Origin of the sequence: Streptomyces sp. D2-8 (assembly GCF_023184515.1) — a bacterium.
GTDB lineage: Bacteria > Actinomycetota > Actinomycetes > Streptomycetales > Streptomycetaceae > Streptomyces.
Genome location: NZ_JAAHBP010000008.1, coordinates 55,753 through 111,938 on the forward strand (window position 1 = coordinate 55,753; position 56,186 = coordinate 111,938).

General features: G+C 71.6%; 52 protein-coding genes and 5 pseudogenes (2 of these 57 only partly in view). 30 read left to right on the plus strand and 27 right to left on the minus strand.

Annotation, left to right across the window (positions count from 1 at the left end):
- The 3 genes and pseudogenes from G3I77_RS16135 to G3I77_RS16145 all read left to right on the plus strand — a co-directional run.
- A pseudogene (locus tag G3I77_RS16135) lies at positions 1 to 2,266 on the plus strand (RHS repeat-associated core domain-containing protein); it begins 817 nt to the left of the window's first position.
- Between the two features lie 75 nt (positions 2,267 to 2,341).
- A complete protein-coding gene (locus G3I77_RS16140) occupies positions 2,342 to 2,533 on the plus strand; it encodes a hypothetical protein (RefSeq protein ID WP_248504377.1) in 192 nt (63 codons plus the stop codon).
- Between the two features lie 415 nt (positions 2,534 to 2,948).
- Positions 2,949 to 3,095 carry a hypothetical protein gene (locus tag G3I77_RS16145; protein WP_248504378.1) on the plus strand — a complete coding sequence of 49 codons (147 nt, stop codon included), beginning with the start codon at positions 2,949 to 2,951 and terminating at the stop codon, positions 3,093 to 3,095.
- An 80-nt stretch (positions 3,096 to 3,175) separates the two neighbouring features.
- On the opposite strand, the pseudogene G3I77_RS16150 reads toward G3I77_RS16145, so the two are convergent.
- Positions 3,176 to 3,615: pseudogene (locus G3I77_RS16150) on the minus strand (XRE family transcriptional regulator); the annotation flags it as partial.
- A 380-nt stretch (positions 3,616 to 3,995) separates the two neighbouring features.
- Between G3I77_RS16150 and G3I77_RS16155 the strand changes: the two are divergent.
- The 3 genes from G3I77_RS16155 to G3I77_RS40665 all read left to right on the plus strand — a co-directional run bounded on the left by G3I77_RS16155 (position 3,996) and on the right by G3I77_RS40665 (position 5,330).
- On the plus strand, positions 3,996 to 4,517 hold the full coding sequence (locus G3I77_RS16155; protein ID WP_248504380.1) for a hypothetical protein: 522 nt from the start codon (positions 3,996 to 3,998) through the stop codon (positions 4,515 to 4,517).
- 121 nt (positions 4,518 to 4,638) lie between these two features.
- Positions 4,639 to 5,175: a hypothetical protein gene (locus G3I77_RS16160; RefSeq protein ID WP_248504382.1), complete on the plus strand. Its 537-nt coding sequence runs from the start codon at positions 4,639 to 4,641 to the stop codon at positions 5,173 to 5,175.
- Positions 5,176 to 5,198: 23 nt separating this feature from the next.
- Complete coding sequence (locus tag G3I77_RS40665; protein WP_282573011.1) at positions 5,199 to 5,330, plus strand: hypothetical protein; 132 nt, start codon at positions 5,199 to 5,201, stop codon at positions 5,328 to 5,330.
- A gap of 362 nt (positions 5,331 to 5,692) precedes the next feature.
- On the opposite strand, the gene G3I77_RS16165 is transcribed toward G3I77_RS40665, so the two are convergent.
- From G3I77_RS16165 to G3I77_RS16180, 4 genes are all read right to left on the minus strand, one after another.
- Complete coding sequence (locus G3I77_RS16165; protein ID WP_248504384.1) at positions 5,693 to 6,100, minus strand: type II toxin-antitoxin system VapC family toxin; 408 nt, start codon at positions 6,098 to 6,100, stop codon at positions 5,693 to 5,695.
- Positions 6,097 to 6,372 carry a hypothetical protein gene (locus G3I77_RS16170; RefSeq protein ID WP_248504386.1) on the minus strand — a complete coding sequence of 92 codons (276 nt, stop codon included), beginning with the start codon at positions 6,370 to 6,372 and terminating at the stop codon, positions 6,097 to 6,099. The genes G3I77_RS16165 and G3I77_RS16170 overlap by 4 nt, the downstream gene beginning before the upstream one ends.
- 309 nt (positions 6,373 to 6,681) lie before the next feature.
- Positions 6,682 to 7,074 (minus strand): DNA-binding protein, encoded by a 393-nt coding sequence (locus tag G3I77_RS16175; protein ID WP_248504388.1) that lies wholly within the window; start codon positions 7,072 to 7,074, stop codon positions 6,682 to 6,684.
- The gene (locus G3I77_RS16180; RefSeq protein ID WP_248504390.1) at positions 7,074 to 7,325 is read right to left on the minus strand and encodes a hypothetical protein; all 252 of its coding nucleotides are present in this window, start codon (positions 7,323 to 7,325) and stop codon (positions 7,074 to 7,076) included. Before G3I77_RS16180 ends, G3I77_RS16175 begins: the two co-directional genes overlap by 1 nt.
- Before the next feature lie 245 nt (positions 7,326 to 7,570).
- Between G3I77_RS16180 and G3I77_RS16185 the strand changes: the two are divergent.
- A pseudogene (locus G3I77_RS16185) lies at positions 7,571 to 9,752 on the plus strand (DEAD/DEAH box helicase).
- Positions 9,753 to 9,878: 126 nt separating this feature from the next.
- Here G3I77_RS16185 and G3I77_RS41200 read toward each other — a convergent pair.
- The 4 genes and pseudogenes from G3I77_RS41200 to G3I77_RS16200 form a co-directional block, all read right to left on the minus strand.
- Positions 9,879 to 10,328 (minus strand): annotated as a pseudogene (locus tag G3I77_RS41200) (ABC transporter permease subunit); the annotation flags it as partial.
- Positions 10,328 to 11,242 (minus strand): ABC transporter ATP-binding protein, encoded by a 915-nt coding sequence (locus tag G3I77_RS16190; RefSeq protein WP_248504392.1) that lies wholly within the window; start codon positions 11,240 to 11,242, stop codon positions 10,328 to 10,330. The gene G3I77_RS16190 and the pseudogene G3I77_RS41200, both read right to left, overlap by 1 nt.
- Before the next feature lie 138 nt (positions 11,243 to 11,380).
- On the minus strand, positions 11,381 to 11,998 hold the full coding sequence (locus tag G3I77_RS16195; RefSeq protein WP_248504394.1) for a DUF4097 family beta strand repeat-containing protein: 618 nt from the start codon (positions 11,996 to 11,998) through the stop codon (positions 11,381 to 11,383).
- Between the two features lie 216 nt (positions 11,999 to 12,214).
- A complete protein-coding gene (locus tag G3I77_RS16200) occupies positions 12,215 to 12,595 on the minus strand; it encodes a hypothetical protein (RefSeq protein ID WP_248504396.1) in 381 nt (126 codons plus the stop codon).
- 8 nt (positions 12,596 to 12,603) lie between these two features.
- Here G3I77_RS16200 and G3I77_RS16205 point away from each other — a divergent pair.
- Positions 12,604 to 12,840, plus strand: a pseudogene (locus G3I77_RS16205) (chorismate mutase); the annotation flags it as partial.
- Positions 12,841 to 12,878: 38 nt separating this feature from the next.
- Here G3I77_RS16205 and G3I77_RS16210 read toward each other — a convergent pair.
- The gene (locus tag G3I77_RS16210) at positions 12,879 to 14,087 is read right to left on the minus strand and encodes a histidine kinase (protein WP_248504400.1); all 1,209 of its coding nucleotides are present in this window, start codon (positions 14,085 to 14,087) and stop codon (positions 12,879 to 12,881) included.
- A 148-nt stretch (positions 14,088 to 14,235) separates the two neighbouring features.
- On the opposite strand from G3I77_RS16210, the gene G3I77_RS16215 reads away from it, so the two are divergent.
- On the plus strand, positions 14,236 to 14,880 hold the full coding sequence (locus G3I77_RS16215; protein WP_248504402.1) for a response regulator transcription factor: 645 nt from the start codon (positions 14,236 to 14,238) through the stop codon (positions 14,878 to 14,880).
- Positions 14,881 to 15,227: 347 nt separating this feature from the next.
- On the opposite strand, the gene G3I77_RS16225 is transcribed toward G3I77_RS16215, so the two are convergent.
- From G3I77_RS16225 to G3I77_RS16245, 5 genes are all read right to left on the minus strand, one after another.
- On the minus strand, positions 15,228 to 15,590 hold the full coding sequence (locus tag G3I77_RS16225) for a TauD/TfdA family dioxygenase (RefSeq protein ID WP_248504404.1): 363 nt from the start codon (positions 15,588 to 15,590) through the stop codon (positions 15,228 to 15,230).
- 205 nt (positions 15,591 to 15,795) lie between these two features.
- The gene (locus G3I77_RS16230; RefSeq protein WP_248504406.1) at positions 15,796 to 16,083 is read right to left on the minus strand and encodes a hypothetical protein; all 288 of its coding nucleotides are present in this window, start codon (positions 16,081 to 16,083) and stop codon (positions 15,796 to 15,798) included.
- Entirely contained in the window at positions 16,071 to 16,712 is a 642-nt protein-coding gene (locus G3I77_RS16235; protein ID WP_248504408.1) for a class F sortase, read from the minus strand. Before G3I77_RS16235 ends, G3I77_RS16230 begins: the two co-directional genes overlap by 13 nt.
- 28 nt (positions 16,713 to 16,740) lie before the next feature.
- A complete protein-coding gene (locus G3I77_RS16240; protein ID WP_248504410.1) occupies positions 16,741 to 17,568 on the minus strand; it encodes a DUF4397 domain-containing protein in 828 nt (275 codons plus the stop codon).
- 96 nt (positions 17,569 to 17,664) lie between these two features.
- Positions 17,665 to 18,270, minus strand: a complete 606-nt coding sequence (locus G3I77_RS16245; protein WP_248504412.1) for a sigma-70 family RNA polymerase sigma factor — start codon at positions 18,268 to 18,270, stop codon at positions 17,665 to 17,667.
- A gap of 162 nt (positions 18,271 to 18,432) precedes the next feature.
- Here G3I77_RS16245 and G3I77_RS16250 point away from each other — a divergent pair, with 162 nt between their 5' ends.
- The 4 genes from G3I77_RS16250 to G3I77_RS16265 all read left to right on the plus strand — a co-directional run bounded on the left by G3I77_RS16250 (position 18,433) and on the right by G3I77_RS16265 (position 23,153).
- Complete coding sequence (locus G3I77_RS16250) at positions 18,433 to 19,485, plus strand: MerR family transcriptional regulator (RefSeq protein ID WP_248504414.1); 1,053 nt, start codon at positions 18,433 to 18,435, stop codon at positions 19,483 to 19,485.
- 115 nt (positions 19,486 to 19,600) lie between these two features.
- Entirely contained in the window at positions 19,601 to 20,821 is a 1,221-nt protein-coding gene (locus tag G3I77_RS16255; protein WP_248504417.1) for a lycopene cyclase family protein, read from the plus strand.
- Positions 20,818 to 21,549, plus strand: a complete 732-nt coding sequence (locus G3I77_RS16260) for a class I SAM-dependent methyltransferase (RefSeq protein ID WP_248504420.1) — start codon at positions 20,818 to 20,820, stop codon at positions 21,547 to 21,549. The genes G3I77_RS16255 and G3I77_RS16260 overlap by 4 nt, the downstream gene beginning before the upstream one ends.
- A complete protein-coding gene (locus tag G3I77_RS16265; RefSeq protein WP_374385401.1) occupies positions 21,546 to 23,153 on the plus strand; it encodes an FAD-dependent oxidoreductase in 1,608 nt (535 codons plus the stop codon). Before G3I77_RS16260 ends, G3I77_RS16265 begins: the two co-directional genes overlap by 4 nt.
- A gap of 256 nt (positions 23,154 to 23,409) precedes the next feature.
- Here G3I77_RS16265 and G3I77_RS16270 read toward each other — a convergent pair whose 3' ends face one another.
- From G3I77_RS16270 to G3I77_RS16300, 7 genes are all read right to left on the minus strand, one after another.
- Positions 23,410 to 24,423: a DUF5914 domain-containing protein gene (locus G3I77_RS16270; protein ID WP_248504422.1), complete on the minus strand. Its 1,014-nt coding sequence runs from the start codon at positions 24,421 to 24,423 to the stop codon at positions 23,410 to 23,412.
- On the minus strand, positions 24,416 to 25,399 hold the full coding sequence (locus tag G3I77_RS16275; RefSeq protein WP_248504424.1) for a phytoene/squalene synthase family protein: 984 nt from the start codon (positions 25,397 to 25,399) through the stop codon (positions 24,416 to 24,418). The genes G3I77_RS16270 and G3I77_RS16275 overlap by 8 nt, the downstream gene beginning before the upstream one ends.
- The gene (locus G3I77_RS16280; protein ID WP_248504426.1) at positions 25,386 to 26,948 is read right to left on the minus strand and encodes a phytoene desaturase; all 1,563 of its coding nucleotides are present in this window, start codon (positions 26,946 to 26,948) and stop codon (positions 25,386 to 25,388) included. The genes G3I77_RS16275 and G3I77_RS16280 overlap by 14 nt, the downstream gene beginning before the upstream one ends.
- Positions 26,945 to 28,084: a polyprenyl synthetase family protein gene (locus G3I77_RS16285; RefSeq protein WP_248504428.1), complete on the minus strand. Its 1,140-nt coding sequence runs from the start codon at positions 28,082 to 28,084 to the stop codon at positions 26,945 to 26,947. Before G3I77_RS16285 ends, G3I77_RS16280 begins: the two co-directional genes overlap by 4 nt.
- An 84-nt stretch (positions 28,085 to 28,168) precedes the next feature.
- Positions 28,169 to 29,542, minus strand: a complete 1,374-nt coding sequence (locus tag G3I77_RS16290; protein ID WP_248504431.1) for a deoxyribodipyrimidine photo-lyase — start codon at positions 29,540 to 29,542, stop codon at positions 28,169 to 28,171.
- A gap of 4 nt (positions 29,543 to 29,546) precedes the next feature.
- Positions 29,547 to 31,130, minus strand: a complete 1,584-nt coding sequence (locus G3I77_RS16295) for an SDR family oxidoreductase (protein ID WP_248504433.1) — start codon at positions 31,128 to 31,130, stop codon at positions 29,547 to 29,549.
- Positions 31,131 to 31,247: 117 nt separating this feature from the next.
- A complete protein-coding gene (locus tag G3I77_RS16300) occupies positions 31,248 to 33,359 on the minus strand; it encodes an MMPL family transporter (protein WP_248504435.1) in 2,112 nt (703 codons plus the stop codon).
- 74 nt (positions 33,360 to 33,433) lie between these two features.
- Between G3I77_RS16300 and G3I77_RS16305 the strand changes: the two genes are divergently transcribed.
- From G3I77_RS16305 to tgmB, 7 genes are all read left to right on the plus strand, one after another.
- Positions 33,434 to 33,943, plus strand: coding sequence for a MarR family winged helix-turn-helix transcriptional regulator (locus tag G3I77_RS16305; RefSeq protein ID WP_248504437.1), 510 nt, complete (start codon positions 33,434 to 33,436; stop codon positions 33,941 to 33,943).
- Positions 33,944 to 34,521: 578 nt separating this feature from the next.
- Complete coding sequence (locus G3I77_RS16310) at positions 34,522 to 36,621, plus strand: bifunctional polysaccharide deacetylase/glycosyltransferase family 2 protein (protein WP_248504439.1); 2,100 nt, start codon at positions 34,522 to 34,524, stop codon at positions 36,619 to 36,621.
- Positions 36,622 to 36,640: 19 nt separating this feature from the next.
- Positions 36,641 to 38,011 (plus strand): LCP family protein, encoded by a 1,371-nt coding sequence (locus tag G3I77_RS16315; RefSeq protein WP_248504441.1) that lies wholly within the window; start codon positions 36,641 to 36,643, stop codon positions 38,009 to 38,011.
- A gap of 299 nt (positions 38,012 to 38,310) precedes the next feature.
- Positions 38,311 to 39,123: an RNA polymerase sigma factor gene (locus tag G3I77_RS16320; protein WP_374385402.1), complete on the plus strand. Its 813-nt coding sequence runs from the start codon at positions 38,311 to 38,313 to the stop codon at positions 39,121 to 39,123.
- A complete protein-coding gene (locus tag G3I77_RS16325; protein WP_248504445.1) occupies positions 39,108 to 39,878 on the plus strand; it encodes a hypothetical protein in 771 nt (256 codons plus the stop codon). Before G3I77_RS16320 ends, G3I77_RS16325 begins: the two co-directional genes overlap by 16 nt.
- 83 nt (positions 39,879 to 39,961) lie before the next feature.
- Positions 39,962 to 40,153 (plus strand): putative ATP-grasp-modified RiPP, encoded by a 192-nt coding sequence (gene tgmA / locus G3I77_RS16330; protein ID WP_248504447.1) that lies wholly within the window; start codon positions 39,962 to 39,964, stop codon positions 40,151 to 40,153.
- A gap of 14 nt (positions 40,154 to 40,167) precedes the next feature.
- On the plus strand, positions 40,168 to 41,100 hold the full coding sequence (tgmB, locus tag G3I77_RS16335; protein WP_248504450.1) for an ATP-grasp ribosomal peptide maturase: 933 nt from the start codon (positions 40,168 to 40,170) through the stop codon (positions 41,098 to 41,100).
- A 16-nt stretch (positions 41,101 to 41,116) separates the two neighbouring features.
- Here the strand turns inward: tgmB and G3I77_RS16340 are convergent, their stop codons facing one another.
- Complete coding sequence (locus G3I77_RS16340; protein WP_248504452.1) at positions 41,117 to 41,338, minus strand: DUF2283 domain-containing protein; 222 nt, start codon at positions 41,336 to 41,338, stop codon at positions 41,117 to 41,119.
- A 175-nt stretch (positions 41,339 to 41,513) separates the two neighbouring features.
- Here G3I77_RS16340 and G3I77_RS16345 point away from each other — a divergent pair, with 175 nt between their 5' ends.
- The 8 genes from G3I77_RS16345 (at position 41,514) to G3I77_RS16380 (ending at position 49,357) form a co-directional block, all read left to right on the plus strand.
- Positions 41,514 to 42,632: a DUF4190 domain-containing protein gene (locus tag G3I77_RS16345; RefSeq protein ID WP_248504454.1), complete on the plus strand. Its 1,119-nt coding sequence runs from the start codon at positions 41,514 to 41,516 to the stop codon at positions 42,630 to 42,632.
- Positions 42,633 to 42,779: 147 nt separating this feature from the next.
- Positions 42,780 to 43,532 (plus strand): GntR family transcriptional regulator, encoded by a 753-nt coding sequence (locus G3I77_RS16350; protein WP_248504455.1) that lies wholly within the window; start codon positions 42,780 to 42,782, stop codon positions 43,530 to 43,532.
- A gap of 341 nt (positions 43,533 to 43,873) precedes the next feature.
- The gene (locus G3I77_RS16355; RefSeq protein ID WP_248504457.1) at positions 43,874 to 44,068 is read left to right on the plus strand and encodes an SPOR domain-containing protein; all 195 of its coding nucleotides are present in this window, start codon (positions 43,874 to 43,876) and stop codon (positions 44,066 to 44,068) included.
- A 60-nt stretch (positions 44,069 to 44,128) separates the two neighbouring features.
- Positions 44,129 to 44,584: a (deoxy)nucleoside triphosphate pyrophosphohydrolase gene (locus G3I77_RS16360; protein ID WP_248504459.1), complete on the plus strand. Its 456-nt coding sequence runs from the start codon at positions 44,129 to 44,131 to the stop codon at positions 44,582 to 44,584.
- Positions 44,585 to 44,720: 136 nt separating this feature from the next.
- Positions 44,721 to 45,152, plus strand: coding sequence for an ATP-binding protein (locus G3I77_RS16365; RefSeq protein WP_248504461.1), 432 nt, complete (start codon positions 44,721 to 44,723; stop codon positions 45,150 to 45,152).
- A 252-nt stretch (positions 45,153 to 45,404) separates the two neighbouring features.
- Positions 45,405 to 48,041: a SpoIIE family protein phosphatase gene (locus G3I77_RS16370; RefSeq protein WP_248504463.1), complete on the plus strand. Its 2,637-nt coding sequence runs from the start codon at positions 45,405 to 45,407 to the stop codon at positions 48,039 to 48,041.
- 66 nt (positions 48,042 to 48,107) lie between these two features.
- A complete protein-coding gene (locus tag G3I77_RS16375; protein WP_248504464.1) occupies positions 48,108 to 49,202 on the plus strand; it encodes a glycosyl hydrolase family 18 protein in 1,095 nt (364 codons plus the stop codon).
- Entirely contained in the window at positions 49,199 to 49,357 is a 159-nt protein-coding gene (locus G3I77_RS16380) for a hypothetical protein (protein WP_248504466.1), read from the plus strand. Before G3I77_RS16375 ends, G3I77_RS16380 begins: the two co-directional genes overlap by 4 nt.
- On the opposite strand, the gene G3I77_RS16385 is transcribed toward G3I77_RS16380, so the two are convergent.
- From G3I77_RS16385 to G3I77_RS16400, 4 genes are read right to left on the minus strand one after another with little or no spacing between them, the layout of a single operon-like run.
- Complete coding sequence (locus G3I77_RS16385; RefSeq protein WP_248504469.1) at positions 49,332 to 50,108, minus strand: succinate dehydrogenase/fumarate reductase iron-sulfur subunit; 777 nt, start codon at positions 50,106 to 50,108, stop codon at positions 49,332 to 49,334. The two genes, G3I77_RS16380 and G3I77_RS16385, sit on opposite strands and share 26 nt — an antisense overlap.
- The gene (locus tag G3I77_RS16390) at positions 50,105 to 52,045 is read right to left on the minus strand and encodes a fumarate reductase/succinate dehydrogenase flavoprotein subunit (RefSeq protein WP_248504471.1); all 1,941 of its coding nucleotides are present in this window, start codon (positions 52,043 to 52,045) and stop codon (positions 50,105 to 50,107) included. The genes G3I77_RS16385 and G3I77_RS16390 overlap by 4 nt, the downstream gene beginning before the upstream one ends.
- Positions 52,046 to 52,063: 18 nt before the next feature.
- On the minus strand, positions 52,064 to 52,900 hold the full coding sequence (locus tag G3I77_RS16395; RefSeq protein ID WP_248504473.1) for a hypothetical protein: 837 nt from the start codon (positions 52,898 to 52,900) through the stop codon (positions 52,064 to 52,066).
- A 57-nt stretch (positions 52,901 to 52,957) separates the two neighbouring features.
- Positions 52,958 to 53,248: a hypothetical protein gene (locus tag G3I77_RS16400; protein WP_248504475.1), complete on the minus strand. Its 291-nt coding sequence runs from the start codon at positions 53,246 to 53,248 to the stop codon at positions 52,958 to 52,960.
- Positions 53,249 to 53,536: 288 nt separating this feature from the next.
- On the opposite strand from G3I77_RS16400, the gene G3I77_RS16405 reads away from it, so the two are divergent.
- Positions 53,537 to 55,681: an ABC transporter family substrate-binding protein gene (locus tag G3I77_RS16405; protein WP_248504477.1), complete on the plus strand. Its 2,145-nt coding sequence runs from the start codon at positions 53,537 to 53,539 to the stop codon at positions 55,679 to 55,681.
- Between the two features lie 113 nt (positions 55,682 to 55,794).
- Positions 55,795 to 56,186, plus strand: partial view of a hypothetical protein gene (locus tag G3I77_RS16410; RefSeq protein ID WP_248504479.1) — the 5' portion only. It continues 247 nt past the right edge of the window; the window shows 392 of its 639 coding nt (coding positions 1-392); its start codon is at positions 55,795 to 55,797; the stop codon falls past the right edge of the window.

Here is a 56,186-nt window from a genome sequence, read left to right on the forward strand (position 1 = left end):
CAGATCAAGGCCGACTTCACCGGACCGAACTCCGCGACCGGCAGCACCCAGCCCCTTTCCGTCGTCGTCGACCGCAACGCCTCCGGTGCGGCCACGGACGAGATCGGTCCCGGTTCGGTGAACCTGCTCACCGGTGACTACACGCTGTCCGCCGGCGACGCCTCGGCCTTCGGGTTGTCCGTGTCCCGCACGGCTTCCTCCCGCACTCCGGACAAGGGTGCCAAGCAGGAGGGCCAGGCAGCGATCTTCGGTAGGGAGTGGGTCTCCGGCACTGTTGCCGAGGCGACTCAGTCGGACTACTCCCACATCCGGCGGATCTCCAACACGGCCGTCGTGGTCGTCGAGTCGGAAGGTGACGAGACCCACTTCACCGCCAATGCGGCGAAGACAGGGTGGATCCCCGAGACCGGCTCCGAAAACCTCACTCTGACCGGCAGCGTGACCGGATCGTTCACGCTCACGGACACCGAGGGCACGGTCACCCAGTTCACCAAGCCTGACGACACCGCAACCACCTGGCAGGTCTCCTCGACACTGCTGGACGGCCTGTCCAACACCACTACCACGATGGTGTCCGAGACGGTGACCGTGGACGGCAAGAAGCTGGCCCGGCCCAAGCGGATCATCGCCCCGACCTCGGCCGCATCGGCTGCCACGTGCACGTCGACGCCGTCCACCAAGGGCTGCCGGGCGCTGGAGTTCGTCTACGCCGCCTCCACCACCGCCACCGACGGTGTCCTCGGAGACTTCGCCGGCCAGGTGAAGGAGATCCGGCTGTGGTCTACCGAGCCCGGTGCCGCCGCGGCCACCTCCAAGTCCGTGCAGACCTACGCCTACGACTCCTCCGGCCGCCTGCGTCAGGCATGGAACCCGCAGATCAGCCCCGCGCTGAAGACCGAGTACTCCTACGACGCGGCAGGCCGGGTCACCGGTCTGACGCCTGCCGGGGAACTGCCCTGGACCTTCACCTACGGAAAGGCCGGCAACGCGCGACAGCACCCTCGTCTACGCGGACACCGTGACCGAATCCATCCACGGCCAGGTCACCTGCCACGCCGGCTGGTCCGACCAGACCTACCGCTACGACGCCACCGGCCGCCTCACCACGGTCGAGGACACCGTCGACACGGTCTGCACGCGCCGCGCCTACACGTTCGACGCGCGCACCAACCGCAAGTCCCTCACCACGACCGCGGCGGCCCCCGGCCTGGACTGCACCACCACGGGAGGAGCCACCACCAGCCACACCTACGACAGCGCCGACCGCCTCGTCGACGCCGGCAACCTCTACGACGCGTTCGGACGCACCACCTCGGTCCCCGGCAACGGCACAGTCGGCTACTACGCCAACGACCTCGCCCACCAGCAGACCGCGAACGGCCAGCGCCAGACCTGGCAGCTCGACGCCGCCCACCGTTTCCGCTCCTGGAAAACCGAAACCGGCAGCGGCGGCACCTGGACGCAGACCGGCTCCAAGCTGAACCACTACGACGATGACGGCGACAACCCCCGCTGGATCGTCGAGGACACCGCCACCGGTGCGCTCACCCGCAATGTCGAGTCCGCCACGGGCGACCTCGCCGCCATCACGAGCAAGACCGGCGACACCGTCCTGCAGCTCACCACCATTCACGGTGACGTGGCCCTCCAGCTCCCGCTGGACACCAGCAAGGCCCCAGTCGCCCTCGACAACGACGAGTACGGCAACGCCCGGGCCGGCCAGGCAGCCACCCGCTACAACTGGCTCGGCGCCAAACAGCGCTCCACCGAGACCCTCACCGGCCTCACCCTCATGGGCGTCCGCCTCTACAACCCGAGCACCGGTCGCTTCCTCTCCCTCGACCCCGTCTACGGCGGCGGCGCCAACGCCTACGCCTACCCGGGAGACCCCGTCAACGAGTACGACCTCGACGGCAAGTGGTGGAGCCGCGTCGGCATCGCGGCGACAGCAGCCGGTAGTGGCTGTGGTCTGTTCACCGCAGGTCTCGCCGCGGCGGGATGTGCGGTTGTCGCCGGCGCTGCTGCAGGTGCCGGAGCCAAGTGGTACTGGAACCGCAAGGCATCCTTCGGGTCCATCGCCCGCGCAGGAGTGGCGGGGGCCACGGGCATCGGTCCCTTCGGTTCCGTCTTTGGGTCCATCGGCCGCTGGGGCGTGAAGAGGGCCGTCACACGATGGGCCACCAAGCGCTACCCCGCCCGCGGAAACCATCGCGCGGTCTACAGAAGCCACCGCAAGAAGTCTTCGTGGTGGTCCTGGCGACGGTGATCTAGTCCCCTCGGTCCGGTTCCCTTGGGTCACCAAGGGAACCGGACCGACCATGAGGAAACGTTAGGAGCTGAAATGAGCGAATCTCGAAAGAACTCAGTGGCATTCTTCCTGTTGGGCGTGCTCGCTTTCCTGGCAGGAGTCGCCTTCTGGATCACCTCGGGGAGAGCCTCAGCAGCGGTGAATTTTGCCTGCTCATCCGTCGTGTTCGCCGGAGCGTGGTTCTTTGAGCGGATTACGAAGCGGAGCGAGGGCAGCCAAGACTGAACATCTGGATGCGGTCGACCTGAAGTTGATGGGATTCGACCGCTGACCGGCAAGGACTGCGGCTGAGTTGCCCGACGAGCCGTTTGGCCACTCAGCTGCGACGCAGACCAGTCACCCGGCCCGCGCACCCACGGCGGCGCTGACAGCATGCCTTGGGCGCCAGCGTAAAACGCACCCCTTCTGGCTGTCACTGGCAAGGGTGCAGCTTTGCCCGGCTTGACGACACAGCGGCGCAGCTCGCCGCTGACCTGGGCACGAACAGGGCGACGCTGCGTGAGTGAGTGCTGCGGGACAGGGAGCGTCGCGGCGTCGCCCCCGCGCCTGCCGTCGAGTCAGAATGGTGCAGGCACGCCCGCGGGCATAGCCACACAAGCCCGTCAACTCATCTCCTGCACGAACAGGAGGAGGGGGCTTCGTGAACAACGACCAGATCAGCGTGCGCATGGTGTTGTCGCTGGTGGGCACGTTAACCGTCGTCGTCGCTCTCCACCACCCGGCAGTCGGCGCGGCAATTGGTGTCGCCATCGTCGTCACCCTGCTCAACGAGCTGATGGGCAGGTAGCCGCCGCCCATCCCAACCTGCGGACATGCGAGTGAGGCTCGGACCAGCTGGTCCGGGCCTCACGGCTGTTCGGGGAGCAGCTACAGGTCGAACTCCAAGTGCTCGATGTCCGTGAACCGGACCTCCTCCAGGCTTCCGGTGCGTTGGCCGCCGTCCTGGAAGTACACCTCCTTGAGTCCTTCGGTCGCGATCTCCCGTAGACGCTGTTCGGTGGCCCCCTGCTCGCGCTTCGAAGAGACGGGCGGCGTACTGCGGCGGCCACGCCACGGTCAGGTGGCGGATCCGGTTCTCGTCGGTCGAGCCGATCGGTGCGGTGTAGCCGATCCGGGCCCGGGTGTCGACGACGATTCCGCCGGTCGTCGCCGCCTGCTGCCGTGCCTTGGCCCGGATCTGTGGCTGCCAGCGGGCCTTCACCTCGCGCTCCAGGCGCGCTGGGAGATCCGCAGCCTCTGGGCGACCGCCTTGGTGCCCTTGAGTGCTTGACCAGGTACCGCATCTGCGCGGGCGGGCTCTTGGGTGCCCTCGTGCTTGACCAGGCCCGGGTTGATGGCGAGCTTGAAGCCGCCGGGCAGCGGCTTGCCGTCCCGGTAGGGCAGGAAGTCCGGCCGGGGATTCACGCGCGGCGGCCGTCATGCGAGAGGAACAGGTCTCACGCGAAGCGCGTTTCCTACCGGCGCACCGCATGGGGCTAGGCTGGCAACGCCTGGACCGGAACGCAACATACGGAATGAGCTGGAAGATGCGTTACTGCTAGACAGCTTCCGATGACTACCGGGGGGGCCGTACGATTTGTGCGGCACCCCTGGCGACTTTCTGTCAATGCGGGATCGCAAAGGACAAGGAAGAATGCCTCTCAGTAGGCAATCCGGACATGCACCCTTGAGGAATGCGGAATGCGGAATGCGCTACAGGAACAAGGTTATCTTCTCGACTTCCATCGCAATGGTCGCGGCAATGACGGCTGTCGCCGTTTATTTCCTCTTCCTCGATTCCGGTGCCCCAAAGGACGTCTGGGAGGTATCTCTTGCCCTGTCCCTACCGTGCGGGGTTGGCTGGATGCTTATCCGAATCGGCATCACGCCATTCACCGAATGGAATGATACCGAAGTGAAGGTGTGCAACCCCTTCTTCACGTACCGTGCGGGACTGGACAAGGTGCGCCTGTTCAGCAGAGAAGGCAGGGGCGGTGCATTCGAACTGGAAGGAATCGGGATGGTAATGCCATGGTCCATGACGCGCTCCATCCTCGACGGCAAGAGAGCAAACGGGGCACGGCGGGATCTCAGGCATGCAGTGCTTCGAGCACAGAAGACCATGGAAACGGATGCAGCAATCCCGACAACCAGAAGACTTCGCTACGGCTGGTTCGACATACTTATCATCCCGCTTCTAGCGGCTTTCGTCTGGGCCTTTCTCCCTTGAGGATTGCCGCACAAATCTTTCGACCGATCGGCCAAGTGGCCCGCCGGGTGGGCCGTCCGGCCTTCGGTGCCGAATCAAGCGTAGGCCACTGTCTACCGCTTTTGGTTTACTAAGGATTCGCATGAGGTATCGGAACAGGCTCACCTTTTCCGCAGCGATCCTGGGAATCGTCGCGCAGCCGTGCGTCTTCCTGTACTTCGCCCTCTTCGGCCAGACCTTCTCCGGAGACACTCTGGACCTGATTGCGGTGGCTTCGATCGGATCGCTGGCGATATGGCTCTTCGCCAGGGTCGGCATCCAGCCGACGATCCGCAGCGAGGGCAGAACCCTGTTCATCCGTAACCCGCTTCTCTCGTACGAAGCCCCGATGGAGAGCGTGGCGCTGGTGGCGAGGGACGGGGCGGCAGCTATCCGCATAGAGGGAGTCGGCGTCGTCCACCCGTGGGTTCTTTCACGCTCTGTTTTCGACGGCAAGCGTGTCCGTGCCGCGAAAGATGTACTGCGCGACCAGATCCGGGCAGCGGCGGGCGCAAGCGTTCTGGAACCGTCCGGCCGCACCGCGAGAAAGCGCCTCAGGGTCGGCGCACTTGAGGTGTTTCTTCTTCTCCCGGTCGCGTTCCTCATCTGGAATGTCTTCGACATCGCCATGGGGAACTGACCCTGGTCCTGCCGGGTGGTGGCGTGCAGGGTGGGATTCAGTTCGTGGTCTTCTTCGCGTTCGTCGACTCTCGTTGGCTCGGCCACAATCGCCTCCACGTCGACGCCCCGGGCACGCCTCGCGAGCAGATCGAGAACCTCGTCACCCTCGTCTAGAACCGCTCGCCCATCCGCGACACCCTGGTGAGCCCCGTCGACGTCGTGACCATGCTCGCCTGATCGTCCGAGTGGATCAGGCACCACTCCACGGCCCCGCCGTATGCCGGCCAGAAAGATCCAGTACAGGCGGGGCCGCCCGATGCGGGCGCTCGGCGCCGGCCTTCGCGGAGTCGCTCCAGCCGAGGCCGAACGAACCGCCACGTCCGAGGGTGTCCGGATCTGGGTCGGCGTGGGTCGACCTCAGGGGTGCCACTGCGCACGTACCACCGCCGGGCCCCTGAAACGCTCACCGGTCCACGACGTGGCCTCACTGCGTGGGCCCACTCTGCCTGAGCCCGCGATGGGGCGGACGGGCAGGCTCAGACGTCCTTGATCCGTACGCGGTCACCGCACAGCTTCAACCAGTCGTCGCGGTCCGAGGTCAGCACAAGGACGGGTGCGGGGACGCGGAGCGCCATGGCGGCGACGAAGGCGTCGATGGCGTACTTGTGGCCGTGCAGGCCCCCGGCGTCGTGCAGCAACTGCACCGCGGTGAGGCTGTCCGCCTGGGTGACGTCCTGGTGCTGAAGGCGGGAGAGCACCCAGTGCAGCCGGGCGGTGTCGGTCTTGCCGTAGACGGCCTCCACCACGGTCAGGGCCGACACGAGGACGGGTACGCCCACGCGCCGAGCGGCCTCGATACGGGTGACCATCTGGCGGTCGTTGCGCAGGAGCAGCGAGAGTGCCTGGGAGTCCAGAACCAGGGACCGGGCCGCGGGCTCCTTCATGCGGCGCTGTCGCCGGATGCGTACGGGGTCGGTGCGTCACCGAACAATTCGCGCTGCGCGGCCTGAATTTCAGCCTCGCTCAACGGCTCATGCTCGGTCTCGTAGGCGGTCACGATCTCGGCGAGGCCGTCCATCGCCAGCTGATGCCGGACCGCCGCTGTGACGTACGCGGACACGCCGCGCTTGCCGGTGCGCGTTCGCAGAGCGCCGAGGAGTTCCGAGGGCATCGAGACGGAGATGTTCTCCGTCCCTCCGGGACGGGGTGACTTCATGACTTCAGTCTAGTACATGGACTATTACAAGGTTGAGGTGCTGTACGGCCCGCATCGTCGGTGAGTAGTCTCGGTTCCCTGGATCTTCTTGTGCTCAGTCCCGGCGCCGTGCTGGATCGGTGCTGGATGATCGGGCGTTTCCGCAGGTCAAAGTCTTATGGTGGAGTTCCGCTTCAACGTCTGACGTCTCATCAAGAACTGTGCCCGACCCGCTTGTTGGTGGGTCGGTGCAAGTTTCTGTCCGCAGGTGGTACTCGCCCCGTCGTGAGGGGCAGCGGCAGGTCCGGTCGGCGTGGCAGTGAGACTGCCTCAGACCTTGACGACCTCCACGGAAGGGCCGCACAGGAGTGTCAGATCCTCGGGGTCGGACGTGAGGACGGTGACCGGCCGGGGTGCGTTGCGGGCGATGACGGCGAAGGCGGCATCGATGGCGTACTTGTGGCCGTGGAGGTGATGGGCGCGCAGAAGCGCGGCAGCCTGGTCGGTGATCTCCTTGGTGACGTCGTGAATGTCGACGCGGGAGAGGATCCACTTGATACGGGCCGGGTGGATGCGCTCGTAGTCGGCCTCAAGCGTGGTCATGGCGCCGGTGGCGACGCGGATGCCCTCTTCCGACGCCGCTTGGACCAGAGCCACGACGGTGCGGTCCTTGAGGTAGAGCTTCGAGAGGCCTTCCCTGTCGAGCAGGAGGGTGCCGGGCATCAGGCGGCGGTCCCGCCGGCCTGCCGGTGGTCGTGGCGCAGCAGCGCCCGGGCGGCCTCGACCTCCTCGTGGGTGAGAGCGTCGCTGGCGGTCTCGAAGTCGGCGACGATCTCCCGGAGCTTGTCCATGGCGACCCGCTGTTCGAGGGCCTCGGCGACGTAGGCGGAGAAGCCCCCCGGGCCGACGTGGGCGCGCACGGCCTCGGCGAGGTCCTCAGGGAGACTGATGGAGTACTTCCTGCTACCGCTCATGCCGCCGATCCTACCGGCGGTCGTAAGTCTTCGGTGGTGACAAGCTCCTGCGGGTCCGACTGATCCGCGCCGGCTTCTCTCGTATCCGGGAGATCCCACGCAGGGTGCCTCTGACCTGCGGCAGCGCAGGTCAGAGGCCCCGCCCGCTGGGATATCGACCTCTTCTCCGGACAGGAGGGGCGCCCTGTCCGGGGCGGGAGTGGGGGGTGGGAGGATGCGGGAACTGCGAGGGAGGGGCGGGACGCGTGGGGCGTGGCGAGCGGGACACGGTCGCGAGAGGAGCGCGACTGCACGAGGCAGCGCAGGCAGTGGTCGTTGACCACGCCAGGGCTGTCGAGGCGGTGCGGGCGGCGCTGAAGCCGATCCACGACGCAGCGGTCACGCGGGAGCTCGACGCCATCCCCGTCGCCCGGCTGCAGGACGTCACAGAAGGACGTCTGCGGCTGGGGAACGTCGAGAAGAACGGCTTGGGCACGGTGGGCCGTGTTCTCGAAGCGGGCCCCTATCGGTTGCGGCAGATTCCCGGTGTCGGGCAGCGGACCCGTCGACCAGATCCTTGCCGCTGCTCGTCGGCTTTCCGAAGCGGTGCACGAGACGGTGGCCGTCCACATAGACGTGGACCGGCCGGAGCCGAGCACCACCACGCTCGTCATGGCCCTGCACGTACTGGTGGAAGCCGGCCCGGACGCCCGGCGCGCGGTGGACCGGGCCGCAGCCCTGTTGGAACGGCTCGGCCTGTTGCTGGTCGACGCGAGGCCCGCCGCCGGGCGTTTCAGGATGCTCCTGGCCGGCCAGGAGAAGAAGGCACGTGCCCTGGCGGCGGTCGCCGAGATCCGCTCGGTGGTGGACGAAGCAGAGCAGACCGGCCTGCCTGAGCTGCTCGCCCAAGCCTCGGTGGACCTGCTGCGTGGATCTTCGTCCGACATCGCGGCATGGGTGGACTTCGAACTCCGCTCCGCGGAGTACTACAGCCTGCTCGCCGGGATCTCGGGGCGGCTGCCGGACGCGGCAGCCGCCGAGGGGTTCCTGCCGGAGGAGATTGCCGAGCGGGTACGGACGCAACAGCTCGACGACTCGCACAGGCGGGTCTCCCTGCGCGGTTACCAGGCGTTCGGCGCGCGATTCGTCCTTGCACAGCGCAAGGTGATACTCGGCGACGAGATGGGTCTCGGGAAGACCATCCAAGCGATTGCCGTGCTGGCGCACCTGGCTGCCGAGGGGCAAAGCCATTTCATGGTCGTCTGCCCGGCGAGCGTTCTCGTGAACTGGACTCGGGAGATCGAGGCCCGCAGCGCCCTTCGCGTCGTGGTTCTCCACGGACCCGACCGGCACTATGCGTTCGCCGAGTGGAAGGGGCGAGGCGGGGTGGGGGTGACCACGTTCGACGCACTGCGCGGATTTCCGGCGCCGGGCGGCGGGGAGGTCGGACTGCTCGTAGTCGACGAAGCGCACTCCGTGAAGAACCCGAAGACCAAGCGGTCTCAGTCGGTCGCCCTGTGGACCCAGCGTTGCGAGCGCAGCCTCTTCATGACCGGAACCCCGATGGAGAACCGGGTCGTGGAGTTCCGCAGCTTGGTCCTGATGCTCGATGGAGGAATAGCGGACTCCCTTGGCGAGCGGGACACCTTGGCAGGATCGGTCGCTTTCCGCAAGGCCGTCGCCCCGGTCTACCTGAGGCGCAACCAGGAAGACGTGCTGACGGAACTCCCCAGCCTTCAGCAGAACGACGAGTGGGAGGAGCTGAGCACGTCGGACGAGGAGGCGTACCGCGAAGCCGTACGCGCAGGCAACTTCATGGCGATGCGCAGGGCCGCGTACATGCGCCCCGAGAAGTCGGCCAAGCTGGACCGGCTCCGCGAGATCGTTCAGGAGGCCGGCGAGAACGGGCAGAAGGCAGTGGTCTTCTCCAATTTCAAGGACGTGCTGGGCGTGGTGAGGACGGCGCTTGCTGCGGGTCCCACTACCGGTACTCCGATGTTCGGTCCGCTCACCGGTGGCGTCCCGGCCGGGCGACGGCAGCAGATCGTCGACGACTTCGCCGGGGTCTTGGGGCCAGCGGTGCTCCTGGCGCAGATCCAGGCGGCCGGTGTCGGCCTCAATATGCAGGCTGCCTCCGTCGTCATCATCTGCGAGCCGCAGATCAAGCCGACCATGGAGCATCAGGCAGTGGCCCGGGCCCACCGCATGGGCCAGGTCAGGCCGGTTCACGTGCATCGTCTCCTCGCCACCGGGGGAGTGGACGAACGCATGGTGAAGATGCTGGAGGAGAAGACCCGCTTGTTCGATGCCTACGCCCGCCGTAGCGCCGTGGCCGAAGCCACCCCGGACGCGGTCGACGTGTCGGACACCGAGCTGGCCCGCCGGATCGTCGAGGAGGAACAGGCGCGTCTGGGGATGACGGACGGAAGGCCCACGGCATCCGGGTGAGGGGTCCTCCAGTCCGCAGCCAGTCCGCAGGACACCCGTGAACGGACGTCGGGAGCCAACGCATGCGAAGAGCACCGCGCACGCCGCGACCAGCGCGAGCAGCGGCAGGGTGATCAGGACGAAGGGGATGAGCAGCCGCACGACATCGATCCGGTACGACTCACCCTTGAGTAACTGCATGCCCACGGCGGTCAGGGCGAGTGCGAGCAGCATCGAGCCGAGCACCAGCAGATTGCTGAAGAACTTGCCGAGCAGATAGGAGATCCGGCTCATGGGCGTCGCGGCCAGGATCTGCCCGACGCCGGTCCGCTCGTCCTTGGGCACGGACCCGCGCGTGATGCTGAACCCCGCGAGCGCCAGCCACACGGCGCCGCCGAGTGCCGTGACCACGCCGACGTACCCACTGGTGTAGAGGCCGCGGTGGTCGCCCATCTGGAAGATCTGGAAGTCGGCGTCTCCGAGGGGAGCGGCGAGCAGGCCGAGGGCCAGGGTGCCGAGCAGGACGACGAGATAGGCGGGACGTCGTCGGCGCTTGCGGAAGTCGGCGAGCGCCACTGCTCCCATGGTCTTGGGCATCAGCGCTTCATCGCCTGCGACGAGCCGGCGGAGGTGGGGGCTCCGGCGGGTGCGGACGTTAACAGGAGGTATGCGTCGTCCAGTTCGGGCTGGACGAGTTCGGCTTGGGGCAGCGGCGGCTGCCCGGCGAGCAGCAGCCGGACTCGTACGCCGTCGGGCGTGCGCGTGGTGCCGCTGATCAGGAACTGCTGGCGCAGGGCGGGGAGACGATCGGAGGATACGGTCGCTTCCCAGACCGAGCCCTCCGCGAACCGCAGCAACTCCTCGGGTGCGCCGTGGCGCAGCAGCCGTCCGCCCGCCATGATGGCGATCCGGTCGGCGGCGGAGGCGACGTCGGACACGATGTGGGTGGAGAGGATCACCACGCGGTCGGCGGCGAGACCGGACAGCAGATTGCGGAACCGCATCCGCTCCTCCGGGTCGAGGCCCACGGTCGGCTCATCGACGATGAGCAGCTTGGGGTCGTTCAGGAGAGCCTGGGCGATGCCGACTCGCTGCCGCATGCCACCCGACATGGAACCGAGCCGCTGCTTGGCGGCATCGGTGAGGTTGACCAGACCGAGCAGCTCCGCGATCCGGGAGCGTGCGGAGCCGCGGGACAGACCCTTCGCCGAAGCCAGATAGAAGAGGAACTCCTGGGCGGTGAGTTGCGGGTACACGCCGAAGTCCTGCGGCAGATAGCCGAGGGTGCGGCGCAGCGGCCCGGGGTCCTTGCTGATGTCGGTCCCCTGCCACAGCACCCGGCCCGAGGTGGGTTTCGTCACGGTGGCCAGTACCCGCATCAGCGTGGACTTGCCCGCTCCGTTGGGGCCGAGGAGGCCGAGGACGCCCGGATTCAGGTCAAGGGTGAAGGAGTCGACGGCTCGCTTGCCGCCGGCGTGGTCCTTGGTCAGCTCGTTGATCTGTAGATCCATGGGTGGTCAGCCTTTCCAGGCCGAAGGCGCTGGTGTGGTGGTCACTTGCTTCATTTCCGTCATGCTCCTGGCGGGCGTGCACCGTGCGCCATCTGCTGTTGTGCAGAGGTGGAGGTGGGGCCTCGTCCCTTCGGCCGATCAGCTCTTCTGCTCGACCCGAACCCAGCCTCGGGGACTCTCCACGCTGATGCGGTGGGTTGCTCGGGGATCGTTCGGGACGTCGACGCGGTACTTGTCCTTCTCCTGGGCCCTGCCCTCGATCGCGTAGCGGGTGCCGTCCTTGGGGAGCGTCAGCTTGATGTCCCCGGTGTCGAGGTGGGCCGACACCCGGCGGGGCGCCTTGCGGAACGACAGGAAGTGCGCGGCGTCGTGGCTGCGCACCTCGACGTCCGGGGCGTTCGAATCGGAGACGGTGATGCGTCCGGTGCCGGTGGTCAGCCGCAGCGGCCCGGAACCACCGGCCAGCTTGATCTTGCCGCTCTTCGTGCGGACCGTGAGCCCGTTGGTGAGGCCCGCGGCGGTCACGTTGGCGCCCTCGGTGACCACGGTGACCGCGATGCCCGACGGGACCTTCACGGTGTAGTTGCTGCCACAGTTGAGGACCAGGCCGCTGCACTTGGCGGTGAGCCGCAGGGTGGTGCCGTCCAGCTTCCAGGACGCGTTGCCCTCCTCGGCTGCCATGCCGGTGAGTTTGCGGGAGACGGTGAGGTCCGGTCCGTCGCCGGCCTCGATCCGCACGTTGCTTCCGGAATCCACCGTCAGTCGCTTTCCGGAGAATTCGAACGTGCGATTGTCGTTGCGTGGTTCCACATCGAGATCACCTACCGAACCGCAGCTGCTGAGGGCCAACACGGCAACGAGAGCCGCCGCGCCCGTGCTCCAACGAGATAGTGATTGCATGTACTTGATGGTGGCCAAGCCGGATGGTCATCGGTATCTGCCGAAAGGGAGATTCTCGCGGCGCGCGGTTCCTCAGGGAATGCCCAGCCAGCGGAGTCTTGGCCACAACTTGACCCAACTGGTATGAGGGCCGCGGCAGATCAGAACGTCGCTGTGCTGCCAGGGATTCATGGCGTCGAGAGAGAGCGGCGGCCGGGATTCGCAACTGTTGAATTCCGGATCGATCTCCCGCCGTGCAGCGCGGGGGATCCCCTTCTGGCCGACCAAAAGGACTACCTCCGTGCCCTCCTCGGGGCGCCCGAATCCGTGGTACGAGTTGTGACCGCTGTGGACGGGCGGCAGCCCGAGCGCCGGGCCGTAGCGGTCGAGCGCGCCGGCCTCGGCGTAATTGCCCGCCACGATGGCCGTCCGTGACCGCTCGCCGGGCGGCAGTGATCGATAGACGCCGGCCACCTGCTCCGTTCCCGGCGGCCGGGGCACGGGAACTCGGGCTGATCGACCTGCCTTTGATGTGCGCGCGGGAGCTGGACGTCAAGGGAGCGCTGCCGCGCACGGTGCGGCTCCTCGCCCATGTGGAGACCGACCGGGAGAAGAGCCAGATCCGCCATGTCCATCTGGGCGGCGCGGCCGAGCTGCGCCCCGACCTCGCACGCCCCGACCCCACACTCGCCGAACACGGCCGAGCCGATGCCGGTTGACCGCCGCTTGAAGCCGGACGGCCACGCGCCGCCGACGGTCACCGGGTGGGCAGCACCGCCGTCACCCGCCAGCCCACGGGATGCTGCGCCTCAGCCTTGAAGGTGCCGCCGACCGCCTCGACCCGGCGGCCGAGGTCGGCGATGCCCGTGCCGCCCCCTTCGCGCTCGGTGGGCGCGGTGTCGGCGGGCTGGCCGTCTCCGTCATCGGCGACGGAGATCCGCAGCCCGTCCCCGTCGTCCGTGTGCCGTACGTCCACGATCACCTGGGACGCCGATGCGGCATGCCGCCGTACGTTGGTGAGTCCTTCCAGGACCACGCGGTATCCGACCGAGCTGATCTGCGGCGGCAGCCCGTCGAGGACGCCCGGGGCGAGGTCGAGGCGGGCGGGGATCGTTCCCGTACTGCTGAACCGGTCGACGAGAGTGGCCACTTCCTCCACGCGGAGCGAGGCCCGTGGCCCGGAGTGCTCCGCCTGCCCCGCCCCGACCTGCGCGTCCGCATCGCTCGCGCGGCCGCTGCTGCCGGCCGTCTTCGTGTCCGGGCGCACCCGCTCGCTTGCGCTGCCACGGCCACTGTCCCGGCCGCCGTCCAGCTCGCTGAAGATCCGGATCGTTCGGTCCATGGACTTCAGTGCCTGTACCCCGGCGGTCTCGATCTGCGGAAGCAGCGCGAGTGCCCGCTCCGGGGAGTCCTTCGCGAGCGCTTTGGCGGCTTGGGCGAGCACCATGACGCCGGTCACGTCATGGGCCGCGAAGTCGTGCAAGTCCCTTGCGACGGTGAGTCGTTGGGCCCGGCGCTCGGCTGCCACGGCGATTTGGCGACGGCTGTCGAGGGAGCGCAGATAGCAGGCCGCGCCGATCGAGAGCCCCGCTGCGACGCCCCAGATCACACAGAGCCCCACGGTCTCGCGCTGCTCGGCCGGGGGGTTGAGGGTCAGCGAGATGCGCAGCGGGATCACGGCGATCGTCAGGAGGAGCCCGAACGCCACGGTGGCCGCACAGCCCGGCTTGGGGTGCCGTACGGAAGGAATGGCGAGCACGAGGAGCGCGAGTGTCTCCGCAAGGATCCACTGGGCCGTTTCGTTGTCGGCGGGCCCCCGATAGCGGAAGGTCACCCACAGTGAGCCGGCGCACGCGACCGAAACCGTCGTCCACAGCCGCCACGGCCGGGACCCGGACTGCCACAACGTGAGTGTCACCGTGGCGAGGAACGCCAGGACGGTGGAGCTGCGGATGAGCGGATGCACCGCATCTGCCTCGGTGGCGGCGAACGATATGACCCCGACCGAGAGAAGCGCAGCCCCAACTGGCCTGGCCAACATCCGGAATGGCCGCCCCAAGATGAAAATCTTCTTCATCACATGATTGGACTTTACAGCGTGCGAGGATCACCGTATGACGACGAACATTGTAATCGCGGACGACCAAAGAAGTGTGAGGGAAGGATTCCGCCATATCCTCGAAATCCAGCCAGACATGAAAGTCATCGGCGAGGCGGGCGATGGCGAGACGGCCCTCGAACTGGCCCGTGCGTTACGACCGGACGTCCTGCTGGCGGACATCCAAATGCCCTGTATGGACGGCCTGGAACTCACCCGCAGGCTGGCGGAGGAAGCGCCCACGGTCCGGGTCGTCGTGGTCACCACCTTCGACCTGGACGAGTATGTGCACTCGGCGCTGCGGTCCGGTGCCTATGGCTTCCTCCTGAAGCGGTCCGGTGCCGCCCTGTTGGTGGAGGCGGTACGCGCCGCGGTCGAGGGCGATTCGCTGATCAGCCCGCAGATCACCACCCGGCTCCTGCGCAGCCTGACCGTGCCGCACCGGGACCTGAGCCGGCAGGTGCAGCTGACGCCACGCGAGCTGGAGATCGCCCAGCTCGTCGCCGACGGCCTCACCAACGTCGACATCGCGGCCGAGCTGTTCATCTCGCCCGGCACCGTGAAGACCCATCTCGCCAATCTCCAGGGCAAGTTGAAGGTCCGCAACCGGGTGGGGATCGCGGCCTGGGTGTGGGAGGCGGGGCTGCGCAAGAACCAGTAGGACCGACGGGGCCCGCAGTGGACCGAACGGCTGGAGGGACCGTGACCGCTGAGAGCCCGGAGCAAGCCGCCAAGTGCATCGTCGTCCGAGTGAAGATCACCCGAGTGACCGCGGAGCGGCTGCCCGGTTGCGTCAGCGGCTCCATTGTTCCCTTCACCTTCGATCCGGACCTGGAATTAGTGGTTGACCCCGCACTGCTGGAACGAGAGGAAATCTTCTTCAATACCGCGGATTTGGTGCTGCCCGTGGCCCTCGATGTTCGAGACTGCGTACGGATTGCGCGCAAAAACCCTCTGTCCTGCTGCCGTTCGCAACGGCGGCAGGACAGAGAGGTGTGGGTTCTGCTGTCAGCTCAGCGCCCGCCAGTCGTCCCAGTCGGCGGCGGTCATCGACACCAGAACCGTGCGGTCGCCCTCGTAGGGTGCGCGACCGTGGCTTGCGAGCACGTTGTCGACCATGAGGAGGTCCCCTTCGTCCCAGTCGGGACTCACGGATGTCCGCTCGAACGCCGCGTGAATCTCGGCGAGTACGTCCTCACCGATGGGGCTGCCGTCGCCGAAGTAGGCGTTCCTCGGCAGATCCCGTTCGTCGAAGATTGCGAGCAGCGCCTCCGTCGTGGCCTTCGGCAGCGAGCCGACGTGGAACAGATGGGCCTGGTTGAACCAGACGGTTGCCCTGGTGACCGGGTGGGTGGTGAGGGCCGGGCGCACTCCCCGTCATGCGCCCCGCATCTCCAGACGCTTGAGGCGCAGGCGAAAACGCTTGGTATTGCGGGAGGGGGAGGCCACTCGGACGCCGCTCGCCCGACCGGCGGTGCGCCGAGGCCGGCTGCCATCGCCACGACGGTGGCGTCGAGGCCGCACGTACGAAATGCCCGATTCGGTGTGTATCGGACGGCCCCTGAGTATCCGGCTTTCAGGAAGCGGGCCCCGCGTCGTGCCACGGGTAGTCCGGCGGTGGGGGTGTGCCCGTCTCGCGGGAGACCTCTCGGGTGATGCGGCGCCAGACGTGCTCCGGGGGCGGGGTCGGCAGGTCCATCGCCTCCGCGGAGCGAGCCGCGGTCACCAGGCGGGTCAGCGTGCGCAGCTCGGCGCGGCAGAGGTCGCACCGCTCGACGTGACGCAGCGCCTCGGCGTCGTCGTCGCCCGGCGCCGCGTTGCCCAGGGCCAGTTCCACCAGGTGCGCGGACTCTACGTGGGCCACTGCGCCCTCCCGGACTCCACGGGCTCCGCCGTGACGACGAGGTTGGACACGTAGCCTCCTCGCTCGGGGACGTACGGAGGCGCACAGGTGATGAGGATGAGGACGGGGGCGCCGGTCCGGCGGAACGCCGAGGGCGGCAGGTCGTCCTTCGGCACGGTGACCCGTGAGACGACGCGGTAGTTCACCGGCTCGCCTCCCGCTCGGCGCACCTCGACCCGGTCTCCGCGCCGCACGTCGTACAGCGCCAGGAACTCGCCGAGGTCACCGGTCTCGGAGTCGACGTGCCCGACCAGCACGGCCGAGCCCCGGGCACTGCCCGGCGCGGGGCCGTAGCGGTACCAGCCGGCCACGGAGGGGTCGTCGGGGACGGCCATGTCCCCTTGACCCGTCACGCCGACCGGGCTGACCCGGGCGTCGAGGTCCGCGCGGGGTACGAGCACGCGCCGGGGCGGTGGATCCTGCGCCGTGCCGGGGGCGGTCTCCGGGGCCGCCGTGACGGGGGCGGTTCCCGGGGCCGCGGCGTCCTCGCGCTCCGACGGCGCTGCCGCGAAGTCCGGAGGAGTGGGCGCGGACCGGTCCGACGGCGTGGCGGGAAAACCGAGGACGGCTGCCAGAACGGCAGCCGCCACAATCGGTCCCGTCAGCCGTCGTGTGCCGTCAGCCACGCCGGCGGGCGACCCGGCGGGCCATCAGCACGCCGGCCACCGCGACCGCTCCGGCCCCGGCGGCCCAGGCGGGCCCCAGGTCGGTGGAGTTCCGCTCGACGGCGGCGCCACTGCCGCCCGCGGGGACGCCGCGGGGCGACGACTCCATGCCGCTGAACGTCTGGGTCGCCAGCGCGAGGTTCTTGTCCTCGGCGCTGCCCCAGGCGTAGACGACATTGCTCGTGCCTTCGCCGAGCTTCAGGTCGGCCGGGCCGATGGCCACGGTGTCCGTACCGGCGAGCACCACATCGGCGTTGATCGTGCCCGCGTCGACCTCGGCGGTGTCCTCCTTCGGGTTGGTCAGGTCGCTGAAGACCGGCTGTCCGCCGGCCCGCACGTCGACGGCGGGTGCCGCCGCGACATGACGGACCGTCAGGCGGCTCTTGCCGGCGTCGACCTGGGAGACGTCGTTGGTGAACGCCGTCAACTCCGGCTTGCCGTCCGCGGAGAGGTGGGCGGCGACCGTGGCGTTCGCGCCCTCGGGCACCTCGATCTTCTTCTCCAGGGCCGGAGTTCCGTCAGGGCCCTGGCCCGCTTCGAAGATCTGGATCTCGTAGGTCCCGGCGTCGAGGGACTGGGGGTCCGTCACCGTGCCGGGCTTGAAGTCGCCGATCAGTTCGTCACCGTTGGCGTACACGTCCACGGTCATACCGGGGATGCCGTGGAAGACGGACACCATGGCCTTGTCCTGCTGGTCGGCCAGAGCGGGTGCGGTAACGCCGAGGGCCAAGGCGAAGGCTCCGGCCGAGGCGGCGATGGCGATGCGGGTGTGAGTGGTCATGGGAATCATTCCTTCGAACGGAGTCTCCGTACGGTGCGGAGTCTCGGTCCTGCTTCAGGTCCAGGGGCCGCCGTGGATGCGCGCACGGCGTCATCGCTACAGATCCGTGTCGGGGACCGGGGGCTGCTCGATCACCAGACGCAGCCGGTGCAGGCCGCGGCGGGCGTGGCTCTTGACGGTCCCCAGGGGCATGCCGGTGCGCTCCGCGATCTGCGCCTGGGTCAGGTCCTCGTAGAAGGCCATGCACAGCACCTCCCGCTGATGGCTCGGCAGCCGTGCCAGGGCGTCGACCAGCAGCACCCGGTCCAGGACGCGGTCCGGTGCCGCCTCGTCGGGCCCGGCGGTGTCCGCGTCGCGGCCGGCCGAGTCGATGAGCGTCAGCCGCCTCGTCCGGGCCGCCAGCGCGTCGACGATCTTGCGGCGCGTGATGCCGACCAGCCAGGCGCCGAGCGGGCCCCGTTCGGGCCGGAATCCGGCCCGGCCGTGCCAGGCGCCGAGGAAGACCTGCTGGGTCACGTCCTCCGCCTCGTAGGTGTCACCGAGCAGTCGGGTGGCCATGGTGTGGACGAGTGACCCCCAGCGCCGGTAGATCGCGGCGAACGCCTCCTCGTCGGCGGCGACGAGGCCACGGGCCAGCTCCTCCTCGTACCGCGTTTCCTCCGCGGGCGCGGTGGGGGCGGTGAGTCGTGTGTTCGTGATCATGGCCTGGTTCCTCCTGCAGTGCGTCGTGCGGGGACGGAAGGCCGTCTGCCGAACCGCACCGGTCGCGCCCTGCCGAGCCGCGACCATGCGCTCGAATCCAGTGTTCGGCGCACAAACGACGCATCTCAACATGCGTCGTTTGTGCGTCGTACAGTCGGAGGTATGGGAGTACACGAACGGGACAGCGGGGAGCGCGGACGCGGGGGCACGCCGCTCGGCGGCGGTCTGACCACCGGCGAGGTGGCCAGGCGGCTGGGGGTCGCGCCCACCACGGTCCGCACCTGGGACCGGCGCTACGGCCTCGGCCCCGACGCGCACACCGGCGGCCGGCACCGGCGGTGGAGCGCCACGGACGTGGCGCGGCTGGAGCGGATGTGCGCCCTGACGGCGACCGGGATACCGCCCGCCGAGGCGGCCCGCACGGTCCTCGGCGAAGCGACACCGCAGGCGGCCCCGGCCGGGCGGGCCGCCCAAGCGCCCCCGCGGGCGCTCCCGGGCCGGCCGGCCGCCGACGCGCCACGGCCACCGTCACCACCACCGTCCGCCCGCAGCCGGGCGGGCAGCGGGCTGCGCCTCGGCGATGTGCGTCAGGAGTGCAAGGGCATCGCCCGTGCCGCTCTGCGCCTCGACGCCGCCGCGCTGGACGAACTGCTCGAGGCCGCGATCGCCGAGCACGGGCTGGTCGCCGCCTGGACCGAGGTGATCATGCCGACCCTCCAGGCGGTCGGCCGCAAGTGGGAGAGCTCGGGGGAGAAGTACGTCGAGGTCGAGCACTTCCTGTCCTGGCACGTCTCCGGCGCGCTGCGGCGCGGCGCCCCGCCCGCGGCCGCCGACGGCCCGGGCGCGACCACCGTGCTCGCCTGCGTGCCGGGGGAGAACCACACGCTGCCCCTGGAGGTGCTGGCCGCCGCGCTGGCCGAACGCGGTCTGCCGGTGCGCATGTTCGGCGGCGCCCTGCCCGTGGAGTCCCTCGTCACGGCCGTACGCAGAACCGGGCCGGCGGCCGTGGGGCTGTGGGCGCAGTCCCGGACGACCGCCAGCCGGCCGCTGGCCCAGCACGTGGCCGCGATGGAGTGGGGGGTGCGGGGCGCCCGCCGCAAGCCGGTCGTCCTGACGATCGGGCCCGGCTGGACCGGCCGGGCCGTGGCCGGCCTGCCGCGGCCGAGGGGGCTGGCCGAGGCCGTCGCTCTGCTGGAGTCGGTCGTGTCGCGGTAGCCCCGGCCGACTGCATCCGAACAGGGCCGTCGGCCGGAAGCGGTGCGGGAACACAACACAGTCGGCCGGGCGGCCGGGAGCGGGGTGCGGAGATGAGCGGCGCGTGGTGGGCCCGGTGAGCCAGGGGCCTGCCGGCACGTCGGACGTGCTGGTCCTCGGGGGCGGTGCCGCCGGCCTCAGTCTCGCGTACCGGCTGGTCGAGACCGGCGTCGCGACCGTGACCGTGGTGGAGCCGCCGGACGGTCCGGCGCGTCCGCCGGAGCGGACGTGGTGCTACTGGGACCAGGGCGATGGCGAGGGCGACTTCGACGAAGCGGTCACCGCCACCTGGCCCCTGCTGCGGGTGCACGGCCCCGACGGCAGCCCGCTCACCGTCGATCCGGCCCCCTCCCGCTACCGCATGGTGCGTTCCACCGCGTTCGAACGGCTGGTGCACGCGCGGCTGGCCCGTTCGCCCGGCGGACGGCTGCTGCGCGCGACGGCGGACGCCGTGCGCGACGTACCCGAAGGCGCGGAGGTGCGCTGCACCGCACCCGGCGGCCGGACGCTGACGCTGCGCTCCCGGTACGTGTTCGACTCGCGGCCCCTGCGCGCCCTGCCACCGGCCCGGACGCAGCTGCTCCAGCACTTCCGCGGCTGGTTCGTGCGCACCCGCGCCGACCGGTTCGACCCGGCGGTCGCCGACCTCATGGACTTCCGGGTGCCCCAGCCGCGGCACGGGCTCGCCTTCGGCTACGTCCTTCCGCTCGCCCCGGACCGGGCCCTCGTCGAGTACACCGAGTTCTCCCGGACCCCGCTGACCACCCCGGCCTACGAGGCGGCGCTCGGCCACTACGCCCGCGAGGTGCTGCGCCTGGGCGAGTTCACCGTGGAGACGGCCGAGCAGGGCGTCATCCCCATGACCGACGCCCGCTTCCCCCGGCGGGCGTCGGCGGCCGTCTTCCGCATCGGCACGGCGGGCGGTGCGACCCGCCCCGCCACCGGCTACACCTTCGCCGCCGTACAGCGGCAGAGCCGGGCCATCGCCGCCGCCCTGCGGGACGGCCGCGGCGCCGTGCCCGCACCGCACGGGCGGCGGGCGCTCGCCATGGACGCGGTGCTGCTGCGGGCCCTGGACACCGGGCGGATCGACGGCCCCGCGTTCTTCACCGGACTGTTCCGCCGCACGCCCACACAGCGCCTGCTGCGCTTCCTCGACGGCGCCACCTCGCTCCGGGAGGAGTGGGGCATCGGACTGCGCACCCCGGTGGGCCCGATGCTCCGCACCGCCCTCGAGGTGCCCTTCCTGCCCCGCCGCCCCCACCCCGCCCCAGGAACCGGAGAGAGCCCCCCATGACCCTGCTGCGCGACCGCGACCTGGCACACGCCTTCGACCACGCGTCCCGCACCTACGACCGTCTCACCGGCCTCAGCCCCGGCTACCGGAGCGACCTGCTGCGCTCGGCCCGCCGGCTCCGGCTCCCCGGGGACGGGGCCGGTCTGCACCTGCTCGATCTCGGCTGCGGCACCGGCGCCTCCACCCGGGCCCTGCTGCGGGCCGCACCCCGGGCCCGGATCACCGCGGTGGACGCCTCCGCGGGCATGCTGCGGCAGGCGCTGGCCAAGCCGTGGCCCGACGGCGTGCGCTTCCGCCACCTGAGCGCCGAGGAACTGCCGACGGCCGGCGAGGGCCCGTTCGACGCGGTCTTCGCCGCCTACCTGTTCCGCAACGTCTCCGACCCGGACGGTGTCCTCGGCACGGTGCGGACCCTGCTGCGGCCGGGCGGGCGGCTCGCCGTCCACGAGTACAGCCTCGGCGGCTCGCCGGCACACCGGGCGCTGTGGACCGCCGTCTGCCAGGGAGTGATCATCCCGGCGGGCACGCTCACCGGTGACCGGGCCCTGTACCAGCACCTGTGGCACAGCGTCCTCGGCTTCGACACCGCTTCCGTCTTCACCGGCCGGCTGACGCGGGCGGGGTTCACGGGTGCGCGCGCCCTTCCCCTCGCCGGGTGGCAGACCGGCATCACGCACACGTTCGTCGCCCGCAACGGCTCCACCGCGGCAGCGGAGGCCACCCGATGAGCCCGGGCGCCGCCGCCCACCGAGGCGGGGAGGGTCGCCCGAGGAGCACCCGCCCGGCCGCCCGCCGCGGACGGGACCGCAAGGCCGAGGTCCTGATGCCCGTGCCCGGCCGGGACCGGTTCGCGCCCGGGGACGCGCCGTCCGTCGCCGTGGTGGGCGGCGGGATCGCAGGTCTCGCCGCGGCCACCGGACTGGCCGAACGCGGGGCCCGGGTGACCCTCTACGAGCGGGAGGAGTCCCTGGGCGGCCGCCTCGCCGGGCACCGCACCCGGCTGGCCGACGGCTCCGAGGTGACCATGAGCCGCGGCTTCCACGCCTTCTTCCGCCAGTACTACAACCTGCGCGGCCTGCTGCGGCGCACCGACCCAGCCCTCGCCCGCCTCACCCCGCTGCCCGACTACCCCCTGCGGCACAGCGGCGGACTGACCGACAGCTTCGCCCGCGTCCCGCGCACCCCGCCCCTCAGCGCCCTCGGCTTCGCCGCCCTCAGCCCCACCTTCGGCTGGCGCGACCTCACCGCCCTGGACGCCCGGGCGGCGCTGCCGCTGACGGACGTGCGCGTGCCCGACGTGTACACCCGCTTCGACCAGGTCGGCGCGACCGACTTCCTGGAACGCGTCCGCTTCCCCGAGGCCGCGCACCACCTGGCGTTCGAGGTGTTCTCGCGCAGCTTCTTCGCCGACCCGCGCGAACTCTCCGCCGCCGAACTGATGCTGATGTTCCACATCTACTTCCTCGGCTCCTCGGAGGGACTGCTCTTCGACGTGCCCGACGAGCCCTTCCCGCAGGCCCTGTGGGAGCCGCTCGGCGACTACCTCCAGCGCCTCGGCGCGACCGTTCGCACCGGCACCCCCGTCCACGGCGTGGAGCCCGTCGGCACCGGGGGAGCCGAGGTGCGCACCGGCACCGGCACCGACCGGCACGACGCGGTGGTGCTCGCTCTGGACACCGGGGGACTGCGCCAGGTCGTCGCCGCCTCGCCCGGCCTGGGCACCGCCCCCTGGCGCGACGGCATCGCCGCCCTGCGCACCGCCCCGCCGTTCCTCGTCTCGCGGCTCTGGCTCGACCGGCCGGTCCGCGCCGACCGCCCCGGCTTCCTCGGCACCAGCGGCTACGACGGCCTGGACAACATCAGCGTCCTGGAACGCTACGAGGGCGAAGCCGCCCGCTGGGCCGCGAAGCACACGGGTTCCGTGGTGGAACTGCACGCCTACGCCGTCGCCCCCGGCGCCGGCCGGGAGACCGTGCAGGACGTGCTGCTCGGGCAGTTGCGGCGGGTGTACCCGGAGACCCGTCAGGCGCGCGTCGTCGACGCCCGGCACGAGTGGCGCTCGGACTGCCCGCTCTTCCCGGTCGGCACCCACCACCGGCGCCCCACCGTGACGACCCCGCACCCGTGGCTGACGCTGGCCGGCGACGGGCTCCGCTGCGACCTGCCCGTGGCCCTGATGGAACGCGCCGCCACCACCGGCTTCCTGGCGGCCAACGCCCTGCTCGCCGGGTGGGGCGTCCGCGGCCAAGTGCTGTGGACCGTGCCCCGGGCGGGCCGCTCCCCGGTGCTGCGGGCACTCGGCGCGTTCGCGGATCGCCCGGCGCGCCCGTGACACCCGGCCGTCGTACGGGCCCGCAACGCCCGTGCCGCCGGTGACGCCAGGCCGCCGGGCGGGCCCGGGGCGTGCCGCACAGGCCCGTCCGGGCGGGCCGCCCCCGCTGCTGTGGGTACTTGGCGCGTTCGCGGATCGCCCGGCGCGCCCGTGACACCCGGCCGTCGTACGGGCCCGCAACGCCCGTGCCGCCGGTGACGCCAGGCCGCCGGGCGGGCCCGGGGCGTGCCGCACAGGCCCGTCCGGCGGGGTCACCTCACCCGGGGAACCGTCCGGTGCTGCGCAACGCCCAGCGCCGCTCCGCGTAGGCCAGGTCGTCGCGCCACAGGCGCCCCGCCGTGTGCCGCATCAAGGGGCGCAGCACGGGGGCGGCGGCCCGGGCCAGTGCGAAACCGCGCCGCTCCGAAGCGGCGACGACCGCCTCGATCACGGCCGTCCGCGGCCGGTCCGCGTCCGCGGCGGTCAGCGGCGTGGCGTGGGTCTCCACCACGGACGTGGCGCCCTCGCCGTCGGTGATGCGCATGACGACGGTGCGCGGCTCCGGCGCGGTGAACTCGGCCCGTACGGGCACCACGAGTCGGCCCGCCACCCGGAAGGACACATCGACGACGAAGGCGTCGTTCTCGTCTCCCTCGTCTCCCCGCGGTTCCCGGGCGACCGTCAGATCGACGAACGAGTACGGATGGAACCAGGACCCGTGCCACGGGTCGAGCCGGTTGGCCACCACGTCCTGCGGTTCGCACCGCCCGACCGCCGTGAACACGGCGTCCACCCCGGTGCCGGGTGCGGGACGGGCCGGGACCACGGGCCGCTCCGACGGCTCCTCACCGCCGACCGCGTCCAGCCGCACCCACACCAGCACCCCGTCGTCGTGGACGGGGTACGGCTGCCAGCCGGCGAACGGGGAGCCGTCCAGGGCCAGTCCGTGCCAGTGGCACATCAGCGTGCCGCACACCACCCGGCTGTCCCGCAGCGGTGCTCCGAGGTGCGGGCAGGCACCGGGACCCGCCCGCAGGTCACCCGAGCGCGAGCGCCACAGCACCACCTCGACGCCGGCGACGGTCCTGCCGTAGGGGCTGCCGGGGCGCACGTCCCGGGAGGCACCGACCACGAACCAGTTGCCGGAGGGCCGGGCGGACGCCCGTTTCAGCGTGTCGGCGATCAGCGCCGGACGGGCCGCGCGCCAGGTCGGCGTCTGCTCCGCCCAGCCCGGGCCGCGGCGCCGCCGCAGCGGTGCGGTCCAGCGCGCCTTGTCCGCTCGGTCACCCATGACCCGGTCCCTTCCGTTCCAGCGCGGCGTGGCCCGCCTCGGGAGCCGCGTGCCATCGCGCGCCGGCCGCCTTCAGGACACCGGCCGCGGCGGTGGCCGCCCGCCGGCGCCGGGGTACCACCGCACGGCGGTGCAGCACGGTGTAGTCGTGCCGCGCGATCGCGTCGAGGATGCCGCCGTAGAGCGTGAACGCGGTCCCGATGCAGGGGCGCACCCGCGGGTCGAGCATCGCGATGCCCGGTTCCGCCGTCCGGTACACGTCCCTGGTCAGGGCCTCGGCCGCGACGAGTGCCGCCCGGATGCGCGGGTCGCGGCGGCCGGTCCGCCGGCTCCACTCCAGGAGCGGCCGGTCCACGCCGTGGGCGGCGAGCAGGTCCGCGGGCAGGTAGACGCGACCGCGGTCCAGGTCCTCGCCCACGTCCCGCAGGAAGTTGGTCAGCTGGAACGCCACCCCGAGGGCCGCCGCGTGCGGTGCCGCCTCCTCGCGCGGGACGACCGTGCCGAGCACGGGCAGCATCTGCAGGCCGATCACCGCGGCCGAGCCGTGCATGTAGGCCCGCAGGTCGGCGTAGGTCGGGTAGTCCGTGACGGTCAGGTCGGCGCGCATCGAGGCGAGGAAGTCCGCGAACAGGGTCACCTCGATGCCGTAGCGGTCGGCGGTGTCGGCGACGGCCCGGACCACCGGTTCGGTCCCGCCCCCGCTGCGCAGCGCATGGGTGAGATCTCCTTCCAGCCGCTTCAGCAGCAGGTCCCGCTCGTCGGGTGTAAGGCGCCGGTCCAGGTCGTCGACGATGTCGTCGGCCCAGCGGGCGAAGCCGTACAGCGCGTGCACCGCCGAGCGGCGTTCCAGCGGCAGCAGGCGCGTGGCCAGGAAGTAGGTCCGGCCGTGCCGGGCGTTGAGCTGCCGGCACCGGCTGTAGGCGGTGCGCAGGCCGGGGTCGGTGATCCCGGCCGCGTCCAGTTCACGACGGGTCATGGGCACCTGCTCCGGTCGGGGTGGACGGGAGGCGGTTCGCGGACCGGCCCGCCCGGGCCGCCCGGGTGCGGCCCCCGGTGACGCGGGCGGCCGCGAGTTTCCCGCTGATGAGCACGGTCGGCACGCCGACACCGGGGGTGGTCCCGCAGCCGGCGAGCACCACGTTGTCCAGCCCGCGTACGAGGTTGCGCGGCCGGAAGGGTCCGGTCTGGGCGAAGGTGTGGGAGACGGAGAAGGGACTGCCCGCCGCGTGGCCCTGGGCCGTCCAGTCGAGCGGGGTCACCAGCAGTTCCTCCTCGACGCTGTCCGCGAATCCGCCGAGGCCGCGGCGTTCCAGCTCGGCGACCAGGCTGTCGCGGTAGCGCGGGCCCAGGTCCCGCCAGGCGGCGGCGGAGGGGCCGACGGCGGTGTTGGGGCAGGGCGCCAGGACGTAGTGGAGGTGACGGCCCGGCGGCGCCAGCGAACTGTCGTGCGTGGTCGGACGGGTGATCAGCAGGGACGGGTCGCTCATCAGCGTTCCCGAGCGGGTCAGTTCGTCGAAGGTGCGCTCCCACGCGGCGCCGAAGGACAGCGTGTGGTGGGCGAGGTGGGGCCAGGTGCGGTCGGTCCCGGCGTGCAGCACCACGGCGGACGGCGAGTGCCGCAGCGGTACCGGGCGCCGGGGAGCCCGGCCCAGGAGCCGGTGCGCGGCGGGTAGTTCGCAGGTCAGCACCACCGCGTCGCACGGGATGCGCTCACCCGAGGCGAGCCGGACGGCCCGCACCCGGCCCGCCGAACGTTCCAGCGCGCTCACCTCCGCCGACCACCGCAGCTCGGCACCGGCACCGGCCGCCACGTCCGCCATCGCGCGGGGCAGGGCGTGCATGCCGCCCTTGGGGAACCAGACGCCCGCCACGGTGTCCATGTAGGCGATCACCGCGTAGGCCGCGAGAGCCCGGGCCGGTGCCACCCCGGCGTACAGGGCTTGGAAGGAGAAGACGCGGCGCAGGCGGGGGTCGGAGAGGAAGCGGCCGATCCGGCCGTCCAGCCGGCCGAAGCCGCCGAGCGCCGCCAGCCGGGCCAGATCCGGGTGCGCGAGCTGGAGGGGCGAGTCGAAGTTGGTGTCGATGAAGCGGCGCATCTGCGCCCGGTACAGCCGCTCCAGCCACTCCCGCAGCCTGCGGTAGCCCGCCGCCTCCGCCGGTCCGGCGAAGCGCCGCACCTCCGCCTCCATGGCGTCGCCGTCGGTGTGCACGTCGAGCGAGGTCCCGTCCGCGAAGCCCGCCCGGTAGGCGGGATGCAGGGCCACCAGCTCGACGTGCCGGCCGAGGCTCTCGCCGACGGCCGCGAACGCCTCGTCGGCCAGCTGCGGCATCGTCAGCACGGTGGGCCCGGTGTCCACCAGATAGTCGCCGAGGCGTACCCGCCCGGCCCTCCCGCCCGGGCCGGCGTCCCGTTCGACGAGCGTGACCCGGCGGCCGGCGCCCAGCAGATGCAGGGCACACGCCAGCCCGGACAGGCCGGCGCCCACCACGACGACATGGTCCGTCGGCCCCGTCACCGTCCTCATACGAGTTCCTCCGCGTGGTGCGGGGCGATGCCCGAGGCCCGCTCGACCAGGGCGGCGAACTCCCGCCGTACGCCGGGTGCGGCGCCGGTCGCCCCGAAATGCCGCACACCGGTGGCCGCCAGGTCCGCGATCCTCGCCTCCACCTCGGCCCGGGCGCCCGTCCGCTCCAGCGCCGCCCGCATCCGCTCGACGGTGTGCCCCGGCCGGGCGTCCGCGTCCGGGGCGAGCACGGCGGCGGCGTCCTGGTCGCCGGTGGCCTCCGCGAGCCGGACGGCGACGGCGAGGAGCGGGGTGAGCTTGCGGGAACGCAGATCCTCGTCGGCCGGCTTGCCGGTCAGCGCCGGGTCGCCGAAGGCGCCGAGGAGGTCGTCGCGCAGCTGGAAGGCCAGCCCCGCGCACCGGCCCGCGGCCCGCAGCGCGCCCAGGGTGCGGGCGTCCGCACCGGCCAGCGACGCGCCCAGCGCCAAGGGCCGCGCGACCGTGTACCGGGCGCTCTTCAGGACGGCGATGGCCAGTGCCTCCTCGGCGCCGGACGAGCCGCTCGCCTGCGCACGCAGGTCGCGGTACTGCCCGGCGACCATCTCGGTGCGCATGACCCGCCACTCGTCGTGCAGCCGCGAGCCGTGCGGCGAGGCGAGCGCCGTCTCCGTCAGGAGATCGTCCGCCCACGCCAGCGCCAGATCGCCCGCGAGCACGGCCGCCGACGTCCCGAACGACTCGGCGGTCCCGTCCGCGCGGCCCCGGTGCTCCCGGGCGAACTCCACGTGTATCGCGGGCCCACCCCGGCGCAGCGGTGATCCGTCCATCACGTCGTCGTGGATGAGGGCACAGGCCTGGAGCAGTTCGAGGGCGGCCCCCACGCGCAGGACCGCGCCGGCGTCGCCCGAGCCGCCCGCGGCCCGCCACCCGCACCACACGAACGCCGTACGCAGCCGCTTGCCGCCCCGCCGGACGAACGCGGCGACGCGCTCGGCCATGTCGTGGGCGAACACCCCGCCGGTGTCGCGGGCTTGCCGCAGCCGCGCCTCGAGCACCCGCTCGAGGACCGCCTCCATGGCGCGCGTGGCCCCGGGAGCGGTGAGCGGGGCGTGGTTCGTCTCCGCCGGTCCGGCCACCGTCGGCCGCGGTCCAAGCATGCACAACCCCTTCTCGCTTCCCGTCATCCGCACATCAGTGCTTCTGCGGGGAGCTGTGTTTCGGATGCGCCGGGCGCCGGGCTCTCAGTCGCGGCCCCGGGCCTGCCGGAAGCGGGCCAGGCCCTCGCCCAGGTCGAGGAGCGGTGCCGGATAGCGGAGCCGGGCCCGCTCGTCCTCCGGCAGCCGCCAGGGCTCGTGCACCGCGGCGCCGCCGACGTCCGCCAGTTCCGGCACCCAACGGCGTACGTAGGTGCCGTCCGGGTCGTAGCGCTTGCCCTGGAGCACGGGGTTGAGGACGCGGTGGGGGCGGGTGTCGGTGCCGGTGCCGGCGACCCACTGCCAGTTCAGCTGGTTGTTGACGAGGTCGCCGTCCACCAGGAACCGCAGGAAGTGCCGGGCGCCGATCCGCCAGTCCACGTACAGCGTCTTGGTCAGGAAGCTCGCCACCAGCAGCCGGGCGCGGTTGTGCATCCAGCCCTCGTGGCGCAACTGGCGCATGCCCGCGTCGACCACCGGGTAGCCGGTGCGGCCCTCCCGCCACGCGGCGATGTCCTCGGCCGCCTCCTCCTCGCCGCGCCACCGGTCGTCCCGGGTGCGGTAGTCCTGGACGGCCGCCTCCGGCCGGGCGGCGAGGACCTGGTGGTGGAAGTCGCGCCAGCACAGCTGGCGGACGAACGCCTCCGCCCCGGCACCGCCCTTCGCACCGGCTCGCCGGACCACCTCCACCGGCGAGAGCGCCCCGAAGTGGAGGTACGGAGACAGGCGCGAGGTCGCGTCACCGGCCAGGTCGTCGTGCCGTTCCTCGTACCGGGACAGGCCGGCGTCCGCCCACCGCGCGAACCGGTCGCGCCCCGCCGACTCCCCACCGGCCGGGAGATCCTGTGACAGGTCCGCCACCCCCGCGCGGGACGGCAGCTCCTCGCCGCGCACCGCGTCGGGGACACGCACCACACGCGGCGCGGGCAGGGGGTCGCGCAGCGGCTCCTTGGACCAGCGGCGCATGTACGGGGTGAACACGGCGAAGTGGTCCGAGCCGTGCGGGGTGACGGCCCCCGGCGCGAGGGCGGTGACCACGCCGTCGTGCACCCGCAGCGCGACACCGTCGGCGTCGAGCTCCTCGCGCAGCCGCTCCTCACGGCGGTGGGCGTAGCGGGTGACCCCCGCGGCCATGTGCACCTCCCCGGCACCGCAGGCGGCGGCGACCGCGCGGACCTCCGGGGCGACCGGCCCGGTGCGCACAACCAGCCGCCCGCCGCGCCGGCGCAGCGAGGAGTCGAGGTCGGCCAGGCAGTCGACGAGGAACGCGGCGCGGTTGGGCACGTCGAAACCGGCGGCGTGGACGGCGGGGTCGCGGACGAACAGGGGGACCACCTCGTCCGCCGCGTTCAGCGCGGCGTGCAGGGGCGGATGGTCGTGCAGACGCAGGTCCGAGGTGAACAGGACGACCGCGACGGTCATGGTGTCACTCCTGGTGCGGTGGTGCGGATTCCGTCTGTTGCTCCCGGACACTTCGCCGCTCGCGGGCCCGCCGGATGCGCGAGGCGCTCCGGCGTCCGCCCGTGCCCTCGGACGCGGCCCGTGCGATGTTGCGCGCCATGCCGCCGAACACGACGGAGTGGAACGGGGCGACGCTCCACCAGTAGGCGTGACCCAGCAGGCCGCGCGGATGGAACAGGGCGCGCTGCCGGTAGCGGGTGCGGCCCTCGTCGTCGGTCTCGGTGTACATCTCCAGCCAGGCGAGCCCGGGCAGCCGCATCTCGGCGCGCAGCCGCAGCAGATGACCCGGTTCGATCTCCTCGACCCGCCAGAAGTCCAGCGAGTCGCCGACCCTCAGCCGCTCGCTGTCACGCCGTCCGCGGCGCAGCCCGACCCCGCCCGCGAACCGGTCCAGCCGGCCCCGGACCGCCCAGGCCAGGGGGGAGGAGTACCAGCCGTTGTCGCCGCCGATGCCCTCCACGACCTTCCACAGCGCCTCCCGGGAGGCGTCGACCGGCCGCTGCCGTTCGTCCTCGTAGAGGCTGCCGCCCGCCCAGTCCGGGTCCGTGGGCAGCGGGTCGCTGGGCGCTCCGGGCACCGAGGCCGAGGACCAGCGCGTCGAGACCTGCGCCTCCCGCACCCTGCGCAGCGCCAGGGCCAGCGCCTCGTCGAACGGCAGCGGCCGGCCCGGGGTGTCCGGCACGTACCGGGCGATGTCGTGTTCGTGGCAGACGACCTCGTGCCGCAGCGACTCGGTCAGCGGCCGGGCCAGGGAGGCGGGCACCGGGGTGACCAGGCCGACCCAGTGGCTGGACAGCCGTGGGGTGAGGACCGGGACCGGCACGATGATCCGCCGCCGCAGTCCGGCGACGGCGGCGTAGCGCCGCATCATGTCCTGGTAGGTGAGGACGTCCGGCCCGCCGATGTCGAAGGCCCGGTCGACGTCGTCCGGCATGGTGGCCGACCCGACGAGGTAGCGCAGCACGTCCCGTACCCCGATGGGCTGGGTGCGGGTGTGCACCCAGCTGGGGGTGACCATGACGGGCAGGCGTTCGGTGAGGTAGCGCAGCATCTCGAACGACGCCGATCCCGAGCCGATGACGACGGCGGCCCGCAGCACCGTCGCGGGCACGGGCGAGTCGAGGAAGATCCGCCCCACCTCGGCCCGGGACCGCAGATGCGGGGAGAGCGACTCCTCGGGGACGCCGCGGGGCGTGAGCCCGCCGAGGTAGACGATCCGCCGTACGCCGGCGGCCCGGGCCTGCTCGGCGAAGATCCGGGCGGCGGCCCGGTCGGTGTCCTCGAACCGGGAGCCCGAGCCGAGGGCGTGCACCAGGTAGTAGGCGACGTCGACACCGCGCATCGCGGAGGCGACCGACTCCGGGTCGGTGACGTCCCCCCGGACCGTCTCGGCGTGCGCCGCCCAGGGGTGGTCGCGGAGTTTGCCGGGGGAGCGGGCGAGACACCGGACGCGATGGCCCTCCTGCAGCAGTTCCGGCACCAGGCGCCCGCCGATGTATCCGGACGCCCCGGTGACCAGGCAGTGCAGCCGCTGCCCGTCCGTCGTCATGGTCGTGCCTCCGTCCGCCGGCGCCGCCGCCGTGCTGTCGGTTCACGGCCGGCCCTGACGCGAAGACTTCCCGCTCGGCGCCCGCAGCGGACGCACGACACGGGCGCCGCCGGCGGTTCAGCCGGAGGGAGTACCGCCGCCTGCCCCTTCCGGGGCCCGGCGGGCCAGGGCGCTCGGCCACCACGCCCGGGGCCCGATGTCGATCATCAGCGCGGGCACCAGCAGCGAGCGCACCACGAGCGTGTCGAGCAGTACCCCGAAGGCGACGATGAACGCGATCTGCACCAGGAACGCCAGGGGGATCACCATCAGCGCCGCGAACGTCGCGGCGAGCACCACACCCGCCGAGGTGATCACACCGCCGGTGGTGGTGAGCCCGCGCAGCACCCCCTGCCGGTTGCCGTGCACGAGCGCCTCCTCCCGGACCCGGGACATGAGGAAGATGTTGTAGTCGACGCCGAGCGCCACCAGGAACACGAAGCCGTACAGTGGCACCGAGGCGTCCGTGCCGCTGAACCCGAGGAGGTGCTGGAAGACCAGCGCCGAAACCCCCAGCGTCGCCAGGAAGTTGAGCCCCACGGTCGCGACCAGCAGCACCGGCACGAGCAGGGAACGCAGCAGCAGCATCAGGATCAGCAGGATGACGGCGAGCACGATCGGCACGATGACCGTCCGGTCCCGGGCGGCGGTCCGCTGGGTGTCGTACTGCTGGGCGGTGTACCCGCCGACCAGCGCGTCGGCCCCGGGGATCGCGTGCACCTGCGCGCGCAGCCGCTCGACCGTCTGCTTGGCCGCGTCGCTGTCCGCGGCCGCCTTCAGGGTGGCGTCGATGCGCACGCGCCCGTCGACGACGAGCGGCTTTCCCGCCCCGGGCCGTCCGGAGGCGGCGACGGCGCCGGCGGAGGCCACGCCCTCGGTGCCTTGCGCGGCGGCCGTCACCTCGGCGGTCCGGCCGGCGTCGGCGATGATGACGGCGGGGTTGCCGGACCCGCCGGGAAAGTGCGCGCCGAGCGTCGCCTGCGCGGCCACCGAGGGCGCGTCGTTCACGAAGATCTCGTCGAGCGGCACGCCCTTGGAGGACAGGGAGGGCGAGAAGGCCGCACAGGCGGCCAGGACGAGCGCCGTCACCGCCCACGTCCGCCGCGGCCGGCCGTTCACGACCCGGGCGACCCGGCGCCACACGCCGCTGCCCTCCGCCGACTCCGCCGGCGGCTTGGGCCGGGACGGCCAGTAGGCGATGCGGCCCAGCAGGGCCAGCGCGGCCGGCAGGAAGGTGAGGGTGACGAGCACGGCGCAGACGATGCCGATGGCGCCGACCGGCCCGAGGGCGCGGTTGTTGGTGAGGTCGCTCGCGAGCAGGGCCAGCAGCCCGAGCGCCACGGTGGCGGCGCTGGCGGTGATCGCCCCGAAGGAACGGCGTACGGCGGCGGACGCGGCCGCGAAACGGTCTCCGCGCACGGCGAGTTCCTCACGGAAGCGCGCGGCCAGCAGCAGGGCGTAGTCGGTGGCGGCGCCGATCACCAGGATCGACAGGATGCCCTGCACCTGCCCGTCGACCCGGACCACGTCCCGCTCCGCCAGCGCGTAGACCACGGCACAGGCCACGCCCAGGGCGAAGACCGACCCGAGGATGATCAGGAACGGAAGCAGCACGCTCCGGTAGACCAGCAGCAGGATCAGCAGCACGGCGCCGAGGGCCACGCCCAGCAGCAGTCCGTCGATGCCCGCGAACGCGTCCGACAGATCGGCCTGGCTGGCCGCCGGGCCGGCGATCGCCGCCGTGGTGCCCGGCACGGCCCGGGCCGCCTCGCGCACCACGTCGAGGGTGGCGGGCAGTTCATCGCCCAGGTCGGGCTCCAGCTGGACGACGGCCTGTATCGCCTCACGGTCGTCGGAGAGCAGGGCGGGTGACGGGCGGCCCACGACGCCGGGCTTCCCGGCGAGCGCGGCGACGGCGCGGGTGGCCTCGGCCCGCCGGTCCTCGGTGAGCCGCTCCCCGTCCGCCGTCCACACCACGATGGCCGGCACGGTCTCGGACTGGTCGAAGGCCGCTCGGGCGTCGAGCACCCGGGTGGACTCGGCACTTCGCGGCAGGAAGGCGGCCTGGTCGTTGGTGGCCACCTCGCCGAGTTTGCCCGCGTAGGGACCGAGCGTTCCGCCCACCCCCAGCCAGACGAGCAGCAGAACGAGCGGTACGAGCCGCCGTGCCCAACGCTGTGCGGTACTCATGCGCATCCCAAGCCGTAGAGGAAGTAGCTCACTCATAAAGTATCTCAATCATTGAGAGATACTAGGCTGGGGGGATGAGTGGCTCCGGTGTACCCACGGCATCTCTTCCGGCGGACGACCCCACCGGGTTGCAGACCTTCGCCGTTTTGTTGCGCCGCATGAACAGCGAGTTCAACCGCATCGCCCAGGAGTTCGCCCAGGATCAGGGCCTGCACCTCACCGACATGCAGGCCCTGATCGCGATCCTGGACGCCGGCTTTGACGCCGACGCGGGGGGCGAGCCCATGACGCCGGGCCGTCTGCGGGGGGAGCTCAATCTCACGTCCGGCGCGGTGACCGCGTGCCTCGACCGGCTGGAGCGGGCCGGGCACATCCGCCGGGTCCGGGACGCCGGTGACCGCCGCGTGGTGCACCTGCACTACGCCGACGCGGCCCGGGGTCTCGCCCGGGACTACTTCCGGCCCCTGGCCCGGAGCACCGACGCGGCCCGGGGCCGGTTCAGCGCCGAGGAGCTGGAGGTGGTCGTCCGGTTCCTCGCCGAGATGAACTCCGAACTCGTCCTGCTGCGCCGCAGCTCCGGCTGAAAAGCATCGGCGAGAGGGGTGTCGGCCCTCGAACGGCCGGTCCGTAGAAGCGTGAATGTGAAGACAGTCTTCCGCGCACCCCACCAGTTCAGCGCGCCGCCGGCCCCAAGTGTCACCGTCCCCGCCGAGGGGCGTGGAACAGCCTGATTCCGGCCCGCCCGGGGGGGTCGGCTGTGACTACACTCGCCGCCCATGCAGGAGCACGATCACAAGACAAACCAGCAGAAAACGCTTCATCGTCCATCGAGTCTCGACGCCGTCGACCGGCATGTGAAGGCGGCGTGGCGCATGGCCGGATCTGTCGTCCACACGGTCGGATCCGTGTCCTGCGCCGAGGCGTACGGTCCCGGCCGGGCTCCTGAGGAGAGACGCGGACAGCGCCGGGCGGCAGCCGTCCGGCCGGGCCGCGACGGCCGGCTCGTCCAGGTGCCGCCGCGGTCCGCCACTCGTGCGGCCCTGCGGGCCGGGAGCCGCCTCTCGGCGGTCCGCGCCGGTCGGGAAGCGGCCACGCCGGTCATCGGCTGCCGCCCGATCAACGCTTTTTCCACTGTGATTAACGCCATACCCGGGACGGCTGCGTGAGCCGCTCGGCACATCGCCGGCACGCCCGTTCCCGCACCCCCCGCGGACACTGGCGGCTGCTCGCCCTGACCCTGCCCGTCGTCTTCGTCGCCCTGCTCTTCGAGGGCTGGACCATCCACGAGGTGGACGCCGCCAAGACGCGCCGCCCGTGCACCAGACCCGTGCCCCCGTCCGTGGACCGCGGCGGCCCCGTGCTGCGCGGCATCGACGGGGACAAGGTGCGGTCCGCGGCGGCGCCCGCGCGCACCGTCGCCCTCACCTATGACGGCGGCCCCGACCCCGAGTGGACCCCCCGTCTGCTGGATCTGTTGCGGGAACACCACGCGCACGCCACCTTCTTCGTCTTCGGCGCCCAGGCGGCCCGCCATCCGGACCTGGTCCGGCGCATCCTCGACGAGGGTCACGAGATCGGTTCGAGCACCTATACGGGAGCCGACCTCGGCTCCTCGTCGCGCGTCCGCTTCGGCATGGAACTGGGCCTCACCCAGCAGACCCTGGCGGGTACGGCCGGCATCCGCACCCAGCTGCTGCGGATGCCGATGACCACCGAGGTGGACACGCTGTGCGGTGCCGAGTGGCAGGCGGCCCGCAAGGCCGCCGCGGACGGCTATGTGCTGGTCGCCGCCGACCGCCCGGGCCGCGATCCCGCGCACGGCCTGATCCGGCAGTTCAGCCAGACGGAACTCGCGTACGACGAGACGAAGCGGCTGCTCGACGACCCGCACGCCGACCGGTTCACCACCGTGACGGACGCGGTCGGCATGCCGCCCGCCGAAACCCGGGTGTCCCCCGCCAAGCGCTGGCTGGGCAAGGCCCTGAACTGGACCGTGGCGGCCGGGAACACCTTCACGCACATCATGACCTGGGTGCTGGTCGTGGCCGGAGCGCTCGGCCTGCTGCGGTTGCTGTCCCTGACCTTCTTCGCCCGCGCCCACGTCCGGCGCCTCACCCGCCCACGCCCCGGCGCGCCCTGGCTGCGGGAGGTCGACGCGCCCGTGACGGTGCTCGTGCCCGCCTACAACGAGGAGGCGGGCATCGAGTCCACGGTCCGTTCACTGCTCGCCGCCACGCATCCGCACCTCGAGGTCGTCGTGATCGACGACGGCTCGACGGACCGGACAGCGGACCTCGCCACCTGGATCGACGACCCCCGGGTACGGGTGATCCGGCAGCCCAACTCGGGCAAGGCGGCGGCGCTCAACACCGGTCTGGCCAACGCGTCCCACGACATCGTGGTCATGGTCGACGCCGACACCGTCTTCGAGCCCGACGCCCTGTACCGGCTCATCCAGCCGCTCGCGCACCCGGCGGTCGGCGCCGTCAGCGGCAACACCAAGGTCGGCAACCGCCGCGGGCTGCTCGGCAGATGGCAGCACCTGGAGTACGTCTTCGGCTTCAACCTCGACCGGCGTATGTTCGAGGTGCTGGAGTGCATGCCGACGGTTCCCGGCGCCATCGGCGCCTTCCGCCGGGACGCGCTCATGGGCGTCGGCGGGGTCAGCGAGGACACCCTCGCCGAGGACACCGACCTCACGATGGCCCTGTGGCGGGCCGGCTGGCGGGTGGTCTACGAGGAGTCGGCCGTCGCCTGGACCGAAGTGCCCACCACGCTCGGGCAGTTGTGGCGGCAGCGCTACCGCTGGTGCTACGGCACCCTGCAGGCGATGTGGAAGCACCGCCGGGCCGTCGTCGAAGTGGGCGCGGCCGGACGCTTCGCCCGTCGCGGGCTGAGCTACCTGGCGGTCTTCCAGGTGGTCCTGCCCCTGCTGGCGCCCGTCGTCGACCTCTACGCGGTGTACGGGGCGCTCTTCGCCGACCCCGTACAGGCGGCGGGCGTGTGGATCGCCTTCCTCGGGATCCAGCTGGTCTGCGCGGGCTACGCGCTGAGACTCGACGGCGAGCGGCTGCGGACGCTGTGGTCGCTGCCTCTCCAGCTCTTCGTCTACCGGCAGTTGATGTACCTGGTCGTCATCCAGTCGGTCGTGGCCCTGCTGCTCGGCACCCGGCTGAAGTGGCACCGCATGGAGCGCTCCGGCACGGCGGCCACCCAGCAGCTCAGCAGGCCGGCCGCCGAACGACAGCTGTCATCGAGGTGATGAGGACATGGTTCACCCCATGAGCGACGGACCGGGCAGGTGGCCCGGAACCGACCGGCAGGACGAGAACGGGCAGGCACAGGGGCAGGGTGTGATCACGGGCCAGGTGTGGCAGCACGCCGCCCCTCCGCTCCGGACGCCCGACCGGCCGTACGAGGGCTACGTCGTCGGCCCGTACCCGTACCTCGGTGCCGACCCCGGCCCGTACCCGTACCCGCCTCCGCCCGCGTCTCCGTACGACAGCCCGTACCGGGACCTGGCCGCCGAGCCGTACCGAGAGCGTGCCGCGGAGCCGCCGGGCGGTACCGCCGCCGAGCCGGACGGCAGCGGCGGTGCCCGTGAAGACCCCCGGCACGAGGGCGGCGGGCGCGGCGGGGGCGGCAGACCCGGACGGGTGCGACCCGGCCGGTTCCGCCGTTTCCTGCGCCTGCTGGCAGCGCTGCTGTGCGCCCTGGCGCTCACCGGCGCGGGCACCTGTGCCTGGGCCGAGTTCAGGCTCGACAGGTCCGTCGACCTGGGCGCGGTCGCGGACCGTCGGCCGCCCGGGAAGGGAACGAACTACCTCATCGTGGGCTCGGACGGCCGGGACGGCCTGTCGGAGCAGGCCAGGAAGGAGCTGCACACCGGCACGGCCGGAGGCAGCCGCACCGACTCGATGATGCTCCTGCACACCGGTGCCCACGGCGCCACCATGGTGAGCCTGCCGCGCGACTCCTGGGTGACCATCCCGTCGTACGTCGACCCGAACACCGGCAAGCTCCACCGGGCGGCGAAGAACAAGCTGAACGCGGCCTACTCCCTCGGCGGGCCCGGGATGCTCGTCCGGACCGTCGAGCTCAACACGGGCCTGCGCGTCGACCACTACGCCGAGATCGGCTTCGCGGGGTTCGTCGGTGTCGTGGACGCGGTCGGTGGTGTGGACATGTGCGTGCCCCGGAACATCGACGACCCGAAGTCGGGACTGAAGCTGAGGAAGGGCTGCCACAACCTGACCGGCGCCCAGGCGCTCGCGTTCGTCCGCCAGCGGCACCAGGAGGCCGACGGCGACCTGGGACGCTCCACGAACCAGCGCAAGTTCCTCGCCGCCCTTGCCCGCAAGGCCGCCGCCCCGGGCGTCGCGCTCGACCCGTTCAGCACGTATCCCGCCCTGAGCGCGGGACTGGACACCCTCGTCGTGGACAAGGACATGGAACTGCCGTCTCTGCTGTCGCTGTTCCGGGCGATGAAGAGCGTCTCGGGAGGCGGCGGCAGGCAGTTGAACGTCCCCGTGGTCAAGGGCGGGTTCCGCACCGCCGGCGGGAGTGCCCTGCAGTGGGACCGGGCGAAGGCGGAGGAACTCTTCGCCGAACTGCGGGGCGACCGGCCGGTGACCACCGAGGGGGAGGGCTGACCGACCGGACGCGAGTCCGGCCGGGCCAGGTGTGTGGGGCGGCCGGGCCCCGTGCAGTGGGCGGAGCCCGGCCGCCCCGTCCCTCTCCGCCCCACTCCCGGGGGGAGACAGGAGCGGCGCGGAGAGAGGCGGGGGATGCGTCGCCGGCTCGCGCCGACGACGACGTCCCGCCGGTCGGCCCGGCGCGGACGCGGCACTTCACACAGCGCACGGCCCGCGCCGAACGTCACCGGGCGGGGTGGGACGTGAGGGACGCCCGGTGGGTTGTGACACTTCTGTGAGAACGCACGCTGGTTCCCATGAGGGTGTCGCAGCGAACGGGGCGCGTCGGTCGGCACGAAACCGCAAGGAACCCGGTGCGAACGAGGACGGTCTTGGGTCAGGAACGGCAATCGCGCTACACACAGGCCCACGACGGGGAACTGGGTGCGGCCGTCGCGCGGGCCCAGCAGGGTGACGAGGCGGCCTTCGCGGTCGCCTACCGGCTTGTGCAGCCCGGGCTGCTCGGCTATCTGCGGGGGCTCGTCGGCGAAGACGCGGAGGACGTGGCGTCCGACGCCTGGCTGCAGATCGCCCGGGACCTCGGAAGGTTCAAGGGAGACGGGGACGGCTTCCGGGGCTGGACGGCCACCATCGCCCGGCACCGCGCACTGGACCATGTGCGACGCCAGCGCGTGCGCCCCCGGCCTGGTGTGATCGAACAGGACGTTCTGGACCTGCCCGGCCCGCACAGCACCCACGAACAGGCCCTGGAGGCCGTCTCCACCGAACGCGCCCTGGAGCTGGTCTGCGGGCTGCCGCGGGACCAGGCCGAGGCCGTGCTCCTGCGCGTCATCGTCGGCCTGGACGGCCCCGCCGCGGCGCGCGTCCTCGGCAAGCGTCCCGGCGCGGTGCGCACCGCCACGTACCGGGGGCTGAAACGCCTCGCCCGCCAGTTGGGCCTCGGAGCGGAGGCCGCCGAGGGTGTGACGGACGAGGCTCCCGGAACGCTGGAGGGGCGACATCAGTCACGAATACGTCAGGGGTCGGACAGACCGGCAGCACAGACCGGTATGCCGGACCCATCGAACAGCTCAGGCAGGAACGGACAACGGGCATGGGTGATCGGCTGAGCCGCGACGGGGTCACGGGCAGTCGGCAGGTGCGCCCCGGCGACGCCGTGCCCGGCTGGTGGGACCCGCAGGACGACAGCGCGCTGCACACGGTCCTGGCCGCCGCCCTGCGCGCGGACGACCCCGGGCCCGAAGCCGAGCACCGGGCCGTGGCCGCCTTCCGCGCCGCCCGCGACGCGGGAGCACACCGGGCGCGCACCCGGCACGGGGACGACTGGCGGCCGCACGCGGCGCCGCGCACCGGCCGTCAGGTGAAGACGGCGTTCGCCGCCGTGTTCACGAGCATCGCCCTGGGCGGTGTCGCGGTCGCGGCCATCGGTTCGGCCGGTCCGTCCGCGGACGGTACCGGGGGAAGGGCCGCGCGCCCCTCGGCCCTCGCTCCGGCCCGGCCGGACGGTGAGACCTCGTCGGCCTCCTCGGGCGGCCCGGGGCGGGCCGCCGGCTCGTCCTCCGCCCAGGACACCGAGGCCCGCTGCCGCGCCTACGAACGGGTCAAGGACCGCGGGAAGGTGCTCGACGCGACGGCCTGGCAGCGGCTCGTCGCGGCGGCGGGCAGCGAGGACAAGGTCGACGCGTACTGCGCCGAGCGGCTGGCGCGGTCCACCGCCGAGGCCGACCGGTCCGGAGGGCCGGACGGACCGGGCGGAGCCGGCGCAGGTGCGGCGGATCCCGGCACGGGCACGGCCGGCAACAGCGGGACCACCGGCAAGCGGAATCCCGGCAACGGCCGGCCGGGTGGCGGCAAGGGCGAGTGACCCCGGCCGCGTGGGCATGCCCCTGTGACGATTCCAGCGTCTCTTTCGGTGTGTAAGTAGTGAAGAGAACCTGGAGGTTTCGAGTGCGACCGTTCACCCTCAACTACGCCTTCCCCAGGGCACTTCCCGCCGTGGCGACGCCATACCGCTTCGACGAGGCGCTCCAGCTGAACGTGCTTCCCGACGGTCGCCCGGCCGTCAGTGACCCGGACCTCCTGCTGGCGGTCGGCACGACGGCGTCCACCGCCGGTTCCAAGACCCACTTCGACGACTGACGATCCGAGATCGCATGACCGTACTGATTCTCACGTCCAAGGACGACGTCACCGCCGACATGGTGGTGACCAGGCTGCACGATGCCGCGGTGCCCGTCATGCGGCTGGACCCCGCCGACCTGCCGGTCAACACCGTGCTGTCCGCGCACTACACCCATGGCGACTTCGAGGGTCTGCTGTCGGCGAACGGGCATGTGGTCAGCATGCAGGGCCTGCGATCCGTATGGGTGCGCAGGCCCGGCGAGCCGGCCGCGCACGCGGCCGAGCCCTCGGCGTGGCTGACCGCCGAGACCCGCCAGGCGCTGTTCGGGATGCTCTACTCGGCCTCCGCGCGATGGATGAACCACCCGCGTGACGCCGACCGGGCCCGCCTGAAACCGTGGCAGTTGAGGGCCGCTCATCTCAGCGGCTTCGCCGTACCGCCGACGGTCATCACCACCTTCCCGCGCCTGGCACGGCAGTTCGCCGAGGAGTACGGGGAGGTGGTGGTGAAGTCCGCCTCGGGGCCGCCGCCCGGTGAACCCGCCCTGGCCCTGCCCACCACCCTGGTCGGACCCGACTCGGACTTCTCGGGCGTCGCGGCCGGCCCCGCACTGCTGCAACGGTACATATCCAAATGTGCCGACATTCGCCTGACCTGCGTCAGCAGCCGGCTGTTCGCCGCGCGGAAGACGACCGAGCCGCACCAGGTCGACGGACGCTACGGCGACACCGAGCACACCTGGGAGCCGGTCGCGGTGCCCGACCGTATCCGCAAGTCGGTGCACGACTACGTCGAGATGGCGGGACTTGCGTACGCCGCCTTCGACTTCGCCGAGGACGAGGACGGCTTCTGGTGGTTCCTCGAGTGCAATCAGAGCGGCCAGTTCGGCTTCGTGGAACTGGAGACCGGGCAGCCGATCTCGGAGGCGGTCGCCCTGTGGCTGTCCCAGCCGGGCCGACGCTGAGCCCGCTGGGGGCCGGTCAGCCCGCGGAGGACTGCTCCAGCGCCTCGGTCGGCAGCGCACCGCCGGCGCCGATCACCTCGATGCCGAGCAGCCGCCCCGACGCGTCCACGTCGAGGAACACCTCGGCGTCCGCCCCGACCCCGTCGACGGGGATCTGCCGGACGGCGGCGCCGTCCTCGATGTGCGCGACGAGAGAGACATACGCGGTGTCGTTCTCGCGGTCGTACTCGATGTGCATGCTGCGCCTCTCGGGAACGGGCTCTCGGTGAACGGGTGCGGGAACGGGCTCAGTTGCGGCCGACGGACACGACGTCGCCGGCCCTGTCGGTCACGACCCGGATCCCCGCCGCCTACGATGCGCCCAGCCGCACGCCGGATCCCAGCCCCCCGCCTCAGCCAGGAGCACCGTACCCGTGTCGATACCCCCGCCCCCCGGGAGCCAGCACCCCCAGGGCCCGTACGGCCCGCCCCCTGCCGGGCTGCCGCAGGCCTACCGCCCCTATGGCACCCCGGTCTCCGTCAACGCCCTCGCGGTCGCCGCCCTCGTGCTCGGAGTGCTCTGCTTCCTGCCCGCCGCCGGTCTCGTCCTCGGGCTGATCGCGCTGCGTCAGATCCGGCGGTCCGGGCAGAGCGGGCGGGGCATGGCGGTCGCGGGGGCCGTGCTGTCGTCCGTCGGGATCGTGCTGTGGGCGGTGGTGCTGTCCACGGGAGCCGCGAACAAGGCCTGGGAGGGATTCAAGGACGGCGCGCAGGGCAACGAGAGCCTCTCGCTGGAGAAGGGCGACTGCTTCGACGCACCCGGCGGGCTGGAGGGCGACACCTACGACGTCGACCGGGTGCCGTGCGAGGGAGGGCACGACGGCGAGGTGTTCGCGGTCGTCACGCTGCCCGGCGGCACCTTCCCGGGCGACGCCGGGATCACCGACGTCGCCGACGAGAAGTGCTACGCGCTCCAGGACCAGTACGCGATGGACACCTGGGCGATGCCGGCCGAGGTCGACGTGTACTACCTGATGCCGTCCCGGGAGAGCTGGCGCTACGGCGACCGCGCGATCACCTGCGTCTTCGGCAACACCGAGGCGAATACCAAGCTGACCGGCTCGCTGCGCGGCGACCCCACCACGCTCGACACCGACCAGGTCGTCTTCCTGTCGACGGCCAACGCCCTCGACGCGGCGCTCTACGAGGAGCCCGGGAAGACCCCCGAGGACGACCTCGCCGCCCACCGGGCCTGGGCCACCCGGATCCACGACGTGCTCGGCGAGCAGATCGACGCCCTGCGCGGGCGCTCCTGGCCGGCCGATGCCCGCGAGCCCGTCGCCGCGCTGGCCGAGGACATGGAGGACGCCCGGGAGGAGTGGAAGAGGGCGAGCACCGCCGGTGACGTGGACGCCTACTACGCGCACTACGACAAGGCCTACGCGTCCGTGGACGGGCCGGCGACCGTCACGGCGCGCAAGGCCCTCGGGCTGGCGGCCACCCCGCCCGTCTCCGGGGAGGACGAGGGCGGGGACTCCGAAGCGCAGGTGTGACGGCGGCCATAGCGGGGAGAAAGTGCCTGCGTAAAGCCCTCAGGGCCGCCATGTCATCACATCGAGTGATTCTCTGGCCTTTGCTTGCACCGCACAACCTACGGTTGCCACGCTGTTGCTGTCTGTACAACCTGATGGGAGCGGCCAGTGACATTCGGTGAGCAGCCGGCGTACCTGCGCGTCGCGGGTGATCTCCGCAAGAAGATCGCCGACGGTCAGCTGCCACCCCATACCCGCCTTCCCTCCCAGGCCAGAATCCGCCAGGAGTACGGGGTGTCGGACACCGTGGCGCTGGAGGCCCGCAAGGTGCTGATGGCGGAAGGCCTGGTCGAGGGCCGCTCCGGCTCGGGGACCTATGTGCGCGCGCGGCCCGTGCCCCGGCGCATCTCCCGCTCCGGCTACCGCCCGACCGGCGGCGCCACCCCGTTCCGCCAGGAGCAGGCCGACGGCGAGGGCCGCGGCACCTGGGAGTCCAGCAGCGAGCAGTCCGAGGCGAGTGTCGCGGTCGCCGAGCGGCTGGGCGTCGAGCCGGGCGAGCGGGTCATGTGCACGCGGTACCTCTACCGCGAGAGCGGCGAGGCGATGATGCTCTCCACGTCCTGGGAGCCCCTCACCGTCACGGGGCGTACACCCGTGATGCTGCCGGAGGAAGGGCCGGTCGGCGGTATGGGCGTCGTGGAGCGCATGCGCGCCATCGACGTGATCGTGGACAACGTCACGGAGGAGGTCGGCGCCCGGCCCGGCCTCGCCGAGGAGCTGCTCGTCCTGGGCGGCGTCCCGGGGCATGTGGTGCTGGTCATCCAGCGCACGTTCTACGCCTCCGGCCGCCCGGTGGAGACGGCCGACGTGGTCATCCCGGCCGATCGGTACCGGGTCGCCTACCACCTTCCGGTCAAGTAGCGAACGCTCACATCCGCCCCGTGGCGCGCTCCCCGCGCGCCCCGCTCACACGCCGGCCGTGCGGACCGTCGTGGGCCGGGGTGGTGCACGTCCTGTGGCCGGTCGTCGTTCGCGCAGGTCGACGGTCGTGTATGCGGTATGCCTCCGGATGGTTGCGCCGAGGTACGCGCACGGCGCGTTCTTCGTTGTGCGCCCCCTGTGTTCTGGCCGGTTGCGTACCTCTTTGTGAAAAGCCGTATTCGCTCCGTGAAGGTTAGGCGTAGGCTCCGGCATATGCGCATTGCGGTTTCCTTAGCGGGTGGGGCACGGCACAGGCCGCGGGTGGGAAGTGGAGGGGCGCGATGAACGACAGCACGGTCACTCTCCCCTGGCTCGTGATACGAGAGGACGACAACGGCAACCGCTACCGAGTGGGCCGGTACGCGACCCGGGCCGAGGCCCAGAAGATCGTGGACAGCCTCGACGGTCGCGGCCACAAACAGCTGTACTGGGTCGAGCGGCTCGGTCAGAACGGGCCTGCCGTGGCGCACGACTGACCGCCGCGGGGCGCCCCGGTGTGGACCCGGAGAACAGCGGGGCTCCCGTAGGCTCCCCGCATGAGTGAGCGGATCGTCGTAGGGGCCGCGCTGGTCGAGGACGGACGGCTGCTGGCCGCCCGGCGCAGCGCGCCCGTCGAGCTGGCCGGGCGCTGGGAGCTGCCCGGCGGCAAGGTCGAGCCCGGGGAGACGGCCGACGCGGCGCTCGCGCGCGAGCTGCGCGAAGAACTCGGCGTCGACGCCGAGGTGAGCGGGCGCGTCCCGGGGGAGTGGCCCCTCAGGACGCCGTACGTCCTGCAGGTGTGGACCGCCCGGTTGCGGCCCGGCTCCGCCGCCCCCGAACCCCTCCAGGACCATGACGAACTGCGCTGGCTCGGCCCCGGCGAGATCTGGGACGTGCCCTGGCTCGACCAGGACGTCCCGGCCGTACGGCAGGCCCTCGCACACCTCGGGGCCGTAGAAGGCCTCACCCTCCGCGGCCCCGGCTGCGGCAGGCCGGAAGAGCCTGGCGCCTGAAGCGGGCCGGGGGCGTGCGGTCTCATCGCATTTCCGGAGGAGCGCCCCCTACGTCTTTCGTGCCACAGTGCGCCGCCCCGCACGGTACTCCGCCCCGGATATCGGGTATGTGCTCATTAACCCCATGAAACCGGACATGGGTGGCGCTCCTGCCTGGGAAGTGATCGGCGTGATCGACACCGATGGTGACTGCGCCGGGTGGACCTTTCCCGCCGAACCGGGTGTCGTGCGCACCGCCCGCCAGGCCGTGCGCGGCCAACTCCGCGACTGGGCCCTCGACGGCCTCGCGGACCTCGCGGCACTGCTGGTCAGCGAGTTGGTCACGAACGCCCTGCGGCACGCCACGGGCCCCATCGGTGTCCGCCTGGTACGCCCTTCGGGCCCGGGCGGCGTCCTCCTGGTCGAGGTCTCCGACCCGCTGCCCGACCCGCCCCGCGAGCGCGCCGCCCGTCTCGAGGACGAGAGCGGCCGCGGACTGTACCTGGTGGCCTCCTCCTCCCGCCGCTGGGGCACCCGGCCCGGCGCCACGGGCAAGACGGTGTGGTTCGAACTCGCGGTGCCGAAGTGAAAATCCGGTGTACGTACGTCCTACCGCTGTAGAGCGATTGGTTCAGGCCAGTGGCGGTTGCCGATGGACGGGGTTCGACGAGGTGTCCCCTGGTTAGAAGACTGGAAGTGTTGTCACGGTCCGGACCGAAAACCATCGGGACCGTGCTGTGATCGTGAACACCGTGTTGTGCGGCACCGTAGTGCTGGATACTGCGGGCAGCCGCCCCTGGTGACAGGTGCCGGACGCGGTGAGCTGGAGGGGACGGTTCGCGTGAGCGAGATACCAGCGAAGGCCACGGAGTCCGAGGACCCGTCGGAGGGCGCGAGGGCGAGGGCTGTCGACGGCCTGGCCTCCGCGGTGGGAGGCGCGCTCGCGGCCGACGGAGCGCGGTCCGGGGACGCCATCTGGCAGAGCAGTCCCCCCGGATCCATCTACGACTACATCAAGGTCGCGTCCTTCTCCATCGGCCCCGACGGGCTGGTCGACCAGTGGAGCCTGCGCGCCGAGCACCTCTTCGGCATCCCCGCCGGCCGTGCCGTCGGCATGGACCCCATCGAGGCGTTCATCGACCCGCGCCATCGCGAGCGGGGCATGCGCAAGATGGCCGAGATCCTGGACGGCCGCGAGTGGACGGGCGTGGTGCCCTTCCGGATGCCGAAGGGCGTCGAGGGGGAGTGCGGCCACGAGGGGCTCGCCGAGGTGTACGTCATGCCGACGCGCACCGAGGAGGGCGAGAAGGCCGCCGTGTGCATCGTCGTCGACGTACGCACCCTGCGCAGCATCGAGACCGACCTTGCCGCCTCGCAGGCCATTTTCAGTCAATCCCCGTTCGGTTTCCTGCTGATCGACCCCGACCTGCGGGTCCGCCGCGCCAACCAGCGTTTCGCGTCCATCTTCGGCGGCACGCCCGACGACCACCGCGGCAAGGGCGTCCACGACTACCTCCAGCGCGGCGAGGCAGAGCGGGTCGCCGCCACGCTGCGCCGCGTGCTGGAGACCGGCAACTCCATCACCGACATGCACGTCACGGGCTTCGTGCCGGGCTCCGACGAGCGCCGCCACTGGTCCGTCAACCTCTACCGCGTGCACAGCGGTTCGGGCCGCCCCATCGGGATCGCCTGGCTCGGCACCGACATCACCGCCCGCCGCGCCGCCGCCCGCGAGGCCGCCGCCGCCCGCCGCAACCTCGCCCTGCTGAACGAGGCGGGCGCCCGCATCGGCAACTCCCTCGACCTGGAGACCACGGCCCGGCAACTCCTCGACGTCGTCGTCCCCGGCTTCTGCGACCTGGCCACCGTCGACCTCTACCAGGGCCTGCTGGCCGGCGACGAGACCCCGCCCGGACTCGCCGACGGCAGCGGCGAACTGCGCCGCGTGGCCTTCGCCAGTGCCGTCTCCGACGCCCCCTTCGCCGGCACCGGCGTACCCGTCGCGGTCGGCGCCGTCCACCACTACCCGTTCAACTCGCCCTGCGCGGACGCCCTGCGCACGGCCCGTCCGCAGACCGTCCCGGGCGAGGACGGCGGGCTCGTGCAGTCCACGCTCGCCGTGCCGATGGTCGCCCACGACACCGTCGTCGGGCTCGTGCAGTTCGCCCGTACGAAGGGCAGCGAGCCGTTCGGCGACCGGGACCGGGAGCTGGCCGTCGAACTCGCCGCCCGCGCCGCGGTCTGCATCGACAACGCCCGCCTCTACCGCCGCGAGCACGAACGCGCGTTGATACTGCAGCGGTCCCTGCTCCCGCCCGGCGACCCGGAGGCCTCCGGCCTCGACATCGCCTGCCGCTATCTGCCCGGCAACGTCAACACCGGCCGGCCCAGCGAGGTCGGCGGCGACTGGTTCGACGTCATCGAACTCCCCGGGCACCGCACCGCGCTGGTCGTCGGCGACGTCATGGGCCGCGGCCTGCGCGCCGCCGTCGCCATGGGCGAACTCCGTACGGCGGTCCGCACCCTGGCCCAGCTCGACCTGGAACCGGCCGAAGTGCTCTCCCAGTTGGACGAGATCGCCCGCGGCCTCGGCGCCCCCGGCGGTGTGCAGCAGGCGACCCGGGCGGCCCGCCGCCCCCGCGAGGCGGACCTCTCGGAGGTGTACCTCGCCACCTGCGTCTACGCCGTCTACGACTCCGTCACCCGGCGCTGCACCTTCGCCAACGCGGGTCATCTGCCGCCCGTGCTGGTCGAGCCGGGTGAGCCGGCGCTGATGCTCGACGTGCCGCCGGGCATGCCGCTCGGCGTCGGCGGGGAGCCCTTCGAGGAGGTCGAGGTCGAACTGCCCGAAGGCGCCCTGCTCGCGCTCTACACGGATGGACTGGTCGAAAGCCGCGATCACCCCCTGGACGAGGGCCTGCAGGCCTTCGTCAGCGCCCTCTCCGATCCGACCCAGCCGCTGGAGGACGTCTGCGACCACGTCCTCAACACCCTCGACACCCATCACGGCGAGGACGACATCGCCCTGCTGATGGCACGTGTACAGGGGCTGCCCACGGAATCCGTCGGCGACTGGACCCTGCCGCGCGAGCCGCGCAGCGTGGGCCGGGCCCGTGAGTACGCGCGTGCCCAGCTGCTCGCCTGGGACATGGAACCCCTGGTCGACACCACGGAGCTCCTGGTCAGCGAACTGGTCACCAACGCCCTGCGCTACGGCGAGGGCGAGATCCGCCTGCGCCTCCTGCTCGACCGCACCCTGGTCTGCGAGGTCTGGGACTCCGGCCTGGTCCAGCCCCGCCGCCGCCGCGCCCGCGACACCGACGAGGGCGGCCGCGGCCTCCAGCTCGTCGGCCTCCTCAGCGCCGCATGGGGCTCCCGCCGCACACCCCGGGGCAAGACGGTGTGGTTCGAACTGCCCCTGCCCGGAGGCGACACGAGCCTGACGGATCCGGCGGAGGCCCTGCTGAGCCTGTTCTGACGGCAACCGAACGTCCGTATTGATCGTCATCCCCGGCAACACCATCCGCATCACCGGGGAGACGGCATGGACCGCACGGAAGGCTCCACCCCGACCGAGGCGGCCGCCGAAGGCGCCGCGCAGGACGCTCCCACACTCGACAGCGGGGAGGGCAAGCGGCGCCGACGCTGGATCGGACGCACGGCGCTCGCCGTGGTCCTGGTCCTGCTGGTCCCGCTCCTGTCCGTGCTGACAGCCCTGCGCATCAACTACACGGGCGACCCGGCCGACGGCACCCGCACCCGTGACCGCGACGCCCTGTGGCTCGGCCACGCCTGGGTCGACGGCCGCAAGAAGGACGCCGACGTCACCGCCCTGGCCCGCCGCCTGCGAGACACCGGCATCCGTGACCTGTACGTCCACTCGGGCCCCCTGGAGCACGATGGCACCCTCCCGAAGTCGGTCTATCCGAAGGCCCGCTGGTTCATCGACGCCGTGCACGAGAAACTGCCCGGCGTCCGCGTCCAGGCCTTCCTCGGTGACGTCCTCGCCTCCGAGAACAGCGAGGGCCTGCTCCTGAACGACCCGGACACCCGCGCGGCCGCGGTCCGCTCCGCCCGCCAGGTCCTGGACACCGGCTACGAGGGCATTCACCTCGACCTGGAACCCATGCCGTCCGGCGACCGCGACTTCCTGACCCTTCTCGACTCCCTGCGCCGCGAGACGCGCTCCCGGGACGCCCAACTCTCCGTCGCCGCGCACCAGATCGACCCGCTCCCGGCCTTCCACACCCTGTGGGGCGGCGTCACCGGCCACCCCAAGTGGTGGTCGCAGGAGTTCTTCGGGCAGGTCGCGCGCCGTGTCGACCAGATCGCCGTGATGTCGTACGACACGATGCAGCCGCTGGAGAGCACCTACGGCGGCTACGTCGCCCAGCAGACCTCCCTCGCCCTGGAGGTCACCCCGCCCTCCACCGACCTGCTGATGGGCCTGCCCTTCTTCCACGAGAACCGGTTCGGCCACTGGAACCACGCCGAAACCGTCCCCGCCGCCGTCCGCGGCGTCCGCCTCGGCCTGTCCCGCACGGACGCGGACCGGGCCCGCTTCGGCGTCGCGCTGTACATCGATTTCGCCGCGACCGAGGCGGACTGGCGCTCCTACAAGGAAGACTGGGCGCGGTGACCAGACCCCGGAGAACCCTCACCCGCACCGACCTCGCCCTGGTCTCGGGCCCGCTGACCCTCATCGAGGGCGACTTCCCGCACCCGGGCCGGATGCGGGAGATCGCGGAACACAACCTCCACCAGGCGCTCAGCCTGCTGAAGAGCGCCTCCTGATCTTCGAGCCCAGCCACACCAGCGGGTCGTACTTGCGGTCGACCGCCCGCTCCTTCAGCGGGATCAGCGCGTTGTCCGTGATCTTGATGCCCTCGGGGCAGACCTCCGTGCAGCACTTGGTGATGTTGCAGTAGCCCAGGCCGTGTTCGTCCTGGGCGGTGGTCTTGCGGTCCAGGCCCTCTTCCGCCGCCGCGTCCAGCGGGTGCATGTCCAGCTCCGCCACCCGCATCAGGAAACGGGGCCCGGCGAACGCCTGCTTGTTCTCCTCGTGGTCACGGACCACATGGCAGGTGTCCTGGCACAGGAAGCACTCGATGCACTTGCGGAACTCCTGCGAGCGGTCCACGTCCTCCTGCATCATCCGGTACTCGCCGGGACCCACCCCGGCCGGCGGCACGAAGGCCGGGACCTCCCTGGCCTTGGTGTAGTTGAAGCCGACGTCGGTGACCAGGTCGCGGACGACCGGGAACGCCCGCAGTGGCGTCACCGTGATCGTCTCCTCCCGGTCGAACACCGACATGCGCGTCATGCACAGCAGCCGCGGCCGCCCGTTGATCTCGGCCGAGCAGGAACCGCACTTGCCCGCCTTGCAGTTCCAGCGCACGGCGAGATCGGGGGCCTGGGTGGCCTGGAGGCGGTGGATGATGTCGAGCACGACCTCGCCGTCGTTCACCTCGACCTTGAAGTCCTCCAGGCCACCGCCCTGCACATCGCCCCGCCACACCTTGAAACGGGCCTCGTAGCTGCTCACTCGTACAGCTCCTCTTCGGCGAGGTACTTGACCAGCTCCTCCTTGTCGAACAGGGCGAGCAGGTCGGCACGGACGGGTTCGGTGGTCTCGCGGGTGAGGGTGATCTGGCCGCGGACCGGGTCCGTCGCCGCCAGCGTGCCCGTCGGGTCGGTGAGCGCGCACAGCAGGTTGATCCGGCGCCACTTGCGGTCCATCCCCGGATGGTCCTCGCGGGTGTGCCCGCCGCGCGACTCGGTGCGCTCCAGCGCGGCCCGCGCCACGCACTCACTGACCAGCAGCATGTTCCGGAGGTCCAGGGCGAGGTGCCAGCCCGGGTTGAACTGCCGGTGCCCCTCGACCCCGGCCCGCCTCGCCCGGACCCGCAGCTCGGCCAGCTTCTGAAGGGCCTGCTCCATCTCCGGCTCGCGGCGGATGATGCCGACCAGGTCGTTCATCGTCTGCTGGAGTTCCTGGTGCAGGGTGTACGGGTTCTCCGGCGGGCCATCCGCCGGCTCCTCGATCTCCGCCTCCGCCGAGAAGGGCCGCAGGGCCTCCGCCGCCGCCGAGTCGATCTGGACGTCGTCCACGACGGGCCGCGCCCCGGCCGGCCCCGCCGCGTACTCGGCCGCGTGCCGACCGGCCCGGCGGCCGAACACCAGCAGGTCGGACAGGGAGTTGCCGCCGAGCCGGTTGGAGCCGTGCATACCGCCGGCCACCTCACCGGCCGCGTACAGCCCGGGCACCCCGCGCGCCGCCGCCGTGTCGGACTCGACCGCGATGCCGCCCATCACGTAGTGGCAGGTGGGCCCGACCTCCATCGCCTCCGCCGTGATGTCGACGTCGGCCAGCTCCTTGAACTGGTGGTACATCGACGGCAGCCGGCGCTTGATGACCTCGGCGGGCATCCGGGTCGACACGTCGAGGAACACGCCCCCGTGCGGCGAGCCGCGCCCCTCCTTCACCTCGGCGTTGATCGCCCGCGCGACCTCGTCGCGGGGGAGCAGCTCGGGCGGGCGCCGGTTGTGGTCCGGGTCGTCGTACCAGCGGTCGCCCTCCTCCTCCGTCTCGGCGTACTTGTCCTTGAAGACGTCGGGGATGTAGTCGAACATGAACCGCTTGCCGTCGGAGTTGCGCAGCACCCCGCCGTCGCCGCGCACCGACTCGGTGACGAGGATGCCCTTCACCGACGGCGGCCAGACCATGCCGGTCGGGTGGAACTGCACGAACTCCATGTTCAGCAGGGGAGCGCCCGCGAGGAGGGCCAGCGCGTGGCCGTCGCCGGTGTACTCCCACGAGTTCGACGTCACCTTGAAGGACTTGCCGATGCCGCCGGTGGCGATCACCACGGCGGGTGCCTCCAGCACGAAGAAGCGGCCCGACTCGCGCTCGTAGGCGAAGACGCCGGAGACCCGGCCGTCCGTTTTCAGCACGCGCGTGACCGTGCACTCCTGGAAGACCTTCAGCCGTGACTCGTAGTCGCCGGTCTCCTTGTAGTCCTCCTGCTGGAGGGAGACGATCTTCTGCTGGAGGGTGCGGATCAGCTCCAGGCCCGTGCGGTCGCCGACGTGCGCGAGGCGCGGGTACTCGTGGCCGCCGAAGTTGCGCTGGGAGATCCGGCCGTCCTTGGTGCGGTCGAACAGCGCCCCCCAGGTCTCCAGCTCCCACACCCGCTGCGGTGCCTCCTGGGCGTGCAGCTCGGCCATCCGCCACTGGTTGAGGAACTTGCCGCCGCGCATGGTGTCGCGGAAGTGCACCTGCCAGGTGTCGTTCTCGTTGGCGTTGGCCATCGCCGCCGCGATGCCGCCCTCGGCCATCACCGTGTGCGCCTTGCCGAACAGCGACTTGCAGATCACGGCCGTACGGGCGCCCCGCTCGCGGGCCTCGATGGCGGCGCGCAGCCCGGCACCGCCCGCGCCCACCACGACGACGTCCCACTCCTGCCGGTCGACCACGGACATCAGTAAGGCCCCATCCCTCTAGAAGAAGCGCGGATCGTCGAAGGCGCCGGACGCGACCAGGTAGACGTAGAAGTCGGCGAGCGCCACGCTCACCAGCGACGCCCAGGCGAGCTGCATGTGCCGGGCGTTGAGCTTCCCCGCCCACTGCCACATCCGGTAGCGCACGGGGTGCTTGGAGAAGTGTTTGAGCTTGCCGCCGACGATGTGCCGGCAGGAGTGGCAGGAGATCGTGTACGCCCAGATCAGCACGATGTTGACCAGGAACACGAGGGTGCCGAGACCCATGTGGCCCCACGCGTAGGTCTCGTCGCGGAAGGCGAGCACGGTGTCGTACGTGAGGATCCCGGCGACGAGGAGCGCGGCGTAGAAGAAGTACCGGTGGATGTTCTGCAGGATCAGCGGGAAGCGGGTCTCACCGGTGTACTTCTTGTGCGGCTCGGCCACCGCGCAGGCCGGCGGGGACGCCCAGAAGCCCCTGTAGTAGGCCTTGCGGTAGTAGTAGCAGGTCAGGCGGAAGCCGAGCGGGAAGATCAGGATGATGATCGCGGGCGAGATGCCCCACCAGCTCCCGAAGATCTCCCAGTTCGGGCCGGCCTTCATCGGCTCGCAGTTCTCCGCCAGACAGGGCGAGTAGAACGGGGAGACGTACGGCGCCGCGTAGTAGTCCGTGTTGGCGAAGGCCCGCCAGGTCGAGTACACGATGAACGCGAGCAGACCGGCCGCGGTGGCGGCCGGGGCCAGCCACCAGCGGTCGGTGCGCAGGTGCGGGGCGGCGATCGCGGCCCGCGCAGCGCCCCGCACACCGCCGCTCTCAGGTCTGGGTTCGGTGGCAGGGGGTTCCGTACCAGTGGCCACGTGACGACTCCGGTCGGGTTCGGGGGAGGTGCCGGTCGCGCGCGACTCCGCCCCGGGTCAGGGAGCGTGCCGGTCCCGGGCGCCGAGCCCCTCGTCGTCCGAGTCGCTCCACAGGGCGGAGTCGTACGGCGTGTCCGAGATGGTGACCAGCTCGGGGCGCTTCGGCGCGGCCGGTGACGCGGCGGCGTCGCGCAGCAGGGCGACGCTCTCGCGCAGGTGGTTGGCGTCGGCACGGACGCGGCGCATCTCCAGGCCGCCGGTGCCGAGCTGCTTCTCCAGGCGTCCCAGCGATCGGAACACTTCGTCGAGACTGCGCTGGACTGACGTCAGTTCGTCGTGAACGGACATGACTTGCCCTCACTTCCGCGGGTCCTTCATGGCCCAAGGCGGCAACGTTCATGCGCCTGCGAGTGTTGCGCGTCACGCCATGTGCTGTGAAGGGATGTGCATCGATTGGCCGAGGCGTTCGGGTGCATCCCGCCGCGCATTGCGCCGCATGGGTGACTTCCCGTCCGTAACCGTCGTGTCGCCCTGTGTTGCCGAACCCTTTCCTCTTCAGTGGCCGCATACATCAGATGAAATCCAAATACCGCCAAAAGTGATCATAACGCCCGCGGCTTCCCGGAGGTAGCACAGATGTCCCAGCACGGCGTCGGCCCGCGTGCGGTCACGCGCTCGGTCGCCTTCCTCACCGCGGGAGTGCTCGCGGTGCCCGCGCTCGCCGGATGCGGCTCCGAGGACCCGTCCGGCAAGCCGCTCGCCGGGCAGGACATCCAGCCCGCGCCCCGCGACCGGATCGCCGACGGAGGCACCCTGCGCTGGGCCGTCGACTCCGTGCCCGACACGCTGAACACGTTCCAGTCGGACGCCGACGCCACCACCACCCGCGTCGCCCAGGCCGTCCTGCCGTCGATGTTCCGCATGAACGCCTCCGGCCGCCCGGAGCGCAACCCCGACTTCCTGGAGTCCGCCAAGGTCGTCGACACCGAGCCCAAGCAGGTCGTCCTGTACAAGCTCAGCCAGCAGGCCGTCTGGAGCGACGGCCGGGAGATCGGCGCCGCCGACTTCGCCGCCCAGTGGCGCGCCCTGTCCGGCAAGGACACCGCCTACTGGACCGCCCGCAACGCCGGCTACGACCGGATCCAGAAGATCGAGCGCGGCGACAACGCCCTCGAGGTCCGGGTCACCTTCAGCCGCCCCTACGCGGACTGGCGCTCGCTGTTCTCGCCGCTGTACCCGAAGGACGTCATGGGCACCCCGGACTCCTTCAACGACGGGGCCCGCAAGAAGCTCAAGGTCACCGCCGGTCCCTTCACGGTGAAGAAGGTCGATCGCAAGGACGGGGAGATCACCCTCACCCGCAACGCGCGCTGGTGGGGCGAGCCGGCCAGGCTCTCCGAGATCGTGCTGCGCACCGTCCCGCGCGACAAGCGGACCGCGGAGCTGGCCGCCGGCACCCTGGACCTGGCCGAGATCGACCCCTCCGCGGCCCGCCGCATCACCGTCGCCGCGCGCCCCCACAGCTCCGGCAGCCCGCTGATGGGCCCGGGCGCCGACCGGTCCGCCGCGGACTCCCTGCACTCCTGGGCCGTCGCCAACGGATCCGACGAGGACGCCGCCGACGAGGAGACCGTCGCCCGCAAGAAGCTGCGCAAGGCGGCCGTCAAGTACGCCCGGCAGCAGCGGGCCCTCAGCGGCTTCGAGGTCCGCAAGTCCCTGGAGCCGGCCTACACCCAGCTCGCCCTGAACGGCGCCGAGGGCCCGCTCACCGACGAACGCGTGCGCAGGGCCGTAGCCCGCGCCCTGAACCGCAAGGAACTGGCGCAGGCCGTCCTCAAGCCCCTCGGCCTGCCCGCCGTCCCGGTCGGCAGCCACCTGGCCCTGTCCGGCCAGGCCCACTACGCCGACAACAGCGGCGCCCTCGGCGACCAGGACACCAAGGAGGCCCAGGCGCTGCTCGCGGACGCCGGGTGGGTACGCGGCGGCCCCATCAAGGAGAAGAAGGAGGAGAAGGAGAAGGCGGCCGGCCCCGAGGGCGGCAAGGCCGACGACTCCGGCGAGGACAACAAGCCGCACCACGGACCCGACCCGGCCGGTCACCTCGCCCAGGAGGGCAAGCAGTACAAGTCCCAGGGGGGCGCCCCCGGCGCGTACGCCCCCAAGGGCACCGCCGCCCCGGCGAACCAGGAGGGCGCCCCGCTCGCCAAGAACGGCAAGCCCCTCACGCTCCGCTTCGTGCTCCCCTCCGGGCCCGGCTCCCAGACGCTGCGCACGGTCGCCGACCGCATCTCCCGCATGCTGGAGCGCGTCGGCATCGGCACGGAGATCTCCAAGGTCTCCGACGAGTCCTACTTCAAGGACCACATCGCCTCCGGCCAGTACGACCTCGCCCTGTACTCCTGGCCCGCCACGGCGTACCCCGCCACCGACGCCCGCCCCGTCTACGCCAAGCCCGTCCCGGCCGCCGACGGCTCGCTGAACGTCGAGCAGAACTACACCCGCGTCGGCACCGACCAGGTCGACCAGCTCTTCGACGAGGCCGTGGCCACCCTCGACGAGGGCGAGTCCCGCTCCCTGATCCGCAAGGCCGACTCCCGCATCTGGGCAGCGGCCGGCTCGATCCCCCTCTTCCAGCGCCCCCAGCTCCTGGCGGCCCGCAAGAACCTGGTCAACACCGGCGCCTTCGGCTTCGGCACGCCGGTCTACGAGGACATGGGCTTCCTGAAGAAGGGCGCGAAGCCGGCGTCCGGCCCGTCGGCGAAGGGCTCGGCCGCCCCGTAGCTCTGGGAACGCTCAAACGCCTTGCCGTCCACGCCCGGCGTCCGCACCATGAGATCAGCAGTGATCATGGTGCGGACGCCGGGCGTCCGTGCACGGGGGACGGGAGCCGGCGGATGCGCGGCATGGTGGGGCGGGCCTGCACGGCCGGACTGGTCATCGGGGTGCTGGTGGCGGGGCTGACGGCCTGCACGGGGGACGCGGGCGGCGACGGGGACGGCAAGGGCGGCAAGGCCGTGGCGAAGGCCTGCGCGGGCGGCACGTTCACCTGGTCCCACATCACGAAGAGGGATCGGCTGACCGGTGTCTCCGAGCCCGAGCGACTCGGCGAGGGCGACGGCAGCCTGCGGAACCGGATGCGGCGGGTGTACACCCCCAGCCCCTCGGTACGCGCCGACGGACCGGCCCCGTCCCCCGCGGAGATCCTCTTCTCGCTCGGCAAGAAGATCGGCGAGATCGACTCCGACGCGCGCACCCTGGCGGAGGCGGGCGGCGACACCTGGGCGTT

Coding starts and splice junctions, on each gene's coding strand:
- G3I77_RS16140 (WP_248504377.1), top strand. CDS start 2,342: ATGAGCGAATCTCGAAAGAACTCAGTGGCATTCTTCCTGTTGGGCGTG.
- G3I77_RS16155 (WP_248504380.1), top strand. CDS start 3,996: ATGCGCTACAGGAACAAGGTTATCTTCTCGACTTCCATCGCAATGGTC.
- G3I77_RS16160 (WP_248504382.1), top strand. CDS start 4,639: ATGAGGTATCGGAACAGGCTCACCTTTTCCGCAGCGATCCTGGGAATC.
- G3I77_RS16165 (WP_248504384.1), bottom strand. CDS start 6,100: ATGAAGGAGCCCGCGGCCCGGTCCCTGGTTCTGGACTCCCAGGCACTC.
- G3I77_RS16170 (WP_248504386.1), bottom strand. CDS start 6,372: ATGAAGTCACCCCGTCCCGGAGGGACGGAGAACATCTCCGTCTCGATG.
- G3I77_RS16175 (WP_248504388.1), bottom strand. CDS start 7,074: ATGCCCGGCACCCTCCTGCTCGACAGGGAAGGCCTCTCGAAGCTCTAC.
- G3I77_RS16180 (WP_248504390.1), bottom strand. CDS start 7,325: ATGAGCGGTAGCAGGAAGTACTCCATCAGTCTCCCTGAGGACCTCGCC.
- G3I77_RS16190 (WP_248504392.1), bottom strand. CDS start 11,242: ATGGATCTACAGATCAACGAGCTGACCAAGGACCACGCCGGCGGCAAG.
- G3I77_RS16215 (WP_248504402.1), top strand. CDS start 14,236: ATGACGACGAACATTGTAATCGCGGACGACCAAAGAAGTGTGAGGGAA.
- G3I77_RS16240 (WP_248504410.1), bottom strand. CDS start 17,568: ATGACCACTCACACCCGCATCGCCATCGCCGCCTCGGCCGGAGCCTTC.
- G3I77_RS16245 (WP_248504412.1), bottom strand. CDS start 18,270: ATGATCACGAACACACGACTCACCGCCCCCACCGCGCCCGCGGAGGAA.
- G3I77_RS16250 (WP_248504414.1), top strand. CDS start 18,433: ATGGGAGTACACGAACGGGACAGCGGGGAGCGCGGACGCGGGGGCACG.
- G3I77_RS16260 (WP_248504420.1), top strand. CDS start 20,818: ATGACCCTGCTGCGCGACCGCGACCTGGCACACGCCTTCGACCACGCG.
- G3I77_RS16265 (WP_374385401.1), top strand. CDS start 21,546: ATGAGCCCGGGCGCCGCCGCCCACCGAGGCGGGGAGGGTCGCCCGAGG.
- G3I77_RS16270 (WP_248504422.1), bottom strand. CDS start 24,423: ATGGGTGACCGAGCGGACAAGGCGCGCTGGACCGCACCGCTGCGGCGG.
- G3I77_RS16275 (WP_248504424.1), bottom strand. CDS start 25,399: ATGACCCGTCGTGAACTGGACGCGGCCGGGATCACCGACCCCGGCCTG.
- G3I77_RS16280 (WP_248504426.1), bottom strand. CDS start 26,948: ATGAGGACGGTGACGGGGCCGACGGACCATGTCGTCGTGGTGGGCGCC.
- G3I77_RS16285 (WP_248504428.1), bottom strand. CDS start 28,084: ATGCTTGGACCGCGGCCGACGGTGGCCGGACCGGCGGAGACGAACCAC.
- G3I77_RS16290 (WP_248504431.1), bottom strand. CDS start 29,542: ATGACCGTCGCGGTCGTCCTGTTCACCTCGGACCTGCGTCTGCACGAC.
- G3I77_RS16295 (WP_248504433.1), bottom strand. CDS start 31,130: ATGACGACGGACGGGCAGCGGCTGCACTGCCTGGTCACCGGGGCGTCC.
- G3I77_RS16300 (WP_248504435.1), bottom strand. CDS start 33,359: ATGAGTACCGCACAGCGTTGGGCACGGCGGCTCGTACCGCTCGTTCTG.
- G3I77_RS16305 (WP_248504437.1), top strand. CDS start 33,434: ATGAGTGGCTCCGGTGTACCCACGGCATCTCTTCCGGCGGACGACCCC.
- G3I77_RS16315 (WP_248504441.1), top strand. CDS start 36,641: ATGAGCGACGGACCGGGCAGGTGGCCCGGAACCGACCGGCAGGACGAG.
- G3I77_RS16320 (WP_374385402.1), top strand. CDS start 38,311: ATGAGGGTGTCGCAGCGAACGGGGCGCGTCGGTCGGCACGAAACCGCA.
- G3I77_RS16325 (WP_248504445.1), top strand. CDS start 39,108: ATGGGTGATCGGCTGAGCCGCGACGGGGTCACGGGCAGTCGGCAGGTG.
- tgmB (WP_248504450.1), top strand. CDS start 40,168: ATGACCGTACTGATTCTCACGTCCAAGGACGACGTCACCGCCGACATG.
- G3I77_RS16340 (WP_248504452.1), bottom strand. CDS start 41,338: ATGCACATCGAGTACGACCGCGAGAACGACACCGCGTATGTCTCTCTC.
- G3I77_RS16355 (WP_248504457.1), top strand. CDS start 43,874: ATGAACGACAGCACGGTCACTCTCCCCTGGCTCGTGATACGAGAGGAC.
- G3I77_RS16360 (WP_248504459.1), top strand. CDS start 44,129: ATGAGTGAGCGGATCGTCGTAGGGGCCGCGCTGGTCGAGGACGGACGG.
- G3I77_RS16365 (WP_248504461.1), top strand. CDS start 44,721: ATGGGTGGCGCTCCTGCCTGGGAAGTGATCGGCGTGATCGACACCGAT.
- G3I77_RS16375 (WP_248504464.1), top strand. CDS start 48,108: ATGGACCGCACGGAAGGCTCCACCCCGACCGAGGCGGCCGCCGAAGGC.
- G3I77_RS16390 (WP_248504471.1), bottom strand. CDS start 52,045: ATGTCCGTGGTCGACCGGCAGGAGTGGGACGTCGTCGTGGTGGGCGCG.
- G3I77_RS16400 (WP_248504475.1), bottom strand. CDS start 53,248: ATGTCCGTTCACGACGAACTGACGTCAGTCCAGCGCAGTCTCGACGAA.
- G3I77_RS16405 (WP_248504477.1), top strand. CDS start 53,537: ATGTCCCAGCACGGCGTCGGCCCGCGTGCGGTCACGCGCTCGGTCGCC.